The 57,236-nt window shown below is 64.8% G+C and carries 47 protein-coding genes and 1 pseudogene (1 of these 48 running past the window's edge); 15 read left to right on the forward strand and 33 right to left on the reverse strand.

The genetic code is table 11. The annotated features are described in order from the left end of the window. Positions 1 to 144 precede the first annotated feature (144 nt). The 4 genes from LFL96_RS00675 to LFL96_RS00690 form a co-directional block, all read right to left on the reverse strand. Positions 145 to 1,290: an MFS transporter gene (locus LFL96_RS00675; RefSeq protein WP_281000853.1), complete on the reverse strand. Its 1,146-nt coding sequence runs from the start codon at positions 1,288 to 1,290 to the stop codon at positions 145 to 147. 257 nt (positions 1,291 to 1,547) lie between these two features. Further along, complete coding sequence (locus LFL96_RS00680; RefSeq protein WP_280997007.1) at positions 1,548 to 3,089, reverse strand: efflux transporter outer membrane subunit; 1,542 nt, start codon at positions 3,087 to 3,089, stop codon at positions 1,548 to 1,550. Continuing rightward, the gene (locus LFL96_RS00685) at positions 3,089 to 4,375 is read right to left on the reverse strand and encodes an efflux RND transporter periplasmic adaptor subunit (protein WP_280997008.1); all 1,287 of its coding nucleotides are present in this window, start codon (positions 4,373 to 4,375) and stop codon (positions 3,089 to 3,091) included. The genes LFL96_RS00680 and LFL96_RS00685 overlap by 1 nt, the downstream gene beginning before the upstream one ends. Positions 4,376 to 4,448: 73 nt before the next feature. After that, positions 4,449 to 7,631 (reverse strand): efflux RND transporter permease subunit, encoded by a 3,183-nt coding sequence (locus LFL96_RS00690; protein WP_280997009.1) that lies wholly within the window; start codon positions 7,629 to 7,631, stop codon positions 4,449 to 4,451. A gap of 436 nt (positions 7,632 to 8,067) precedes the next feature. Between LFL96_RS00690 and LFL96_RS00695 the strand changes: the two genes are divergently transcribed. Both LFL96_RS00695 and LFL96_RS00700 read left to right on the forward strand, forming a co-directional pair. After that, on the forward strand, positions 8,068 to 8,280 hold the full coding sequence (locus LFL96_RS00695) for a hypothetical protein (protein ID WP_280997010.1): 213 nt from the start codon (positions 8,068 to 8,070) through the stop codon (positions 8,278 to 8,280). A gap of 131 nt (positions 8,281 to 8,411) precedes the next feature. Further along, positions 8,412 to 9,440, forward strand: a complete 1,029-nt coding sequence (locus LFL96_RS00700; RefSeq protein ID WP_280997011.1) for a serine/threonine protein kinase — start codon at positions 8,412 to 8,414, stop codon at positions 9,438 to 9,440. Between the two features lie 101 nt (positions 9,441 to 9,541). On the opposite strand, the gene LFL96_RS00705 is transcribed toward LFL96_RS00700, so the two are convergent. From LFL96_RS00705 to LFL96_RS00785, 17 genes are all read right to left on the reverse strand, one after another. Then, entirely contained in the window at positions 9,542 to 11,449 is a 1,908-nt protein-coding gene (locus tag LFL96_RS00705; protein WP_280997012.1) for a DUF3857 and transglutaminase domain-containing protein, read from the reverse strand. A gap of 203 nt (positions 11,450 to 11,652) precedes the next feature. Then, positions 11,653 to 12,675: an XdhC family protein gene (locus LFL96_RS00710; protein ID WP_280997013.1), complete on the reverse strand. Its 1,023-nt coding sequence runs from the start codon at positions 12,673 to 12,675 to the stop codon at positions 11,653 to 11,655. Further along, positions 12,648 to 13,250 carry a carbon monoxide dehydrogenase subunit G gene (locus LFL96_RS00715; protein WP_280997014.1) on the reverse strand — a complete coding sequence of 201 codons (603 nt, stop codon included), beginning with the start codon at positions 13,248 to 13,250 and terminating at the stop codon, positions 12,648 to 12,650. Before LFL96_RS00715 ends, LFL96_RS00710 begins: the two co-directional genes overlap by 28 nt. Then, positions 13,241 to 14,500: a VWA domain-containing protein gene (locus LFL96_RS00720; protein WP_280997015.1), complete on the reverse strand. Its 1,260-nt coding sequence runs from the start codon at positions 14,498 to 14,500 to the stop codon at positions 13,241 to 13,243. Before LFL96_RS00720 ends, LFL96_RS00715 begins: the two co-directional genes overlap by 10 nt. Further along, on the reverse strand, positions 14,497 to 15,393 hold the full coding sequence (locus LFL96_RS00725; protein ID WP_280997016.1) for a MoxR family ATPase: 897 nt from the start codon (positions 15,391 to 15,393) through the stop codon (positions 14,497 to 14,499). Before LFL96_RS00725 ends, LFL96_RS00720 begins: the two co-directional genes overlap by 4 nt. 30 nt (positions 15,394 to 15,423) lie before the next feature. Next, on the reverse strand, positions 15,424 to 16,245 hold the full coding sequence (locus tag LFL96_RS00730) for a xanthine dehydrogenase family protein subunit M (RefSeq protein ID WP_280997017.1): 822 nt from the start codon (positions 16,243 to 16,245) through the stop codon (positions 15,424 to 15,426). A gap of 22 nt (positions 16,246 to 16,267) precedes the next feature. Then, entirely contained in the window at positions 16,268 to 18,673 is a 2,406-nt protein-coding gene (locus LFL96_RS00735; protein WP_280997018.1) for a xanthine dehydrogenase family protein molybdopterin-binding subunit, read from the reverse strand. Positions 18,674 to 18,683: 10 nt separating this feature from the next. Continuing rightward, on the reverse strand, positions 18,684 to 19,244 hold the full coding sequence (locus LFL96_RS00740) for a (2Fe-2S)-binding protein (RefSeq protein ID WP_280997019.1): 561 nt from the start codon (positions 19,242 to 19,244) through the stop codon (positions 18,684 to 18,686). Positions 19,245 to 20,131: 887 nt separating this feature from the next. Continuing rightward, the gene (locus LFL96_RS00745) at positions 20,132 to 21,523 is read right to left on the reverse strand and encodes an amino acid permease (protein ID WP_280997020.1); all 1,392 of its coding nucleotides are present in this window, start codon (positions 21,521 to 21,523) and stop codon (positions 20,132 to 20,134) included. Between the two features lie 309 nt (positions 21,524 to 21,832). Continuing rightward, a complete protein-coding gene (gene rqpR, locus LFL96_RS00750) occupies positions 21,833 to 22,489 on the reverse strand; it encodes a response regulator transcription factor RqpR (protein WP_280997021.1) in 657 nt (218 codons plus the stop codon). Positions 22,490 to 22,499: 10 nt separating this feature from the next. Further along, on the reverse strand, positions 22,500 to 23,489 hold the full coding sequence (locus LFL96_RS00755; protein ID WP_280997022.1) for an ATP-binding protein: 990 nt from the start codon (positions 23,487 to 23,489) through the stop codon (positions 22,500 to 22,502). A 440-nt stretch (positions 23,490 to 23,929) separates the two neighbouring features. Continuing rightward, complete coding sequence (locus LFL96_RS00760; protein WP_280997023.1) at positions 23,930 to 24,700, reverse strand: ferredoxin--NADP reductase; 771 nt, start codon at positions 24,698 to 24,700, stop codon at positions 23,930 to 23,932. 481 nt (positions 24,701 to 25,181) lie between these two features. Continuing rightward, the gene (locus tag LFL96_RS00765) at positions 25,182 to 26,141 is read right to left on the reverse strand and encodes an ABC transporter permease (RefSeq protein ID WP_280997024.1); all 960 of its coding nucleotides are present in this window, start codon (positions 26,139 to 26,141) and stop codon (positions 25,182 to 25,184) included. A 79-nt stretch (positions 26,142 to 26,220) separates the two neighbouring features. Then, positions 26,221 to 27,330 (reverse strand): ABC transporter permease, encoded by a 1,110-nt coding sequence (locus LFL96_RS00770; RefSeq protein WP_280997025.1) that lies wholly within the window; start codon positions 27,328 to 27,330, stop codon positions 26,221 to 26,223. Continuing rightward, positions 27,320 to 28,894 (reverse strand): sugar ABC transporter ATP-binding protein, encoded by a 1,575-nt coding sequence (locus LFL96_RS00775; protein ID WP_281000855.1) that lies wholly within the window; start codon positions 28,892 to 28,894, stop codon positions 27,320 to 27,322. The genes LFL96_RS00770 and LFL96_RS00775 overlap by 11 nt, the downstream gene beginning before the upstream one ends. Before the next feature lie 388 nt (positions 28,895 to 29,282). Next, a complete protein-coding gene (locus LFL96_RS00780; protein ID WP_280997026.1) occupies positions 29,283 to 30,302 on the reverse strand; it encodes an ABC transporter substrate-binding protein in 1,020 nt (339 codons plus the stop codon). A gap of 117 nt (positions 30,303 to 30,419) precedes the next feature. Continuing rightward, positions 30,420 to 31,472, reverse strand: coding sequence for a LacI family DNA-binding transcriptional regulator (locus LFL96_RS00785; RefSeq protein WP_281000856.1), 1,053 nt, complete (start codon positions 31,470 to 31,472; stop codon positions 30,420 to 30,422). Between the two features lie 338 nt (positions 31,473 to 31,810). Between LFL96_RS00785 and LFL96_RS00790 the strand changes: the two genes are divergently transcribed. Beyond that, positions 31,811 to 32,803 carry an aldose 1-epimerase gene (locus tag LFL96_RS00790; protein ID WP_281000858.1) on the forward strand — a complete coding sequence of 331 codons (993 nt, stop codon included), beginning with the start codon at positions 31,811 to 31,813 and terminating at the stop codon, positions 32,801 to 32,803. Positions 32,804 to 32,904: 101 nt separating this feature from the next. Here LFL96_RS00790 and LFL96_RS00795 read toward each other — a convergent pair whose 3' ends face one another. Beyond that, positions 32,905 to 33,702: an endonuclease/exonuclease/phosphatase family protein gene (locus LFL96_RS00795; RefSeq protein WP_280997027.1), complete on the reverse strand. Its 798-nt coding sequence runs from the start codon at positions 33,700 to 33,702 to the stop codon at positions 32,905 to 32,907. 105 nt (positions 33,703 to 33,807) lie between these two features. Beyond that, a complete protein-coding gene (locus tag LFL96_RS00800; protein ID WP_280997028.1) occupies positions 33,808 to 34,311 on the reverse strand; it encodes a hypothetical protein in 504 nt (167 codons plus the stop codon). A gap of 267 nt (positions 34,312 to 34,578) precedes the next feature. On the opposite strand from LFL96_RS00800, the gene LFL96_RS00805 reads away from it, so the two are divergent. The 4 genes from LFL96_RS00805 (at position 34,579) to LFL96_RS00820 (ending at position 38,139) form a co-directional block, all read left to right on the forward strand. Beyond that, positions 34,579 to 35,556 (forward strand): AAA family ATPase, encoded by a 978-nt coding sequence (locus tag LFL96_RS00805; RefSeq protein WP_280997029.1) that lies wholly within the window; start codon positions 34,579 to 34,581, stop codon positions 35,554 to 35,556. Positions 35,557 to 35,819: 263 nt separating this feature from the next. Further along, positions 35,820 to 36,251, forward strand: coding sequence for a DUF4148 domain-containing protein (locus LFL96_RS00810; RefSeq protein WP_280997030.1), 432 nt, complete (start codon positions 35,820 to 35,822; stop codon positions 36,249 to 36,251). A 268-nt stretch (positions 36,252 to 36,519) separates the two neighbouring features. Next, complete coding sequence (locus tag LFL96_RS00815) at positions 36,520 to 37,626, forward strand: NAD(P)/FAD-dependent oxidoreductase (protein ID WP_280997031.1); 1,107 nt, start codon at positions 36,520 to 36,522, stop codon at positions 37,624 to 37,626. A gap of 201 nt (positions 37,627 to 37,827) precedes the next feature. Beyond that, positions 37,828 to 38,139 carry a high-potential iron-sulfur protein gene (locus LFL96_RS00820; RefSeq protein WP_280997032.1) on the forward strand — a complete coding sequence of 104 codons (312 nt, stop codon included), beginning with the start codon at positions 37,828 to 37,830 and terminating at the stop codon, positions 38,137 to 38,139. Between the two features lie 188 nt (positions 38,140 to 38,327). On the opposite strand, the gene LFL96_RS00825 is transcribed toward LFL96_RS00820, so the two are convergent. Both LFL96_RS00825 and LFL96_RS00830 read right to left on the reverse strand, forming a co-directional pair. Continuing rightward, positions 38,328 to 39,890 carry an amidase gene (locus LFL96_RS00825; protein ID WP_280997033.1) on the reverse strand — a complete coding sequence of 521 codons (1,563 nt, stop codon included), beginning with the start codon at positions 39,888 to 39,890 and terminating at the stop codon, positions 38,328 to 38,330. A 243-nt stretch (positions 39,891 to 40,133) separates the two neighbouring features. Further along, positions 40,134 to 40,832 (reverse strand): dienelactone hydrolase family protein, encoded by a 699-nt coding sequence (locus LFL96_RS00830; RefSeq protein WP_280997034.1) that lies wholly within the window; start codon positions 40,830 to 40,832, stop codon positions 40,134 to 40,136. A 301-nt stretch (positions 40,833 to 41,133) separates the two neighbouring features. Here LFL96_RS00830 and LFL96_RS00835 point away from each other — a divergent pair, with 301 nt between their 5' ends. From LFL96_RS00835 to LFL96_RS00845, 3 genes are all read left to right on the forward strand, one after another. Beyond that, the gene (locus LFL96_RS00835; protein WP_280997035.1) at positions 41,134 to 42,237 is read left to right on the forward strand and encodes a nitronate monooxygenase; all 1,104 of its coding nucleotides are present in this window, start codon (positions 41,134 to 41,136) and stop codon (positions 42,235 to 42,237) included. Between the two features lie 492 nt (positions 42,238 to 42,729). After that, on the forward strand, positions 42,730 to 43,875 hold the full coding sequence (locus tag LFL96_RS00840) for a branched-chain amino acid ABC transporter substrate-binding protein (RefSeq protein WP_280997036.1): 1,146 nt from the start codon (positions 42,730 to 42,732) through the stop codon (positions 43,873 to 43,875). A gap of 188 nt (positions 43,876 to 44,063) precedes the next feature. Further along, a complete protein-coding gene (locus LFL96_RS00845) occupies positions 44,064 to 45,080 on the forward strand; it encodes a cupin-like domain-containing protein (RefSeq protein ID WP_280997037.1) in 1,017 nt (338 codons plus the stop codon). A 194-nt stretch (positions 45,081 to 45,274) separates the two neighbouring features. Here the strand turns inward: LFL96_RS00845 and LFL96_RS00850 are convergent. Further along, positions 45,275 to 46,687: pseudogene (locus tag LFL96_RS00850) on the reverse strand (collagen-like triple helix repeat-containing protein); the annotation flags it as partial. On the opposite strand from LFL96_RS00850, the gene LFL96_RS00855 reads away from it, so the two are divergent. Further along, the gene (locus tag LFL96_RS00855; RefSeq protein WP_281000898.1) at positions 46,615 to 46,938 is read left to right on the forward strand and encodes a hypothetical protein; all 324 of its coding nucleotides are present in this window, start codon (positions 46,615 to 46,617) and stop codon (positions 46,936 to 46,938) included. The pseudogene LFL96_RS00850 and the gene LFL96_RS00855 overlap by 73 nt on opposite strands. Positions 46,939 to 47,320: 382 nt before the next feature. Here LFL96_RS00855 and LFL96_RS00860 read toward each other — a convergent pair whose 3' ends face one another. Further along, positions 47,321 to 48,532, reverse strand: coding sequence for an MFS transporter (locus LFL96_RS00860; RefSeq protein WP_280997038.1), 1,212 nt, complete (start codon positions 48,530 to 48,532; stop codon positions 47,321 to 47,323). 333 nt (positions 48,533 to 48,865) lie between these two features. On the opposite strand from LFL96_RS00860, the gene LFL96_RS00865 reads away from it, so the two are divergent. Further along, positions 48,866 to 49,528 carry a pyridoxamine 5'-phosphate oxidase family protein gene (locus tag LFL96_RS00865; RefSeq protein WP_280997039.1) on the forward strand — a complete coding sequence of 221 codons (663 nt, stop codon included), beginning with the start codon at positions 48,866 to 48,868 and terminating at the stop codon, positions 49,526 to 49,528. 399 nt (positions 49,529 to 49,927) lie between these two features. Then, positions 49,928 to 50,233 (forward strand): H-NS histone family protein, encoded by a 306-nt coding sequence (locus LFL96_RS00870; protein ID WP_280997040.1) that lies wholly within the window; start codon positions 49,928 to 49,930, stop codon positions 50,231 to 50,233. A gap of 9 nt (positions 50,234 to 50,242) precedes the next feature. Here the strand turns inward: LFL96_RS00870 and LFL96_RS00875 are convergent, their stop codons facing one another. Then, positions 50,243 to 50,509 carry a hypothetical protein gene (locus LFL96_RS00875; protein ID WP_280997041.1) on the reverse strand — a complete coding sequence of 89 codons (267 nt, stop codon included), beginning with the start codon at positions 50,507 to 50,509 and terminating at the stop codon, positions 50,243 to 50,245. Positions 50,510 to 50,533: 24 nt separating this feature from the next. Here LFL96_RS00875 and LFL96_RS00880 point away from each other — a divergent pair, with 24 nt between their 5' ends. Continuing rightward, entirely contained in the window at positions 50,534 to 51,781 is a 1,248-nt protein-coding gene (locus LFL96_RS00880) for a cation diffusion facilitator family transporter (protein WP_280997042.1), read from the forward strand. A 41-nt stretch (positions 51,782 to 51,822) separates the two neighbouring features. Here the strand turns inward: LFL96_RS00880 and LFL96_RS00885 are convergent, their stop codons facing one another. The 3 genes from LFL96_RS00885 to LFL96_RS00895 form a co-directional block, all read right to left on the reverse strand. Continuing rightward, on the reverse strand, positions 51,823 to 52,281 hold the full coding sequence (locus LFL96_RS00885) for an Lrp/AsnC family transcriptional regulator (protein ID WP_280997043.1): 459 nt from the start codon (positions 52,279 to 52,281) through the stop codon (positions 51,823 to 51,825). A 90-nt stretch (positions 52,282 to 52,371) separates the two neighbouring features. Beyond that, the gene (locus LFL96_RS00890; protein ID WP_280997044.1) at positions 52,372 to 52,998 is read right to left on the reverse strand and encodes an exonuclease; all 627 of its coding nucleotides are present in this window, start codon (positions 52,996 to 52,998) and stop codon (positions 52,372 to 52,374) included. Beyond that, the gene (locus tag LFL96_RS00895; RefSeq protein WP_280997045.1) at positions 52,995 to 53,639 is read right to left on the reverse strand and encodes an MBL fold metallo-hydrolase; all 645 of its coding nucleotides are present in this window, start codon (positions 53,637 to 53,639) and stop codon (positions 52,995 to 52,997) included. Before LFL96_RS00895 ends, LFL96_RS00890 begins: the two co-directional genes overlap by 4 nt. A gap of 608 nt (positions 53,640 to 54,247) precedes the next feature. Here LFL96_RS00895 and LFL96_RS00900 point away from each other — a divergent pair. After that, positions 54,248 to 54,880, forward strand: a complete 633-nt coding sequence (locus tag LFL96_RS00900; protein WP_280997046.1) for a septal ring lytic transglycosylase RlpA family protein — start codon at positions 54,248 to 54,250, stop codon at positions 54,878 to 54,880. Between the two features lie 6 nt (positions 54,881 to 54,886). Here the strand turns inward: LFL96_RS00900 and LFL96_RS00905 are convergent, their stop codons facing one another. Continuing rightward, entirely contained in the window at positions 54,887 to 56,254 is a 1,368-nt protein-coding gene (locus tag LFL96_RS00905; RefSeq protein WP_280997047.1) for a Fic family protein, read from the reverse strand. A gap of 169 nt (positions 56,255 to 56,423) precedes the next feature. Beyond that, positions 56,424 to 57,236 carry the 3' portion of a 16S rRNA (cytidine(1402)-2'-O)-methyltransferase gene (gene rsmI / locus LFL96_RS00910; protein ID WP_280997048.1) on the reverse strand. The gene runs 66 nt beyond the window's last position, so 813 of the gene's 879 nt are visible here — the last part of the coding sequence; the start codon falls outside the window, past its right edge — the gene reads right to left on this strand; its stop codon occupies positions 56,424 to 56,426.

Consider the following 57,236-nt stretch of genomic DNA (forward strand, 5'->3'; position numbering starts at 1 on the left):
AGTAGGGCGAAAACAGTGAAGCGGATGCTTACACTGGCCTTACTTTTCGATGCGGGTTGATTCGACGCGAAGCGCGCAGGCTGTGGATCGAGCTCGAATTTGAACCGCTACGCGGACCGTTATCCGGACCATTATCCGGCGCACTCAGCTTTCCGCTTCCTGCCGCCGCAAGCGAAGCGCCGCGAGCAAACCGATCACGAGCAGCACCGCCACCAATCCCGCGACGCCGTTCCATCCATAGTCCGCCCAGATGTGTCCGCCATACGAGCCGACCACGCTGGAGCCGATGTAATACGCGAGCAGATACAACGCGGCGGCCTGGCCCTTCGCTTCCTTCGCGAGTCGCCCGACCCAGCCGCTCGCGACCGCGTGTCCGGCGAAGAAGCCGAAGGTCACGCAGGCAATGCCAGCCGCAATCGCGGCGAGCGGATGCAACAGCGTGAGCGCGAGGCCCAACGCCATCAGCAGCAAGCTCGCGGACAGCACGCGCGCGCGGCCGAATGCATCGGCCATGCGGCCCGACCATGGCGACGCCACCACGCCCGTCAGATACACGACGAAAATCGCGCCGATTTCCGTCTGGCTCAAACGATAGGGCGGCGCGAGCAGGCGGTAGCCGATGTAGTTGTACAGCGTGACGAAACTGCCCATCAGCACGAAGCCGAGCAGGAACAGCAGCGGCAAGCCGGGACGCGTGAACTGCCTGAGCAGCGCGCTGCGATGGTGGCCGAAGCCGAGTCCCCGGCGCGGCACGAAATGACGCGACGGCGGCAGCAGCGCGCGAAACGCGAGCATCGACAGCAAACCGAGTACGCCGATCGTGCCGATCGCGACGCGCCATGAAAACAGATCTGCGACGACGCCGGTAATCACCCGCCCCGCCATGCCGCCGATCGCCGTGCCGCCGACATACAACCCCATCGCGAGACCGAGGCCATCGGGGTGCACTTCCTCGGCGAGGTAGGCCATCGCGACGGCCGGCACGCCGCCGAGCGCGAGCCCTTCGAGCGTGCGCAGCACCAGCAGTTGATGCCAGTGCGGCGTGATCGAGACGCCGACGGTGAGCAGCGCCGAGACGGTGAGCGATAGCGTCATCAGCTTGTGACGGCTCCAGCCTTCCGACACGAACCCGGCGACGAAAATCGCCAGCGCGAGCGCGGCGGTCGTCACCGAGAGCGACAGGCTGCTCTGCGCGGGCGTGACATCGAAGGCGGCGGAGAACGACGGCAGCAGCGGCTGCACGCAGTACATCAGCGAAAAGGTCGCGTAGCCGGCGAACAGCAGCGCAATGCTGGCGCGCCAGTAAGCGCGGGTGCCGCGTTCGAGATAAAGGAGGGCGGAGGCATCGGCCGCAGCCGACGCGCTTGCTGAGACGGGTGAAACAGGATCAGCCGATGGAGCAGTCCGGTGGGATTCCGGCGGCGCGTTCACGAAACATTCTCCTTGGCAACGCGGGTGAGTCGAAGCAGTTAAGGATACGCTGAAAAGGGCGCGCGAGTCGGCGAGGAGGGCAACCGCGGCAACCCCCGCGCGCTTTTTACAGCCCGCTAACCGTGCGCCGCGGCCTCGCTCGCGGGCGTTGCCGGGTGCACGATCTGTTCGCCGGTCGGCAATGCCGACACATCCCAGCCGCCGCCCAGCGCCTTGATCAACGCAACGCTGGCGGCCATCCGCCGGCGCGCGATCGACACCGCGTTGCGCTCGTTGGTCAGCGCGGTGGTCTGCGCGACCACCACGTCGAGATAGGTGATCGCGCCGTTTTTGTAGCGATTCGACACGACCGCGAGCGCACGCTGCGCGGCGGCGACGGCGTCGTCCTGCGCGGCGGCTTCCTGTTCGAGCACACGTAGCGCGGCGAGGTTGTCCTCGACCTCGCCGAACGCGCTCAGCACCGTCTGCCGGTATTGCGCGACGCTTTCGTCGTAGTGCGCCTGGGCCTGTTCCTTGACGGCGGCGCGTCCGCCGAAGTCGAGCAGCGTGCCCGCGAGCGCCGGGCCGAGCGACCACAGACGGCTCGGCGCGACGAGCCACTGGCTGTAGTTGGTCGCTTCGAGGCCGCCGGTCACCGACAGAATCAGACTGGGGAAAAACGCCGCGGTCGCGACGCCGATCTGCGCATTCATATCGGCGATGTGGCGCTCCGCCGCCGCGATGTCGGGGCGACGTTCGAGCAAGGCCGACGGCACGCCCGCCGCCGCGACGACCGGGATCGCGACGAGCGGCGCGACCGGCAACGAAAACGTCGACGGCGTCTGACCGGTCAGAATCGCAATCGCATGGTCGAGCTGCGCGCGCTGCACGCCGAGATCGAGCGCCTGCGCCTGGGTGGTCTTCAGTTGCGTTTGCGCCTGGGCGACGTCGGCGTCGGTGGCGATGCCGCCCGCGTAGCGGTGCTGCGTCAGATCGAGCGCTTCCGTGTAGGCCTTGATCGTATCGTCGAGCAACTGGCGCTCGCGATCGATGCCGCGCAACTCGAAGTAGTCGGTCGCGAGTTCGGCCTGCATCGACAGCAGCACGGCCTGAACGTCGGCGGCGCTGGCCTGCGCCTCGGCCTTCGCGCCTTCGACGCTGCGCGACACGCGGCCCCACAGATCGGGTTCCCACGACGCGTCGGCCTGCACGAGGTAGTCGTTCAGCGCCAGACCGGCGGTCGATTTGTGCAGCACGTTGCTCGACGTCCGCGCGCGCGAATAGTCGCCGTTCGCGCTGACGATCGGGAAGTAGGTGGACCGGTATTGCGCGACCGTTGCGCGGGCGGCGCGAAAGCGCGCCTGCGCGGCCTGCACGTTCTGGTTCGCGCCGGCGACCTGCTGTTCGAGCGCGTCGAGCGCGGGGTCGGCGTAGACGTTCCACCAGGCGCCGCGCGCGAGCGTGTCGGCGGGTTGCGCGGGCATCCAGCCGCTGCCTTCCAGTTCCTTGTAGGTCGCGGCGGCGGTGGCCGGTGGTTTGACGTAGTCGGGGCCGACCGTGCAGGCGGCGAGCGAGCAGGCCAGCGCGAACGCCAGGGCTGCGTGGCATGCGGGCGTGCGTCCACGCGCCGGTGCGCAGCGATTGCGGCGCGCCGGAGCCGAATTAGTTGGCGCGCGCATCACGATGCGCTCGCCGGGCGCGGCGCGGCGGGTGTTTTATCCGCGGCCTTCTCCGACGCGTTCGCCGCCGATGCCGACGCCGGTGCCGATCCACCCGCGCCACCTTCCGCCTTGCGCTGCACGACGCGCACCGGCGCGCCATCCACGATCGAGTCCTGCGGATTCAGAATCACCCGCTCATCGCCATGCAATCCCGACGCCACCGCCACGCGCGTCCCGAAGTCCGTACCCAGCGACACCGGCAGCAGCTTCACCTTCTGCTGCGCATCCACCGTGGCGACCTTCACGCCGTCCGGCCGGAACAGAAACGCATTGCCCGGCAACGTGAACGGCGCGGCGCCCGTGCCCAACGCGAAATGCACCTGCGCGTACGCGCCCGGCAACAAGTCGCCGTTGCGATTGTCGACGCCCACTTCGACGAGCATGGTGCGCTGTTGCGGATCGACGGCGCCGGCGGTGCGCGCGACCGTGCCGGGATAGTGTTTCGACGGCGCCTCGGTCAGCGTGAGAAACGCGCTTTGTTGCGCGCGCACCTGTTGCGCGTAGGCCTGCGGCACGTTCACGTAGACCCGCAAGCGGTCCGCCTGCGCGACATGAAACAGCTCCTTCGCGGGGCCGCCCGCGCTGCCCGCATCGATCAGCGCGCCGACGTCCACGTTGCGCGCGGTCACGATACCGTCGAACGGCGCATAGACCTTCTGGAACGACTGCGTCTTCTCCAGACGCGCGACGTTAAAGCGCGCGGCATCCAGCGTGCCTTTCTTGGCGAGCATGTCGCCGACTTTCTCGTCGGTTTCCTGCTTCGACACCGACTTGCTCTTCAGCATGTCGGTCCAGCGGTCGGCGGTGCTTTTCGCGAGCGCGTAGTTGGCCTCGGCGTTGGCGAGATCGGCGCGCGCGGCGCGCAGTTGATCGTCCACCTCAGGCGTGTCGATCTCGGCGAGCAACTGGCCGCGCTTCACTTGCGCGCCGATATCCGCATACCACTTCTTCAGGTAGCCGTTGGTGCGTGCATAGATCGGCGTGTCGAGAAAGGCCTGCACGTTGCCCGGCAAGACGAGATCGAGACCGGCGGTCGACTTCTGCGGACGCACCACTTCCACGCTCGTCTGACTCGCGTGCTCCGCGTCGCGTTCGAGCGCCGCGTGCGCATCGTGGCGCGACCAGATGCCCTGCGCGGCGAGCGCGATGACGGCGAGGGTCACCGCCGTCGTGATCCAGCGCGCGCGTTTGCGCTTGCCCGGATCGTGCGCGTGGTCTGAACCGTCTGGACGGTGAGCTTCCATCAAACTTCCCCTGTGAAGATGCGTGGGCGGTCGACGCCGCCTTGTGACTGGCCTGTGCGATTCGCGCCGTTCATCATGGTTTCTGCACCACGTGTTCGGCCGAGCGCAGACGCCGTGCCGCGAGCCGCCGGTAGATCATCGAGAACACCACCGGCACGAAGATCAGCGTGGCCAGCGTGCCGATCGTCAGACCGCCGATCACCGCGCGGCCGAGCGGCGCGTTCTGCTCGCCGCCTTCGCCGAGGCCGATCGCCATCGGCACCATGCCGATCACCATCGCGAGCGCGGTCATCAGCACCGGACGGAAGCGCGTGAAGCCCGCCTCGATCGCCGCGCGCGTCGCGTCGCCGTGTTCGAGCAGACGCTCGCGCGCGAAGCTGATCACGAGAATCGAGTTGGCGGTGGCGATGCCGATACACATGATCGCGCCGGTCAGCGCGGGAATCGACAGCGTGGTGTGCGTGAGGAACAGCATCCACACGATGCCCGCGAGCGCGCCGGGCAACGCGGTGATGATGATGAACGGATCGAGCCACGACTGGAAATTCACCACGATCAGCAGATACACCAGCAGGATCGCGAACACGAGGCCGGCGAACAGGCCCGAGAACGAATCGTTCATGGTCTGCACCTGGCCGCGTACCTCGATGGTCGAGGTTTTGGGGAGATCGGCTTTGGCGTCGTCGATGATCTTGCGGATGTCGTCCGATACGCCGCCGAGATCGCGGCCATCCGCGGTGCCGTAAATGTCGATGGTGGTCTGCGCGTTGTAGTGGTTCAGCGTCGCGTTGCCGGCCTCGCGTTTCATGGTGGCGAGCGAGCCGAGAATATTGCTGCGGCCGTTCGCGTTCAGCGGAATGTTGGCGAGCGATTGCAGCGAATCGATCGTGTATTGCGGCGCTTCCGTGATCACGTTGTAGCTCACGCCGTTGCGCGGATTGAGCCAGAACGTCGGCGTGGTCTGCTGGCTGCCCGACAGCGTGATCAGCAGATTGCTCGCGATATCGCGCTGCGAGAAGCCGGCCTGCTGCGCGCGCGTGCGGTCCACGTCGATGAAGATACGCGGCAGGTCGGCGGGCTGCTGGATGCGCGCGTCGACGAGTCCCGGCACCTTGCGCAGACGGTTCAGCAGATTCGCGGCGAACACGCGGTTGCCCGCGACGTCACGGCCGACAATCTGGATATCGATCGGCGACGGCATGCCGAAGTTGAGCGTTTGACTGACGATGTCCGCCGGAAGAAAGGCGAACTGCACGCCGGGGAATTCGTCGGTGAGCGTGCGCCGCAGCGTGCGAACGTAGTCCGCGCTCGGATGGTGATCGGGATTGAGCGTGATCAGCACGTCCGCGTCCGAGGTGCCGATCGTGCCGGTGTTGCTATACGACAGGTTGATGCCCGACACCGGCAGGCCGATGTTGTCGATGATCGAATGCAGCTCGTCCTTCGGGATCAACTGGCGGATACGCGTGTCGACGCGATCGGTGACGACCGCGGTTTCCTCGACGCGCATGCCGGTTTTCGCGCGCAGATGCAACGCGATGGTGCCCGCATCGACGGCGGGAAAGAAGTCGCGGCCGAGGAACGGCATCAATAGCATCGACGCGCCGCAGCACACGAGGAACAGCGTCACGAATAAACCCGGCCGCGCGACCCGTGCTTCGAGAAACACGCGATAGCGCTCGCGAAACCGCGCGAAGCCGCCTTCGAACGCGTAGTGCACACGCATGAACGGATTGCGCGTCTGCGCCGGCGCGTGATGCGAGTCCGCCGGCTTGTGATGGTGACGCAGCAGATATTTCGCGAGCGTCGGCACGAGCGTCCGCGAGAAGAAGTACGACGCGAGCATCGCGAACACCACCGCTTCGGCGAGCGGAATGAACAGGTAATGCGCGACGCCCGTCAGCAGAAACATCGGCACGAACACGATGCAGATGGACAGCGTGGACACCAGCGTCGGAATCGCGATCTGATGCGCGCCGTCGAGAATCGCCTGCTCCAGCGTCTTGCCCTGTTCCAGCTGATGGCTGATGTTCTCGATCGCGACCGTGGCGTCGTCCACCAGAATGCCGACCGCGAGCGCGAGCCCGCCGAGCGTCATGATGTTGATGGTTTCGCCGAGCATCGAGAGGGCGATGATCGAGGTGATCATCGACAGCGGAATCGACACGGCGATGATCAGCGTCGCGCGCCAGTTGCCGAGGAACAGCAGGATCATCAAGCCGGTCAGGCACGCGGCGATCAGCGCCTCGCGCAGCACGCCCTGCACCGAGGCGCGCACGAACAGCGATTGATCGGCGACGGGGTCGATGTTCAGCGACGCGGGCACCAGATTGCGCAGCGTCGGCATCATCTTCTTGATGCGGTCGACGATTTCCAGCGTGGACGTATTGCCGCTTTTGTTGATGGTCAGCAACGCGGCGCGCTGGCCGTTCACGCGCACGATATTGGTCTGCGGCTGGAAACCGTCGCGCACATGCGCGACGTCGCGGATGTACACGGTACCGTTGGCGGTGGATTTGATCGGGATGTTGTTCAGCCCCGCGAGCGAATCGGGACTGCCGTTCATTTCCACCGAGTACTCGGTCGAACCGATTTTCGCGGTGCCCGACGGCAGGATCAGGTTCTGAGCGCTGACCGCGTTGACCACGTCCATTGGCGACAGATTGCGCTCCTGCAGCTTGCGCGAGTCGATATCGACCATGATCTGGCGCTGCTTGCCGCCGTACGGCAAGGGCGCGGACGCGCCGGGCACGGTGGCGAGCTGCGTCTTCAGGAAGTTGTTGCCGAAGTCGTACAGCTCCTGCTCGGTGAGCGAATCGGACGACAGCGCGAGCCGCAGGATCGGCACCGTCGACGCGTTGTAGCGCAGGATGTTCGGCGGCGTGATGCCGGGCGGCAGCGAGCGCAATTGCGTCTGCGACAGCGCGGTGACCTCGGCCAGCGCTTCGTCGATGTTCGCATGCGGCTGGAAAAAGAGCTTGATGACGGCGATGCCGTTCAGCGACGTCGATTCCGTGTGCTCGATATCGTTGACCGCCACCGACAGGCCGCGCTCGTAGTTCAGCACGATGCGCTTTTCCATCTCGTCGGCGGGCAGGCCGTTATACGACCAGATCACCGACAGCACGGGAATGTCGATATTGGGGAAGATGTCGGTCGGCGTGCGCAGAATCGTCAACGGGCCGACGATCAGCAACAGCAGCGCCAGCACGACGAAGGTATAAGGGCGCCGCAGCGCGAGGCGAACGATCCACATGGTCAGCGCCGCCGCTCGAACCGGACGCGGCGCGCCACGCCGCGCATGCAGGCCACGCGGCGGGCGCACTGCGCGCAGTGGCGCAAGCCGTCATGCGCGCCGACGCTTCGCACGCCCCGATTCAGCGGATCATTGTGTGGATGCACGTTTTTGATATCTCCCCCCGGCTGGGTTTATGATGGTCTCGTTACGACGCGCTACGCTGTGCATCATCGGTCCGGCGCGGCGTAATGGGAATAGGGCGAAACGACGGGTAAACAGCCCTGATTTCGCGCTTTCCATGGCCCCGCAAAACGGGAACAATGACTCGAACCTCTCACGCGTCTGACGCGCAAGAATTTGGGTGCGTACGCAACGTTATCGGCGGGGCGGCGTTTTTATTTACCTTGACCGGCGTGAATTGACAAAGCCGGCTATGGGAGAACGGGGAAACATCATGCAAATCGGTTCCATTGTCCGATCGGTGCATATCGCCGTGCCGCAGGGCGCGCGCGGAATCGTCATGCGCATTCTCGGCGACATGGCCATGGTGGCGTGGTATGCCGGCGAGCCCGGCACGTCCAAACATCTGAACACTGAACCCTTTTTCCTCGAAGACTTGATCGACACGGGCGAGCAGGTCCGTCCGTCGAGCGCGCAGATTCATTGACGTGGGGCGAGCCGGGCTCGCTTGCAACTTGTAAGGCGCGCGTGTCACACGCGCGTCGTCTTCGTGGCGCATCGTGAAGCACGGTGCGCGGCGTGCTCGTCTTTGACGGCGGCGCGGCGCACAATGCGGGCATGAACGACGACACTCTCAACTCCCAGGACGGCACGAACCGTGCCGTACCCTTCGCCCGGCTCACGCCGGAAACCGTGCTCGACGCGCTCGACGGCGTGCTCGCCACGGTCGGCGTGCGCACCGACGGCCGCATGCTGCCGCTGAACAGCTACGAAAACCGCGTGTATCAGATCGGCGTGGAAGACGGGCCGCCGGTCGTCGCCAAGTTCTATCGTCCGGAGCGTTGGAGCGACGCGGCGATTCTCGAGGAACACGCGTTTGTCGCGGAGCTTGCCGCGCGCGAAATTCCAGCCGTGCCCGCTCGCGCATTCGAAGGCCGCACGCTGCATAGCTTCGACGGTTTCCGTTTTTCGATCTTCGAGCGTCGTGGCGGCCGCGCGCCGGATCTGGACCGGCGCGATACGCTCGAATGGCTCGGGCGTTTCATCGGCCGCATTCACGCGGTCGGGCAGACGCAGCGATACAACGAACGTCCCACGCTCGACATTCAGACCTTCGGCTACGAGCCGCGTGATTTTCTGCTCGCCCAGCGCTTCGTGCCGGACGATGTACGCATCGCATGGGAAGCCGTGGTCAACCTCGCGCTCGAAGGTGTCGAGCAGGCGTTCGAGCGCGCGGGCGAGATTCGTTTGCTGCGCATGCATGGGGATTGCCATCCGAGCAACGTTCTGTGGACCGACGCGGGTCCGCATTTCGTCGACTTCGACGATAGCCGCATGGGGCCCGCGATTCAGGATTTGTGGTTGCTGCTGCCGGGCGATCGCGTGGAGGCGTCGCGCGCGTTGGCGGACCTGCTCGCCGGTTACGAAGACTTCTGCGACTTCGAGCCGCGCGAACTGCACCTCGTGGAAGCGTTGCGCACGCTGCGGTTGATTCACTATCAGGCGTGGCTCGCGCGTCGCTGGGACGACCCGGCGTTTCCGGCGGCCTTTCCGTGGTTCAACACGCAGCGCTATTGGGAAGACCGCATTCTCGAGTTGCGCGAGCAACTCGGCGCGATACAGGAAGGGCCGCTCTGGCCGGTGTGAGCGCGATCGTTTTCGTGAGCGGCTTGCATGTTCACAGCACGTTCACGTTCACGCTCAGATTCACGTGACCGCCTAGAAACGACATGGCGTTCGCCAGCCCATCAAGGCGCTTGCGACGCCACGCTCGACGATTCCACCAGCGTCGATTTGACGATCACCTCGGCGCGCACGTCGCGGCCGATCGCTTCCATCGCGGGACGCATGCGCGCGAAGTCGTCGGGCGTGCAGACGTCGCTGTCGAAGTGCGTGGCGCCGTCGCGCGACATCGTCACGACGTTGCGGGCCGGATCGAACGCGTACTGCGACTGGAAGTCGACGAAGCGGTCCTGTGTGCGTTTCGCCTCCGGCATGTCGAGCACGTGGAAATTCGCCGGCAGCTCGATGCGCGCGTGTTCGTGCAGCGTGAGGTTGTGGCACACGAACGGCTGCGTGCGCTGACGCTCGCCGAGCCAGTAGCGCGTGTCGGCCTCGAAGCCGCCCGCGAGGCTCGTCAGCGCGGGGATCGATGCCGCCGCGCCCGGCACGACCAGACTCTCCAGCGTGCCCTTCATCGTGATGGTGAGCGGACCGCCGGCGACGTCGAGGTCGCTGGTGGTGAGCGTGGCCGTGCCGCGCAGATTCGCGCTGCGCAACTCGGCCTGGATCGACTCCTCGCGTTGCGCGGGAGTCTGCGTGCGCAACATCGCGCGCGCCTGTTCGGCGGACGCGCCGGCGGCTTCGAGGCGATACGTGAAGCTTGCCGAACCGTCTGCTTCGAGCTTGATCGACAGATCGCTGCTGCGTGTCATCAGCGCGGTGGCGGGCGTATTGGCGAGCACGCCTTCGCCGACCAGCACCGTCGGCCGGTTCATATCCGATGACGGCAGGAAGCCGAACTCCACGTTCGACGCGGTCGAGTCCGCGTACTGCTGCAACTCCGGCAGCCACGTGATCACGTGATTGATGACGCCATAGCCCGGCACGTCGGGCAGCGTGTAGATCGAGCCGTTGCTGATCAGCGCGGGCTCGTTGCGCACGCCGACGGCGTCGAGCAGCGCGCCGTACAACGCGACGTGGTCCTTGCAGTCGCCATAGCGGTTCGCGAGGATTTCGCTCGCGCTGTGCGGCACGACCGCGCCGCGTCCAACGTTGATCGCCACGTAGCGGATGCTCCGGCGCACCCAGTCGTACAGCGTCCTGGCCTTGTCGCGCGTGGTGTGGTCGTGCGCGGTGAGTTGCTGCGCGAGACGCGTGACGGTGGCGTCGCGCGCGCTCGGGTCCGCGGCGGACTCGCGGTACGTCGCGGCGAACGCGGCGTAATTCGGAAACGTGGAGACCATCAGCCGGTCGCCGTACGACACATACGCAATCGAACCACGCTCCAGGCGGCTGAAATGCGCCTTGTCGTAGCGATACTCGTAGCGCGTGCGGCCGTCGCGCGTGACGGGTTGCAGCGCCGTGAAGCCGCGCGCGTCGGCATACAGCGGCTTGTCGGCGGGCAGGTCGTAGATCAGGCGGAAGTTGTGCGTGGGCGCGAGATCGGGTGGCGTGAAGTCGCTGAACTGGCCCGGCACGATGGGTTGCTTCTGCGTCTTGCGATAGGTGAGGTGCACGCGCGCGCCCGGTTCGACGGCGGGGAACACGATCACTTTTTCCTGGATGTCCTGGAACATCGGCGCGTCGAACGAACGCGCTTCCTGCACGTCGCGGATCTGCTCGGACTGCACGTCGTGACGCACGCCGTCGGCGGTCTGCGTGTAGGCCTCGAGAATCTGCACATCCGCCATATTGCGGTTGAACCAGACGTATTGCTGCGCCACGCGCGCGACGCCGGCTTCGTTGTTCACCCGCAGCGTCATCGTGTCGAGCTTCGAGAACGAGCCGTCGGCGTTGACGGTGAACGTCTGCGTTTCGCCTTCGTTCGTGTACGGGTCGTCGAGTTTGACGGGAATGCTCGCGCTCGCGCCATGGACGCCGGCCAGCCAGCCGGCCGATGCCAGCACGAGATAAACCACGGAGGAAAAGCGCATGGCGGGCAGGTATCCGGACGGCGAGGTTGACGGAGGGCTAACGTCCAACTAACGACGGGCTAACGAAATTGCCTGAATGATGTGTACAGCGACCGTCAGTTAGCGTCGTTTTGCGCCGCGCGGATGTCAAGCGCTTGCCACGCGTTTCGATTGAAGAATGCAGGCGACGCAGGCGATGCACGCGACGCACGACACGCCACCCACTACACGCTGCAAGTCGCCCCGCCCGATGCCGCGATTTCCCGCGCGGCCTTCGCGCCTTCCACCTTCAGCAGCGTCGGCAGCGACACGCCGTTCTTCGCGGCCGTCACCTCGGCGAGGATGGACACCGCGATTTCCGGCGGCGTGCGGCTGCCGATATAGATGCCCACCGGCCCATGCAAACGGGCCAGCTCGGAATCGTTCAGATCGAACTCCTTCAGCCGTTCGCGGCGCGCCTGGTTATTGCGCCGCGAGCCGAGCGCGCCGACGTAGAACGCCGGCGTCTTCAATGCCTCCATCAGCGCGAGATCGTCGAGCTTCGGATCGTGCGTGAGCGCAATCACCGCGCAGCGTTCGTCGAGCTTCATGTCGATCACGGTGTCGTCCGGCATGGTGCGCACGATCTTCGTGCCGGGAATGCTCCATTCCTCGGTGTATTCCTCGCGCGGATCGCAGACCGTCACCTGATAGTCGAGCCCCACCGCGATCTGACACAGGTAGCGCGACAGTTGCCCCGCGCCGATCACCAGCATGCGAAAGCGCGGGCCGTGAATGGTCAGCAGGCGTTCGTCGTCGAACGACACGCCGTCCGTCGCGCTGGCGTTGTCGAGGCGCGCCGCGCCGGTCCGCATGTCGAGTTCGCGCGCGACGAGCCGGCCGTCTTCCACCGCGTCGCACAGTTCGGCGATACCGCTTTGCAAGGTGAGCGGTTCCAGCACCAGTTGAATGGTGCCGCCGCAGGGCAGACCGAAGCGATGCGCCTCTTCCGCCGTGATGCCGTACTTCACCGCTTCCGGATGGGTCTGCTCGATACCGCGTTGCCGCACCCGGTCGATCAAATCGTCTTCGATGCAGCCGCCCGAGACCGAGCCGACCACCAGACCGTCGTCGCGCACCGCGAGCATCGCGCCCTCGGGACGCGGCGACGAACCCCACGTCTTCACCACCGTCACCAGTAGCGCGCGATGTCCTTCCTCCAGCCAACGTGCGCTGGATTTCAGGACTTCGAGATCCACGCTGTCCATGATTTCTTCCTCTTTGTTGCGTCGCCGCCGGACGATTCGTCCGCGGCTTCAGTCGATGCCGTATTGTCGCGCGCCGTCGAATCGGCTGCCGGCCCTGCGTTATCGGGGGCCGCATCGGCGCCGGGTTCGGTGTCTGCGCCGACCAGCACGCCGAAGCGCTTGAAAAACTCGCCCGCAATTTTACGCGCCGCGCCGTCCACCAATCGGGAACCGATTTGCGCGAGCTTGCCGCCGACCTGCGCGCTAGCCGTATAGGACAGTTTCGTGGCGTCGTCACCGTCCGCTTCGAGCGTCACGCGCGCGTTGCCCTTGGCGAAACCCGCCGCCCCGCCCTGGCCTTCGAACACGATGGTGTAGGAGGTGGGCGCGTCGATATCGGTGAGCTGCATGCGGCCTTTGAAACGCGCCTTGACCGGGCCGACGGCCGCGCTCAACGCGACCTGATAGGCGTCCTCGCCGTCGGGGTCGATGCTTTCGCAACCGGGGATGCAGGCGCGCAGAATCTCCATGTCGTTCAACGCGTCCCACGTTCGTTGCTGCGCGACGGGCAGCGTGTGGGTCTCGGTCAATTCCATGAGCGTGCTCCTGCGTTGACCCGGGCGGCGACGATAGCACGAGGCGCGCGCGTGAGTTGCGCGAGGTCGTGGCCGAATGCGCTCAGGCTGTCGAGATTGTGAACCGGCCGATGCGCGTCGACATACGGCAGGATCGCCTGCACGCCGCGCGCCTTCGGGGAAAAGCCGCTGAATCGCAGCAGCGGATTGAGCCAGACGATGCGGTGCGCGAAGCGGCGCAGGCGCGCCATTTCGGTGTCGAGCACGTCGATCGCCTGATGGTCGAGGCCGTCCGTCACGAGCAGCACCGTGGCACGTCCGGTCAGCACGCGTCGTGCCCAGCGCCGGTTGAACTCGGCGAGCGCCGCGCCGATGCGTGTGCCGCCCGACCAGTCGAGCACCTGCCCAGTGAGCGTCGCGATCGCCACGTCGGGATCGCGCTCGCGCAGCGCGCGTGTCGCGTTGGTCAGGCGCGTGCCGAACAGGAACACCTGCAGGCGTTCGCGCGACTGCAACAGCGCATGGCAGAAATACAGCACCGCGCGCGAGTAGCTGCTCATCGAGCCGGAGATGTCGAGCAACAGCACGAGCGGCGGTTTGCGTTCCACCCGCGCGCGATATTTCCACACCGTCCAGTCGCCGCCCGCGCGCACCGCGTGCCGCGCGCTCGCGCGCAGGTCCGCGTGCGTGCCGTGCGAGGCGGCCTTCAGACGACGCGTGGGCTCGGTCGCGAGCGGCAGCCGCTGGCCGCGAATCAGGTGGCGCAGCGTGCGCCATTCATCGGCGGAAAGGGTGTCGAAGTCGCGGTGGCGCAGGCGTTCTTCCGCGCTGAAGGTGGCGTGCGCGCGCAGCTCTTGCTGTTCGGTTTCCTGCGGCTTTTTGTGGTGCGGCGATGGCGGCGCGCGTACCGCGAGCGCATCGGCGAGCCGGTTGTTGCGTTTGGGCGGCGGCAGACCGTCGCGGACTTTCGGCAGCAGCAGCGCGCGCAGTTTGCCTTCCCAGTCGGGATCGCGCCAGAACAGCGCGAACGCCGCGTCGAACAGATCGCGTTCGTCGGGCGCGCCGACCAGCGACGCGGCCAGCGCCGCGCGCACGTCGTCGCGGCGGCCGAGGTCGATCCACTGCAAGGCGGCGAGCGCGTCGACGGCTTGCGCGGGCGACATCGGCAAGCCCGCGCCGCGCAGCACGCGCACGAAATGCACGACGTTGCGCGCAAGCGTCGGGAGGGGCGCGAGGGGTACGAGGGGTGGCGTAGCGGTCGGCTGCGTCATGCTGGCGATCCCGGCGCGGCGAGGCACTGCGCGATCTGCGCGGCGTCCACGCGCGTCAGATCGTCCTGATACTTCAGTAGCACGCCCAGCGTGTTCTGCACGGATTGCGGATCGAGTTCGGTCACCGACAGCGCCTCCAGCGCGCGGCACCAGTCGATCGTTTCGGCGATGCCGGGCGCCTTGAACAGATCCATGCCGCGCAGCCGGTGCACGAAATCGACCGCGCGCCGCTGTAATTCCGCCGATGTCCGCGGCGCGCGCGCGGCGACGATCTCCAGCTCGCGATCGCGTTCCGGATAGCCGATCCATTGATACAGGCAGCGCCGCTTCAACGCGTCATGAACTTCGCGCGTGCGGTTGGACGTCATCACGACGAGCGGCGGCTGGGCCGCGCGCACCGTGCCGTACTCGGGAATCGATACCTGGAAGTCCGACAGCAGTTCCAGCAGAAACGCCTCGAAGGGTTCGTCGGCGCGGTCGATCTCGTCGATCAGCAACACGCGGCGCGCGCCGGGCTGCTGCTCGTCCGGCAACAGCGCCTGCAGCAACGGACGCTTCAGCAGGAATTCGCCGCGATACAGCGTGTCGTTGTCCGGACGCTCACCGCTGGCTTCGGCCAGCCGCAGCGCCATGATCTGGCGCGGGTAGTCCCATTCGTAGAGCGCGCTCGCGGTGTCGAGCCCTTCGTAGCATTGCAGCCGCAGCATCGTCGTGCCGAGCATGCCGGCCGCCGCCTTGGCCAGCTCGGTCTTGCCGACGCCCGGCTCGCCTTCGACGAATAGCGGCCGCTCCATGCGCAGCGCGAGATACAGCGCCGTCGCCAGCTCGCGGCTCGCGAAATAGCGCTGGCCGGCGAGTTGCGCGACGGTGTCGTCGATCGAGACGGGTTGCATGGCGGTGGGCCGGCGAGCGTGATGGCGTCGCTATGCGGTTGCCTTCGCGGTTGCCGGCGCGTTTGCCTTAACCACCGCACGCGCCGCGAGCACCGGGATCAGATGCGCGCGGTACTCGGCGCTCGCGTGCATATCGGTGTTCAGATCGGCCGGCGACACCGTCACCGCGCGCGCCGCGTCCGGCGTGAAATCCGCCGACAGCGCGCTTTCCAGCGCCGGCACGCGAAACACCGAAGACGCCGCGCCGGTCACCGCGGCCCGCACGCCGCTCGCGAACTTCGCGACGAACACGCCGACCAGCGCGAAGTGCGAAGCCGGATTGCGGAATTTCTCGTAGGCCGCGCGCTCGGGGACCGGGAACTCGACCGCGACGATCAGCTCGTCGGGCGCCAGCGCCGTCTCGTACATGCCGACGAAAAAGTCGCGCGCGGCAATGCGCCGCCGCTCGGTGACGATGGTCGCGTCCAACGCCATCGCCGCCGCCGGATAGCAGGCGGCGGGATCGTTGTTGGCGAGCGATCCGCCGATCGTGCCGAGCGCGCGCACCTGGCGGTCGCCGATGTGCGCGGCGAGATCCGCGAGCCCTGGCAACACGCGTCGCAAGTCAGCGTGATCCGCGACGTCGGCATGACAGACGGCGGCGCCGATGCTGACTTTCTGCGCGTCGACGCTGACCGTTTTCAGCGCGGGAATGCGCGTGACGTCGATCAATTGCGACGGCTGCGCGAGACGCAGCCGCATGGTGGGCAACAGGCTCTGACCGCCGGCGAGAAATTTCGCGTTGCCGTCGGCGGCGAGGGCGGCGGCGGCCGCTTGAGGGTCCGTCGCGCGTTGATATTCGAATGCGTACATGTCGATGTCTCCGCTCGGGATCTCAAGGGGCCGGTTGGGCCGCGGGTTGGGCTGCCTGGTTTGCCGCGCGGATCGCGGACCACACGCGATGCGGCGTCGCCGGCATTTGCAGGTCGGTCACGCCGAGCGGCGCGAGCGCGTCGAGAATCGCGTTGATCACCGCGGGCGGCGAGCCGATCGCGCCCGCTTCGCCGCAGCCTTTGACGCCGAGCGGATTGTGCGTGCACGGCGTGCCCTTCGCGGTTTCGACGGTGAAGTCCGGCAGATCGGACGCGTGCGGCATCGCGTAGTCCATGTACGAGCCGGACAGCAACTGGCCGCTGTCGTTGTCGTACACGCAGCGCTCCAGCATCGCCTGGCCGATGCCTTGCGCGAGGCCGCCGTGCACCTGGCCGGTGACGATCATCGGATTGATCACGTTGCCGAAATCGTCGACGGCGGTGAATTGCTGGATGCGGCATACACCGGTGTCGGGGTCCACTTCGATCTCGCAGATGTACGCGCCGGCCGGATAGGTGAAGTTGCTCGGATCGTAGAACGCGCTTTCTTCGAGACCCGGTTCGAGCACGTCGAGCGGATAGTTGTGCGGCACGTACGCGGCGAGCGAAATCTCCGCGAAGGCCTTGGTGCGGTCGGTGCCCGCGACGCGGAACAGGCCGTCCTTGAACTCGATGTCTTCCGCCGCGGCTTCGAGCAGGTGCGCGGCGATCTTCTTCGCCTTGCTTTCGATCTTGTCGAGCGCCTTCATGATCGCCGAGCCGCCCACCGCGATCGATCGCGAGCCGTAGGTGCCCATGCCGAACGGAATCCGGCCGGTGTCGCCGTGCACGATCTCGACGCTTTCCAGCGCGATGCCGAGCCGGTCCGCGACCACCTGCGCGAAAGTCGTTTCGTGGCCCTGACCGTGGCTGTGCGAGCCCGTGAAGACGGTCACCGATCCCGTGGGGTGCACGCGGATCTGGCCGACTTCGAACAGACCCGCCCGCGCGCCCAGCGCGCCCGCGATGTTCGAGGGCGCGAGGCCGCACGCCTCGATGTAGCACGAGTAGCCGAGACCGCGCAGCTTGCCGTTCTTCGCCGAGGCTTCGCGGCGCGCGGCGAAGCCCTTGACGTCCGCGAGTTCGAGCGAGCGATCGAGGATCGCGTCGTAGTCGCCGGTGTCGTAGGTGAGGCCGACCGGCGTCGCGTACGGGAACTGGCGGATGAAATTGCGGCGGCGGATTTCCGCGGGATCGAGCTTCATGTCGCGCGCGGCCGTTTCGACCAGACGCTCGACCACGTAAGTCGCTTCCGGACGGCCGGCGCCGCGATAGGCATCGACCGGGACGGTATTCGTGAAGACCGCCTTGACTTCGGCGTAGATCGCGGGCGTCGCGTACTGACCGGCGAGCAGCGTCGCGTACAGGATGGTCGGCACGCTCGACGCGAAGGTCGACAGATACGCGCCCATGTTGGCGATGGTGTGCACGCGCATCGCGAGGAACTTGCCGTCGGCGTCCATCGCGAGTTCGGCTTTCGTGACGTGGTCGCGGCCGTGCGCGTCGGACACGAAGGCTTCCGAGCGCTCGGCGGTCCACTTGACCGGGCGGCGGATTTTCTTCGACGCCCACGTCAGCGCGACGTCTTCCGCGTACAGGAAGATCTTCGAGCCGAAGCCGCCGCCGACGTCCGGCGCGATCACGCGCAGTTTCGACTCCGGCAGCGACAGCACGAAGGCCGCCATCAGCAGGCGTTCCACGTGCGGATTCTGGTTCGCGACGTACAGCGTGTAGCTGTCGTCCTGCACCGAATAGCTCGCGTTGACCGCGCGCGGTTCGATCGCGTTCGGGATCAGGCGGTTGTTGACGATATCGAGCGTGGTGACGTGCGTGGCTTTGGCGAACGCGGCGTCGGTCGCGGCTTTGTCGCCGTGGCCCCAGTTGTAGCAGACGTTGTCCGGCACTTCGTCGTGCACGGCGGGCTGGCCGGAGTCGGACGCGTGCGCGGTATCGACCACGGCGGGCAGCACGTCGTAGTCGACTTCGATCAGTTCGGCGGCGTCTTTCGCGGCCTTGATCGAATCGGCGATCACGAGCGCGACCTGGTCGCCGACGTGGCGCACTTTCGTGTGGGCGATGATCGGATGCGGCGGCTCGTTCATCGGCTTGCCGTCGGTGCTGTGGATCAGCCAGCCGCACGGCAGACCGCCGACGTTGTCGGCTGCCATGTCCGCGCCGGTGAAGATCGCGACCACGCCGGGCGATTGCCTGGCCGCGGTCGTGTCGATGCTGTTGAGCTTCGCGTGCGCGTGCGGCGAGCGCAGGAACACGGCGTAGGTTTGCTGGGGCAGGACGATGTCGTCGGTGTACTGACCGTTGCCGGTGAGGAAACGATAGTCTTCCTTACGTTCGACGGAAGAGCCGATGAGATGCGTGTCGGGTGCGTTCATCGTCGGCTCCTCAGGCGGTGGCGGGCGCGGCGGCCGTGGGGCTGGGCGCTGAGGTGGCGGCGGTCGTGCCGGTCGCGGCTTGATCGCCGGTGGCGGACGAGGCGGCGGCCTTCATGCCGGCGGCGCCTTCGAGCACGGCCTTGACGATGTTGTGATAGCCGGTACAGCGGCACAGGTTGCCGTCGAGCTGGGCGCGGACATCGTCGCCGGTGAGATCGGGCTGACGGTGGACCAGAGAGACCGCGCTCATGACCATGCCGGGGGTGCAGAAGCCGCATTGCAGGCCGTGGCAGTGTTTGAAGGCGGTTTGCATCGGGTGGAGCGCGCCGTTTTGCGCGAGACCTTCGATGGTGGTGATGTCGGCGCCGTCGGCCTGGACCGCGAGGATGTTGCAGGACTTGATGGCGCGGCCGTTCAGGTGGACGGTGCAGGCGCCGCATTGGGCGGTGTCGCAGCCGACGTGCGTGCCGGTGAGGCGGCGCTGTTCGCGCAGGAAGTGGACAAGCAGGGTGCCGGGGTCGATCGAGGCGCTGGTTGGTGTGCCGTTTATCGTCAGACTGATGCTGATCATGGGGTGTCTCCTGGGAGTGAGACTGGATTGGGGTTTGTGTTTTGTCTTCTGTTTGCTGTCTTTTGTCTCTTGTCTCTTGTCTTGCTTGTTCTTGGGGCGTTGCTGTTTGTGGTGAGGCTTGGGTCTTTTTTTATTGGGATGCCGAAAAAGTAAAGCACAAATTGGGGTGGGGCGCTATTCGGGGTTGTTGTTTGGGCTTTCTGCTGGAGGCGTTGCCTTGGGTTTTTTTGCTGGTGTTTTTGGCCTTTCCTTGTGTTCTTGGTGGTCTATTAGCGTTGCCCCTGTGCGGGGCGGCACCTACTTGTCTTTGCCGCGGCAAAGACAAGTAGGCAAGAGAAAGCCGCTCACACCGCTAATTCTTAAGCGGAGCCGCCGCACAGCCACGGTCGTGGCCCATCTGGAATCTGCGTTCTCGCGCATTTTGCGCTTGTGACAAAGGACTCATTCCTCCCGCCTCGCGCTGTGCGCTCGGCGGAGCGGTGCGCTTCAAACACGGGGTTTCGTTGTGCGCTGCGGGGGCCGTCGGCTACGCCTCGGCCAGCGCTGACTTTTTGGAGAACTGGATATTGCGAGCACAGCCGGGAGGCGGCGCCCCGTTGACGCGGGGGCGCGCGCAGCGCCGCCGGAAGAATGACTGCTGTGTCACAAGCGCGAAGTGTGCGAAGACACGGATTCCAGATGGGCCACTACCGTGGCTGTGCGGGGGACCCGCTTAAGAATTAGCGGTGTGAGCGGCTTTCTCTTGCCTACGTCTCTTTGCCGCGGCAAAGAGAAGTAGGTGCCGCCCCGCACAGGGGCAACGCTAATAGACCAACAAGAATACAAGGAAAGGCCAAAAAACCAGAAACCAGAAACCAAAAAATCAGAATCCAGAAAAAACAAACCAGCTACTTAGCCAGCTTGGAATGCCGCCGAGAATACCCAAAATACACAGCCATCCCAATCAAAAGCCAAACAACAAAAGCAATCCACGTAACAGCCTGAAGATTAACCATCAAAAAAAGACAGGAAGCAACAGCCAACACCGGCACGACAGGCACCCCAGGACACCGGAACGCCCGCGGCAATTCCGGATGCGTCCGACGCAAAACCAGAACAGCAATCGACACCATCGAAAACGCCGCCAACGTGCCAATATTGATCAGCTCAGCAAGCACATTCAAAGGCACCAACGCCCCAATCAACCCAAAGAAAATCCCCACCATCCACGTCGTGAAAAACGGCGTGGCAAACTTCGGATGCACCTTGGACAACCGCGCCGGCAACAACCCATCCCGCGACATCGCGAAAATCACCCGCGTTTGCCCATAAGCCATCACCAGAATCACCGTCAACATCCCCAGCACAGCGCCCAGATCGATAAACCCCGCCACCCACGTCTGCCCGGCAACCTGCAAGGCATACGAAACCGGATGCGAAATGTTCGCGAACTGCGCCGACGGCACAATGCCCGTCACCACCGCCGCCACCGCGACATACAACACCGCACACACACCCAGCGAAGCAATAATCCCCACCGGTAAATCGCGCGCCGGATTCTTCACCTCCTCCGCCGCCGACGACACCGAATCGAATCCGATAAACGCAAAAAACATCACCGCCGCCGCACCAAATACCCCGTTCCAGCCATTCGGCATAAACGGATGCCAGTTAGCCGGCGTGACGTGGAACACGCCCACGCCGATCACGAGCAGCACCACGGTCACCTTGATCGCCACCATCACATTGTTGATGCGCGCGGATTCGCGGATGCCGACCGACAGCAGCGCGGTAATCGCCATCATCACCAGAAACGCGGGCAGGTTGAACAACGTGTGATGACCGGGCAAGGCGCCCGGCGCCGCCGTCAGCTCGACGGGCAACGACACGCCGAAACCCGCCAGCAGCGATTGCAGATAACCCGACCAGCCCACCGAGACCGCCGACGTCGCCAGCCCATACTCCAGCATCAAATCCCAGCCGATGATCCACGCGGCCAATTCGCCCAGCGTCGCGTACGAATACGTGTAGATAGAACCTGCCACCGGAATCGTCGAGGCGAACTCCGCATACGCGAGCGCCGCGAAGCCGCATGCGACCGCCGCGATCAGGAACGAGATCATCAGTGCCGGACCGGCCTGCACGGCGCCGGTGCCGGTCAGCACGAAAATGCCGGTGCCGATAATGGCGCCGACACCCAGGAAAGTCAGATCGAGCGCGCCTAGCGCTTTCTTCAGGCCGGCGGTCTGAGCGCTCGTGGCGATCATGTGCTCGACGCTTTTCTTGCGAAACAGGGACATTGGCGGGGGTCTCCAGTAGTGCACGCGTTGTTGCGCGCCGAATGTCGGGAAACCCGCGATTTTAACGGATGCACGCCCTTGCACCATTTTGGAACGGCGTTTTCAGGGCGCGGCGACGCGGCGGAAATTTCCCGTTTGCAACATCGCGGGCGGCACTTTCCGCGTCGCGAGATCGAGCGCGGCAAAGCTCTCGCGCGAGACGCGGCTAAACGGGAGGGATTCGCTCTCTTGCGGATGCGGATGCGGCGCGGCGCGAGGGCGCAGCCTTAAAGCGCCTGCGGCGCGGCGGGCCGATTCGAGGCGGTGGCTTCAGCCCGCCATCGCCGGATTCAGATCGACGAGCCGGTTGCTCATCACGTAGAACGTGATTTCCGCGTTGTTGCGCAGCTTCATTTTTTCGAGCAGGCGCGTGCGGTACACGCTGACCGTCTTCACCGACAGCGACAGCGCCTCGGCGATATCGGTCAGCCGTTTGCCCGAGGCGAGCATGCACAGCGTCTGATATTCGCGGTCGGACAGCTTCTCGTGCGGCAACTGCTCGCCGTCGAACGACACGTAATCGGCCAGCGCCTCGGCCATCGCCGGGCTCACGTATTTGCGGCCGGCGGCGACCTGCTGGATCGCGCCGATCATCTGCGCGGCGTCGACCGTTTTCGACAGGTAGCCCGCCGCGCCCGCCTTCAACGCGCGCACCGCGTATTGATCCTCGCGGTACATCGAGAACATCAGCACCGCGACGCGCGGCGCCTTGCGCTTGAGCCGCTTCAGCACTTCGACGCCGTTCATGTCGGGCAGCGAAATGTCGAGCAGCACGACGTCGTAACTATGTTGCGCGACCGCGTCGAGCGCTTCGGCGCCGCTTTCCGCCTCGGTGACTTCGCGCGCCACGCCCCGGTCGAGCAGCAATTGACGCACGCCCTGGCGGACCACGGCGTGGTCGTCGGCAAGCAGAATGCGCAGGCTCATGTCGGCGCGCTCACGATTGCAGCGCGCGGCGTTCGCCGCATAGCGCGTCGGCCAGCATCGCGTCCCACGCGAAGCGCGCCCGCACCAGCGTGCCGCGCGGCTGCGCATGCGCGGCCGATGCCGCGCCGCGGGATCCGCCCGATGCGCCCGAGGTGGCCGTGCGCCGGGCGCTGACGCGCAAGGTGCCGTCGAAGGCCGCGCAGCGCGCCTGCATGCCGCTCAGGCCAAAGTGGCCGCGCCGGTTGCGGGCCTTGCGCGTCAGGCCGATGCCGTCGTCGGCGACGATCACGGTGAGATGCCGCCGGCTGGTCTCGATCCGCACGTCCGCCGATTCGGCGCGCGCGTGCTTGGCGATGTTGTTCAGCGCTTCCTGGGCGACGCGGAAGACTGCCAGCGCCGCGTCGGCGGGCAGGCGGGTCAGGCGGACGTCGGCCGCGCAGACGAAGCTGGTGCGCAACTGCGTGCGTGCGGCGAAGTCGCCGGTCCAGTGCGCGAGCGCGCCGACAATGCCGCTTTCCAGCGACGGCGCATGCAATTCGGCGACCGCCTGGCGGCTCGCCGCGCACACGGCGTCGAGCGAACGGTTCGCGACCGCGAGGGCGGCCGCGCATTGCGGCGGCGCGTCGGCGGGCAGCCAGGTTTCGACGCCGGCGAGCGCGAAGCGCGTCGCGGTCAGCTCGGCGCCCACGCCGTCATGCAGTTCACGCGCGATGTGCCGGCACGCGGCCTCCTGCGCCTGCACCAGTTCCGCCGACAGCTCGCGGACCCGCGCGCGCAGCCGCGCCAGTTCGCGCCCGGCGGCGGTTTCGTCGCGACCGGCCCTAAGCGCCGAAGCCGCGCCGGCCGCGGTTATCGATCCTGCCGGGACGGTCGCGACAGTCGCCAAGCCCGCCGGCGACGCAGCCGATGCACCCGACGCACCCAATGCGCCCGCACCGTCACGAACGGCCGACGAAGGATGATGTGCGGTAAACGGGACGACGACAGTCGACATATCCATGACTTTCCCTCTCAGGAAGCGGTGTGGACAGCGAAGCGGGTGCGCAGCCGAGGCGCGAAGACGAAAGAACGCATACGGGTCTCCAGCCTCCAGGTGAACCGCCACGCATACGGCGTGACAGGCGATTTGCTACGGTGCAACGTAACGAAATTTACATTCAGTAACATGACGGACGGACATCGGCAGGGCGGTTCCATTCGTCTGATCTTGCGCCGCGATCATATCTCAAAAGTAGAAAAAATGCAGTTGCACCAAGGGTTAGCGCCTACATTTCACGCAATGGTTGATGTTATGCAATATGACAAAGCGGCGAATTTTGTAGGAATAATACCGACGCCAAATGTCAAATCAACGGCGTCATTTTGTAACGGGCAATAAAAAAGGAGCCCTCAGGCTCCTTTTTTGCTCGACGCGGCGAGATGCCGCTTGAATCGTTCGACTTAGCCGACGAACGCCTTTTCCACCACGTAGTGACCCGGTGCATTGTTGCTGCCTTCCTGGAAGCCCAGGTCGTCGAGCAGCTTGCGCGTGTCGCGCAGCATGTGCGGGCTGCCGCAGAGCATCACACGGTCGTTTTCCAGCGAGAAGCCCGGCACGCCGAGGTCGGCGAACAGCTTTTCGGTTTCGATCAGTTCGGTGATGCGGCCACGGTTCTGGAACGCTTCGCGCGTGACCGTCGGGTAGTACAGCAGCTTTTCCTGCACCAGTTCGCCAAGGTGTTCATGCGCCGGCAAGTGGTCGGTGATGTATTCCTTGTACGCGAGTTCGTCGACGAAACGGCAGGTGTGGGTCAGGACAACGCGCTCGTAGCGGTCGTAAATGTCCGGATCTTTGATGATCGACATGAACGGCGCGAGGCCCGTGCCGGTGGAAAGCAGCCACAGGGTCTTGCCCGGCAGCAGGTTGTCGGCCATCAGCGTGCCGACCGGCTTCTTGCCGATCAGCACTTCGTCGCCGACCTTCAGATGCTGCAGACGCGACGTGAGCGGGCCGTCCTGCACCTTGATGCTCAGGAATTCGAGGTGCTCTTCGTAGTTCGCGCTCGCCAGGCTGTACGCGCGGATCAGCGGCTTGCCGTCGACCTCGAGGCCGACCATCGTGAACTGGCCGTTCTCGAAGCGGAACGACGGATCGCGCGTGCAGGTGAAGCTGAAAAGCGTATCGGTCCAGTGGTGGACGCTCAGGACGGTCTGTGTGTTCAGGTTGCTCATGGCTTCTTGGATAGTGCGAAAACAAAGGCGGCCAGTCGTTGGAGCCGGCCGGCACGGCAAGGGCGATGCTGCGTTCACCCGAGGACGGGAATCGCGCGCAATCCGCTATTTTACCGCGCCCGCTGCCCGAGGGCCGCGCCGCGGCGGTTGTGCGTGGTAAAGCGGGTTACCGGACCAGGAAGCGACGGCGCCGGCTGTGGATCCACAATCGGGCGCCGCGAAGTGCGTTGGCGTGGCTGCTGCCGCGCTTCATCAAGGGTACGGCGATGGGCGAACGCCGCGCTGAGCGGCTGCCATCTGCTGTCCGGCGCACGCCGGATAGACGCGCCGCGCGGGCAACATCTCGGGATGATACCGAAACCCGCACGGCGGTGCAGCATTGACCCTGCTGATAAAACTGACAAGATCGCGCGCGACGGCGAGCGGCGGGGCGAGGCCGGCGGCCGTGCGGCCAGGCGGCTCGCACCCCGGCCGCGCCTGTCTACGCGGGCGCCGCCGCGCGTTTCTTGCCGCGTTGTTTCAGCACGCGCGCCTGCAATACGATCACCAGCAGCAGGAACACGCCACGGATCACGGATTGCCAGTATGCCGACAGACTGATGAAGCCCAGCCCGTTTTCGAAGTTCAGCAGGTTGAAGACGAGACCGAGCAACAGCACGCCGGCAATCGTCATCGCGATCGAACCTTCGCCGCCGGTGAGCAGCGTGCCGCCGAGCACCACCGCCGAAATCGCGAACAGCTCCCAGCCGACGCCTTCGTTCGGCTGCCCCGCGCCGAACTGCGCGGCGAGGATCACGCCCGCCATGCCGGCGAGCAGGCCGCTCACCGCATAAGCCAGCACCAGCGTGCGGTCGACGTTCAGGCCCATGAGGCGCGCCGCTTCCTCGCTGCCGCCGATCGCCAGCGAATGCCGCCCGAATTTCGTGCTGCGCAGCGCCAGCCAGCCCGCCAGCGCGGCCACCGCCGCGACGAGACCGGGAATCGGCAGCCCGAACAGATCGCCCTGGCCGAAGTTGCCGAAGTTCGAATCCGCCGCGATCGACACCGCATCGTTCTTGCCGAGCAGCAGCGCGACGCCGTGCGCGCCGAGGCTGGTGGCGAGCGTCACGATAAACGGCAGGATCTTGAGCCGCGTGATGATCACGCCGTTCAGCACGCCGACCGCGAGGCCCGCCGCGCAGCCGGCCAGCACGGCGACCCAGGCGCCGTAGACGCTCGTCAGCGCGGCCACCACGCTTGCCAGCGCCGCGACCGTGCCGACCGACAGGTCGATGCCGCCGGTGATGATCACGAACGCCATGCCGATGGAGATCAGCGCGAACATCGAGTTGTAGCGCCAGAACGACGTGATGTTGTACGCCGAGCCGAAATGGTCGTAGCGCACGAGGCCGAAGACGACCAGCGCGACCAGCGCGAACAGGATAGGGAGATTCTTTTTCATCGCATGGAGTCCGGAGTAGTCCTTGCCTTGGCCCGACGTGATGTGACTTGACTTGAAGTGCCGTGACTTGGCGTGGCGCTCAGCGCGAACGCCGTTGCACATACACCGCCGCGACGATGATGCCGGCCTTCACCACCAGCGCCGCCGCGTCGGGAATGCCGTGCGCGAGCAGCGTGTAGCGCAGCAACTGGATGATCAGCGCGCCGATCAGCGTGCCGCCTATGTACGCCTTGCCGCCCGTCAGCGCGGTGCCGCCGACGGCCACCGCCGCGATCGCGTCGAGCTCGACGCCGAGCCCGACCACATTCGCATCCGACGACGAATTCACCGAGATCGAGATCAACCCGGCGAGTCCGGCGAGCGCCGCGCACAGCGTGTAGGCGATCAGCTTCACGGTCGCGGTCGGCACGCCGCACAGATACGCGGCTTTTTCGTTGCCGCCGGTGATCAGCAGATACTGGCCGAACAGCGTCTTGCGCACGACCCACACGAACAGACCGACCAGCGCCAGCATCAGCAGCACCTGGAACGGCACGCCCGCGACCTTGCCGAGCGCGATCCACTGGAAGGCGGGCGTGTTGAACGCCTGCAGGCTGCCGTCGGTGACGACCTGGGCGATGCCGCGTCCCGCGATGAACAGCACCAGCGTCGCGACGATCGGCTGCACCGCGAGCCGCGTCACCAGAAAACCGTTGAAGACGCCGCACAGCGCGGCCGCCAGCACCGGCAACACGAACGCGAGCGCGATGCCGGCCGGCCCGGCGATGTTCAGGAACAGCATCGGCGCGAGTGCGCCGGAGATCGCCATCGACGCGCCCACCGACAGATCGATGCCGCCCGTCGCCACCACCAGCGTCATGCCGATGCCGACGATCACGATCGTCACCACCTGCGTCATGTTGACGTTGAAGGTCTGCAGCGACCAGAAGTGCGGCGTGAAGATCAGATTGAACAGCACCATCGCGAGCAGCACGATCACTTCGCGCTGCATGGCGAGATGACGCCATTTCTGCACGGTGCTCGTGGGGCGCTTGCCGGCATCGGCGCCGGCGCCGGCACTTTTGGCGGTAAGCGGGTTACCGCTCGCGGCAGGCGAGACGGCAGGCGCGGCAGGCGCGGCAGGCGCCGCGGCCTCGCCGCGCGCGGCCGGTTCGGTATGCAGGGAATCGCTGTGCAGCTTAAGCGCCATGACGGTCGCCCTCCAACGCGTCTTCGATATGGGCGGCGTTCGCCGTTTGCGCGGCTTCGGCCAGTTGCGAGTGCGCATCGCCGCCGTAGGCGATCGCATCCATGATCGCGGTCTCGCTCATGTCCGCGCCGTTCAGTTCGGCGACGGTGCGGCCGTCGCGGATCACCACCGCGCGATCGGCGACGGCGGTCAGTTCCTCCAGCTCGGAGGCCGACATCAGCACGCCGAGCCCGGCGTCGCGCAGCTCGCGCACGATCTTCGCGACGTCCGCCTTGGCGCCGACGTCGATGCCGCGCGTCGGTTCGTCGAGCAGCAGCAGCGACGGTTCGGCGGCGAGCCAGCGCGCCAGCAGCACCTTCTGCTGATTACCGCCGGAGAGCTCGCGGATCGGCTGGTCGGCGGAGCGCAGCTTGATGCCGAGCGACGCGATGAAGCGATCGACGATCGCCTGCTGCTTCTTCACGTCGACGATGCCGTTTTTCGCCAGCGTGCGCAGGCACACCAGCGTCAGGTTGTCGCGCACCGACAGCTCGGGGACGATGCCCTCGGCCTTGCGGTCTTCGGTGAGATACGCGAGGCCGCGCGCGATCGCGTCCTGCGGCGACTTCAGCGCGACCTGGTCGCCGCCGATCGTCAGCGAGCCTTGCTCCAGTGGATCGGCGCCGAACATCAGCCGCATGGTCTCGGTGCGGCCCGAACCGAGCAGACCAGCCAGACCGACCGCTTCACCCGCATGCACTTCGAGCGACACGTCGTTTACTTTCGGATGCGCGCTCAGATTGACCGCGGCGATTGCCTGCTTGCCGCGCCGCGCGAGATTCGCTTCGCGCGACGCGGTGTCTTCCTGCACGACGGCGGCCAGCGTGCGGCCGAGCATCGTCGTGACGAGCTGCAGCTTGTCCATCTCGGCCATCGAGCTTTGCGCGACCGTCTGCCCGTCGCGCATCACCGTCACGCGGTCGCACAGCGCGTAGAGTTCGTCGAGCCGGTGCGACACGAAGATCACCGCGCGGCCGTCGTCGCGCAGCTTGCGCACCACGGTGAACAGCAGTTCGACTTCGCGTTCGTCGAGCGACGAGGTGGACTCGTCCATGATGACCATCTTCGCGTCGGCCGAGACCGCGCGCGCCAGCGCGACCATCTGCTGGATCGCGGTCGAATAGCGGCCCACCGGTTTCTTCACGTCGATCTGCAAGCCGAACGATTCGAGCAGCGCGGCGGCGCGCTGCTGCACCGCGCGCCAGTCGATCAGACCGAAGCGGCGCGGTTCGCGGCCAAGAAAAATGTTTTCCGCCACCGAGCGGAACGGCACCAGGTTGATCTCCTGATAGATCGTGCTGATGCCGGCTTCGCGTGCCTGTTTCGGGGTGCGGAAATCGACCTCGCGGCCCTCGAAGCGCACGCTGCCCGACCCGCGCCGGTAGGCGCCGGTCAGGATCTTGATCATGGTCGATTTGCCGGCGCCGTTCTGGCCGATCAGCGCATGCACTTCGCCGGCGGCGACGCTCAGATTGGCGCCGCGCAAGGCGGGCACGCCGCCGAAGCTGATGCCGATGTCCTGCATCTCGAGCAGCGGCGAACCGGTGGGGGGAGTGTGCGGCGTGGGCGTGGCGGATTGCGTCACGGGTGTCCTCCTGATGCGTGTGCTGCTGCTTGTGCTGCTGCATGAGCTGCATGAGCTGCATGAGCTGCACGGCTTGCGGCGGCGCCGTCGAACCATGTTACGCCGCATAAAAGCGAAGCGACGGTCCGTGCGGACACGGGCGCGTCGCTTCGAACCCTTCTCGCCGACCGCCCGCCGCGCAAGTCGCTTGCGCGGGACCGGCATGTGCGCGTTTCAGGCGCGCATGCCGGTCGACCGGAGACTTGTCACAGGCGGTTGACGTCCTGCTGCAACGCTTGTTGGGGGAAGCCTCCGGAGGGAGGCTTCGCGGTTGCCCGTCGGGCGCCGATCAATAGCCGTACTGCATGTTCTGCTGCACGTTGCTCTTGTCGTAGAAGCGGTCGGACACCTTGACCCATGTCGGGATCTTTTCGCCCTTCGCGTAGCGCTGCGCGACATCGCAGGCGAGCGGGCCGAAGAACGGGCTCGACTGCACGCTCGCGCCGAGTTCGCCGGCCGCGATCGCGTCCATGCCGCCCTTGGTGCCGTCGATCGTGACGATCTGGATGTCCTTGCCCGGCTGCTTGCCGGCCGCCTTGATCGCGGCGATCGCGCCGAGCGCCATTTCGTCGTTATGCGCGTAGACCGCGGTGACGTCCGGGTGCGCCTGCAACAGCGTTTCCATCACCTGACGACCCTTGTCGCGCGCGAAGTCGCCGCTTTGCGACGCGATGATCGACATGCCCGGGTTCTTCGCGATCACTTCGTCGAAGCCCTTCTTGCGATCGTTCGCGGCGGACGCGCCGGTGGTGCCTTCCAGTTCGATGATCTTCGCCTTGCCGCCGGTCGCCTTGACGAGCCAGTCGGCGGCGCGATGCCCTTGATCGATGAAGTCCGAGCCGATGAAGGTGATGTAGTCGCGGCCCGCCTTGGCCACCGACTGATCGACATCGCGGTCGACCAGGATCACCGGGATGCCGGCCTTTTTAGCCTGCAGCACGATCGGCGCGAGCGGTTTCTCCTCGCGCGGCGGGAACACCAGCAGATCGACGTGCTGCGCGATCATGCTCTGGATGTCGGAGACCTGCTTCGAGTTGGAGCCGTTGGCGTCGGTCATGACCATCTGCCAGCCGCACTTTGCCGCGATGTCCTTGAAGCTCTTGGTTTCCGCGAGACGCCACGGATTATTGCTTTCGGTCTGCGCGAAGCCGACCTTCAGCGGAGTCTTGTTCGGCAGTTTGGGCAACGCGTCGTCGGCGTGCGCGGTGGCGACGCCGAAACCGATTGCCAGAGCCAGCAGCGAACCCGCCAGCGGACGAATCTGCTGCTTGCGCATTTGAACGCGCGACTGCGTGTTGAGCGACGCCATGTCTTCCTCCAGTACCTGGTGAGGTAGGTGTGTATTTGCTTTTGTGTTTCTCCTGCCGGCCGGCGCTGTTTCACCTGAACCGGACGTGCCGATTATTCCACCCGGAATTATTATCGGTCAATCACTAATAATATTAATTATTGGCTTTTTTGCCTCGGTAATTACCCTGACCGACGACCGTTCGACAAGCGGACCATCCAGCTTCACCATCCGGTGCCGCACCGGCGCTCCGGCTGCGCGGTTGTGCTCCTCCTGAAGCAGGGTTTCGACGGCCCAGCGCCCCAGTTCGTAGTTCGGCAGCACCACGGTCGAGAGCGGCGGGTGCGTGTGGCGGGCGATTTCCTGGTCGTCGTAGCCGAGCACGGACACGTCTTCCGGCACGTGCAGGCCGAGCTGCTTGAGCGCTTCGATCGCGCCGATCGCGGTCAGGTCGTTCGCGCAGAAGATCGCGGTGGGCGGATTCGCTTCGCGCATCAGCGACAGCGTCAGCTCGAAGCCGAGGCCCGAGCTCCAGTCGCCGTCGCGCACCAGTTCGGCCGCGTACGGCAGATCGGCGGTGGCGAGCGCGGTGCGGTAGCCCTTCAGGCGATCTTTCGACGCGTCCTGCCACGGCTCGCCGTTGATGTAGCCGATGCGCCGGTGGCCGGCCTGCAGCAGATAGTCGGTCGCGAGATGGCCGCCCGCGACCTCGGCCGGCACCACCGACGACACGCCGCCGTCGCTGGTGTAGCAGTTCAGCAGCACGGTCGGCACCTGCGACAGCGCGGCCGGCAGCGTGACCTTGCGCGTGTAGACGGTCGCGTAGATCACGCCGAATACGTGCGGGTTGGACAGCGTCGCGTCGAGCACCTGTTTCTCGATGTCGGCGTTGCCGTGCGTCGAGTAGACCGCCAGCATCTTGCCGCTCGCATAGGCCGCGTCGCGCGCGCCGTCGACGTTGACGACCGGATGCGGGCTGGTGGAGATCTCGTCGGCGAGATAGACGATCAGATTGCGTTCATCGGCCGAGGCCGACACCGGCTCGCGCAACGACAGCCGGTAGCCGAGGTCGTGCGCGGCCTTCAGCACCTTGTTGCGGGTCGCCTCGGAAAACTTCGCGCCGGTGGCGTTGTTCAGCACCAGCGAGACAGTGGACTGCGACACGCCAGTGAGCTTGGCGATGTCGGTCATGGTGGGGCGGCGTTGAGTCGATTTTTTCATTGTGCGGGCCGCATTGCTGCGGCGCTAAAGCAGGGGCATGCCGAGGGCATCGTGGTGCTGACGGTACCACTAATAATATGCGCGCGGCAACGCGCGCTAACCCGCCATTTGGGAGTATCGAATCGACCGGCAATGCGAAGTTTTCGGCTAATTTATTACTAATAATATTGACCGATGGGCTTTGGCGTGCGATTCTCGGTCGCGCGGACTCCGATAGTCCGCCGGCCGCGCACTGTGTGCGGCACGTTACAGGAGACACCGATGCGCGTTGCTGCCGGCATTCGTCCGTGGCCCCGCCTGTTCTGACCATGCGCGACGTTTCCCCTAATTCGCTCCAGCCGCGGCCCATCACGGCGCACGACGACCTTGTCTGGCTCGACGATCCCGTCATCGCGGCGTCGCTCGTCACGTTGCGGGCGGGTGCGCTGCGCGTCGTGCTGGCGCCCGAGGTGGGCGGCGCGCTCGCAGCGTTCTACGAAGTGACGCCCGAGGGTCCGCTGCACTGGCTGCGTCCGGCAACGCCGGCGGCGTTTGCCGGGCGCGACCCGCTGCAAATGGCGAGCTTTCCGCTATTTCCGTATTGCAACCGCATTCGCGACGCGCGCTTCACGTTCGACGGCGCCACGATCGATCTCGCCGGCAACGACCCGCGCTTCGCGCATGCGCTGCATGGCAACGCGTGGCGGCATCCGTGGCAGGTGGGCGCGCGTTCGGACAGCGCGGTGGAACTGCATTTCGAACACCAGCCGGATATGCGGCGGGTCGGCGACTGGCCGTTCCGCTATCGCGCGACTCAGCGGATCGCGTTGCGCGACGGCGCGCTCGTCATCACGATGTCCGCGCAAAATCTGTCCGGGCGGCCGATGCCGTTCGGCATGGGTCATCACCCGTACTATCCGCGCACCGCGGCAACCCGCGTGTACGCCGGCGTGCAGGCCATGTGGCATGCCGACGCCGACGTGCTGCCCACGCATCTCGGCGCGCATCCCGCCGTGGACGCATTGCGCACCGGCATGCCGGCGGACGAGTTCGACCTCGACAACAATTTCGCGAACTGGTCGCGCGAGGCGACGATCGCGTGGCCCGACGAGCAGCGTCAATTGACGATGACCGCCGACGCGCCGTTCGATCACATGGTGGTGTTTGCGCCGGCCAACGATCCGCAGCTGTGCGTGGAACCGGTGACGAATACGACCGACTGTTTCAACGCGGTAGGGCCGCGGGAGCAGGTGGGGGGCTGCGTGTTGCAGCCGGACGAGGGGATTGCCGCGACGCTGAGGTGGACGCCGCGCCGCGCGTAAGTGCGGGGTGCAAACGCGTGCAAACGGGTGCAGACGGGTGGTACGTGATGGGCGGCCTCGCGTGCTTTACTTCACGCTCGCCCGCCTTATTTCACCGTATCTCACTCCACCCTCAAGCGCGCCATATATGGCAGATGATCCGAGAGCCACGCGGTTTCCTGCGTCGGCTGAATCCATTCGACCGGTTTCATCCCGCGCACGAACATCTTGTCGAGCGCGAGCGCCGGTGAAAACGCCGGGAACGTGCGGCCCGATTCGCCGAGCAGCGTCGCGACTTCCTGCAGGCCGTGTTCGCCGAACAGCGGCACCGAATCGTTGCGCCAGTCGTTGAAGTCGCCCGCGAGAACCAGTGGACCTTCCGGCGCTTCCTTCGCGATCCAGTGCGCGATCCAGTTCATCTGCCGCAAGCGCGCGGAACGCGTCAGCGCGAGGTGCGCGCACAGCAGCGTCACGGAATGACCGCCGAAAGTCGCGCGCGCGACCAGCAAGCCACGCTTTTCGAAGCGATGCGCGGAGATATCCCAGCGCCCGCCGAGATCCAGCGGATGCGGCGACAGAATCGCATTGCCGTGCCGCCACGACGGTTTGAACACATTCGGCCCGAGCGCGATTTCCAGTTCGAGCGCGCGGGCGATTTCCGTGGCCTGGCAGTGCCAGACGTCGCTCAATGGATCGCCGAGCGGCGCGCCGAAACTGCGCGCGAGAACCGGCGACGGCATGCGCCGCGCCATCGCTTCCTGTAGAAAATAGGCGTCGGCGTGAGTGGACTGCACCCAGCGCTGCATCGCCTGCCAGGCCTGAAAGCCGAGCGGCGTGCGGCCCTTGTGCAGGTTCCAGCTCACCGCAATGAAGTCCTTCTGCGCGATGCTTTCGCGGATCAATTCTTCGGGGTTTCGCATGCCGCGTTATCCACGTGTTCTGTTTGAGGGCTTCGGTATCGCCCGTGTCGAGTTCGGTGTGACGCCGGTGCGCGACGGTGCGCTAGTCAGTGCATGGCCGGCGCGTCAATTCGCGGCGTCCGATGGCGTCGCGAGGCTTGCCCGCACGCGATAGACCAGGTTCGGGTTCCTGTCGACGATCGTCCAGCTCGCCCATTGCCCCGCCGGCACCTTCAGGCCCGGATGGCTCGCACTCACCTGACGCGGTTGCGGCGGCAGCTTGCAGCCGGTGTCGGTCTGCTGCGCGGTATCGTCCTCGAAGGTTTCCTGCGCTTCGATCTGCAGCGTCACGTCGTTCGCATCCGCCTGCAACGGCGACACGGTGAGCGTGCGCGTCAGGTCGAGACTGCCGGCCGGTTGATCCTTGCAGCCGACATTGTGTTGCACCACCTTGTGGTGCGTATCCGTGCGTGCCTGACCGACGGTCGTCGTGCCGTCGAACGCGTCGATCTGCTGACCGTCGCGCATCACCTGCAACTGCCATTGCACGACCTGCTGCGCCGGAGGTTGTTGCGCATTCGCAAGCAACGAAGTGCCGAGCAACACGGCCACGATACTGGTTTTCCACATAGCTACGCTCTCCAGTCACTGCACCTGCCGCACGGGCAGAGGGTCATCTTACGCCTGATGGGCGGAACGCTTTTCTGACACGGCAAACGGGGCCGGGTTCAGCAACACTGCATTGCAGATGCGTCCGCCGGTTACCGGAAACAACCGGTTGTTAGCAGCAGAGCCGCATGACTGCTGGCTTGCACGTCAATATGTCGTCGCTACACTGGACTCGAACCGGCGCGTATCCGGCGCCGTTGCAGCAAGACCAGCCAGACGGGGTGAGCGATGACAACAGCAATGGTCAAACAGGAAATCGCCGTGGCGTCCTTCAGTCAGGTGTACGACCTCGATCAGGTCGAGACCGCGCTGAACGATCTCGGCGACGGCGCGAACGAGGCGCTGCGTGCTACCTACGAAAAGATGCTGAAAACCGGCAATCTGCGTTTCTGCGTGAAGCCGAACCGGATGCCGTCGATCGACGATCTGATCGGCGCGCTGCCCAATTTTTCAGCGCCGCTCGACGATATCCGCAAGCAGGTCGCGCTGTGCCTCGAGACCGAGGACCGGCTCGAGTTGATGCCGATCCTGCTGCTCGGCGACCCCGGCATCGGCAAGACTCACTTTGCCAAGCAGTTGGCGCGCCTGCTCGGCACCGCCTATCAATATGTCGCGATGAGTTCGCTGACGGCGGGGTGGATTCTGTCGGGCGCGTCGTCGCAATGGAAGAATGCGAAACCCGGCAAGGTGTTCGATGCGCTCGTGAACGGCAGTTACGCGAACCCGGTGATCGCCGTCGACGAAATCGACAAGGCCACCGGCGATTCGCAATACGATCCGCTCGGCGCGCTGTACGCGCTGCTCGAACACGATACCGCGCAGAGTTTCATCGACGAATTCGCGGAGATTCCGATCAACGCCGGGCACGTGATCTGGATCGCGACGGCGAACGACGAGCGCGCGATTCCCGAGCCGATTCTCAACCGGATGAACGTGTATGAAATTCCGCCGCCGGATCACGCGGGCTCGCGCCGCATCGCCCAGGCGATCTACGACGAGATCCGCAGCGCGCACAACTGGGGGCTGCGTTTCCCCGAACTGCTTGGAGACGACGCGCTCGATGCGCTGAAGCCCGCCTCGCCGCGTGAAATGCGCCGCGCGATTCTCAATGGCTTCGGTGCGGCGCGCATCGACGGACGAGACCGGATTGCCGCCGGCGATATTCGCCTCGATTACGGAAACCGGCGAAAACCGATTGGTTTTTGAGTTTTTCGCCTGTTTTTCGTAGAAAAGCCGCCTCGTGCGGCTTTTTTTCGTCTCAAATCGGGAATCCCTACTGGAAATGCGGAGATTGCCGCAGCAATTGTTGCTAAATTTGAGATGCTAAGTTGTTTTCAATCGGGCTGGAATTTCAATAGCTAGGGAATACACTGAGTTCCATCGATGTGACGCGCAAAAAACCGCCAAGCGGCGCTCGGCGTCGCTCGGCAACGCACAGAACTCACTATCAACGACTATTGGAATCCATCATGAGAACCGCTTCCCTCGCTCTGCTTTTCTCCGTTTCGGTGGCTGTCGCCGCGCCCGCTTTCGCTAGCGGCTACGGTCCCGCGACCTCGTATCGTCCGGAAGTCGCCACCTACACGCAGCCGAGCACGGTGACCCGCGCCGACGTGAAGGCCGATGTGGTCCGTGCCCGCGCCGACGGCGAACTCAACCAGAATCCCTATGCGCCGATCTCGGCCGACAGCGTCGCCGCCACGCCCGACAACGGCCCGAAGACGCGTGCCCAGGTGAAGGCGGAACTGGCGCAGGCCCGTGCCAACGGTGAGCTGAATCTGAACCCGAACGCGCCGGCTTATCAGCAGCAGCTCGCGCTGGGCGGCTACACGGCGCCGCGTGCGCAGGCGACGAGCGCCGTCGCGAATACCGCGCGCCGTGGCGTCAGCACGCAGGACTAAGCTGAGCGCAACGAGCGCTGCACGCCGCCTCGGCGTACACTGAACCGTCTGGCCGCTACGTTTTACCTGCACTGAAACCCGAATGCCCGCCGTCGTTTGCGACCGCGGGCATTCGCGTCTATGCGCAGTCGTACAATTTTGCGTGGCAGTCAAAGAGACGGCAGGGCGTTCGATAACGAGCAGTCGGCGGCATGCATTCGCCGGATCCTGTCTACATCACCATCGGCTGAACGAGGCAGCGCGCGGCGAACGGGCCGCGTCAACGGACATGGACCAAATCGAATGTGTAGTGATCGGCGCGGGCGTGGTCGGTCTGGCGGTGGCACGCGCGCTGGCGGCGCGCGGCCGTGAAGTGATCGTGCTGGAAGCGGCCGAGGCGATCGGCGTCGGCACCAGCTCGCGCAATAGCGAAGTGATCCACGCGGGCCTCTACTATCCGCGCGGATCGCTGAAGGCCACCCTCTGCGTGCGTGGCCGCGAAATGCTCTACGACTTTTGCGCGGAACACCACGTGCCGCACTCGCGCTGCGGGAAACTGCTCGTCGCGACGTCGCGCAATCAGATTCCGCAGCTCGAAGCGATCATGGCGAAGGGGCGCGAGAACGGCGTGCTCGACCTGATGCGGATCACCGGCGATCAGGCTCAGGCGCTCGAACCGGCGCTCGATTGTGTCGAGGCGGTGTTCTCGCCGCAGACGGGCATCGTCGATAGTCATCAACTGATGCTGGCGATTCAGGGCGACGCGGAACGCGACGGCGCGGTGTGCGCGTTTCATGCGCCGGTCGAAGCGATCACCGCGAGCAATGGACGCTTCATCGTGCAAGTGGGCGGCGGCGCGCCGACCACGATCAGCGCCGCCTGCGTGATCAACAGCGCCGGTCTTCAGGCCAATGCGCTCGCCCGGAAAATTCGCGGACTCGACGCGCGTCACGTGCCGCCGCTTTATCTCGCGCGCGGCAACTACTTCAGCATCTCGGGACGCGCGCCGTTCAGCCGTCTGATCTATCCGATGCCGAACGAGGCCGGCCTCGGCGTGCATCTGACCATCGACCTGGGTGGTCAGGCGCGTTTCGGTCCCGACGTCGAATGGGTCGACGCGATCAATTACGACGTCGATCCGCAGCGGGCGGAATCGTTTTACGCGGCGATTCGCGCGTATTGGCCGGCGCTGCCCGACGGTGCGTTGCAACCTGCCTATGCGGGCATTCGTCCGAAGTTGTCGGGACCGGGCGAGCCGGCCGCGGACTTCGTGATTCAAGGCCCGGCCGCGCATGGCGTGCGCGGACTCGTCAATCTGTTCGGGATCGAGTCGCCGGGTTTGACGGCGTCGCTAGCGATTGCGCAACGCGTGTGCGAGGTGAGCGGACGCGCGTAGTGTGTTGCGCGGCTCTTTGCGATTCATTCTCATTTCGCACGACCAACCGCTTAGCCGTTGCGCGACATTCTGGCGCAGCGCCCGTACCGATTCGGTTATCTCTATCATTTGGGTTGTCACGCGCGAGGCCTTCGTTGCTATCCTTGGGGACCGCTGTCACTAGAACGGCGATCAGTTCTATATAAATGGAGTGAGTCCCCCATGAAATCTTCCCGTCGTACATTTTTGATCACCAGCATTGGTGTGGCGTCCACGTTGGCACTGTCGCGCACGGCATTCGCCGACGCACCGAAAGTCGCCGAAACCGATCCGACCGCTCAAGCTCTCGGCTACAAGGCCGACGCCACCAAAGTCGACAAGGCCAAGTACGCGAAGTACGTGGCAGGTCAAGACTGCAGCAACTGCAGCTTCTACCAGGCGAAGCCGACCGACGCATGGGGCGGCTGCCCGATGTTCGCGGGCAAGCAGGTCGCGGGCAAGGGCTGGTGCAGCGCCTATAACAAGAAGGCCTGATCACATGTGAATCGCGCGCGCCGTCCGGTGACGCGCGAAGTGCGCCGCGACAAGGCGGCGTGCGATCGAACTTCGATCATTGAGGCGTCTGTCGTCGAGTGCGGCAGACGCCTCTTTGCATTGGGGCTTGCGTCTGCGAGGCGACCGCGAACTCGATCGCGAACACAACCGGGAACACGGTCGCGAACTCAGCTACGAGCCTGCATCAACGGCGGCCGTTTATCGAACCACGGCCGCGCGGTTTCGAGTTGCGCGGCCAGACGCAGCAGCGTCGCCTCGCCGCCTTCACGCGCGGCGAACTGCACGCCGACCGGCAGACCACGCGCGTTCCAGTACAACGGCACCGACATCGCCGGTTGTCCGCTCAGATTGAACAACTCCGTGCAACCGGCCCACGCGAACGCCTTGTTCGACGCCTCGGTCAGCATCTTTTTCACCAGCGCTTCGATCGGCACCGTGGTGACGGCGCGCATCTGCAATCGCTCGGCGCGCGTGGGATGCATCTCGCCGATCTTGATCGGCGCGGCGGCGAGCGTCGCGCACAGCAGCACGTCGTAGCGGTTCAGCAGATCGGTAAGCCGCGCGGAGATGCGGCGCTGCTCCTCGAGTGCGGCCGGCAATCCGCGCTCGCCGAGCTTGCGGCCGACGTGCGCCATCGCCCATGTCGAAATTTCGAATTCGCCGCGCGACGGTTTGCGGCCCGTGATGCTTTCGGCGTTCAGCACCAGTTCTTCCGCGGTCACCGACCACAGCGTCAGAAATGCATGACGAACCGCCGCGAAATCGATGCCGAGCGACACGGGTTCGATGTTGTGGCCGAGCGAGCGGGCGAGTTGCGCGGCGTCGTCGAGCGCGGCGCGCGAATCGGTGGAGAGCGACGGCGCCAGCATCGACTCGGTGACGTATGCAATGTTCAGCGGTTTGCACGGCTCGCGGCTCGCGCCGAGAAACGTGCCGGGCGCGCCGAGCGGACGCTGTGCGTTGCCCGTCAGCAGATCGAGCAGCAACGCGCTGTCGCGCACGCTACGCGAGATCGCATGGTCGACGCCGAGTTCGCCGGCGCCCGGCGGTGCGGCGCGCGGCACACGTCCGCGCGATGGCTTGAGGCCGAACAGTCCGCAGCATGACGCCGGAATGCGGATCGAGCCGCCGCCGTCGGATGCATGCGCGAGCGGCACGATGCCGGCCGCGACCGCTGCCGCCGCGCCGCCGCTCGATCCGCCCGGCGTGTGATCGAGATTCCACGGGTTGCGGCACGCGCCGAATAGTTCGGGCTCCGTATAAGGCATCTGCCCGAGTTCGGAGGTGCTGGTCTTCGCGAAGATGTTCAGACCGGCCGCCTTCGCAAGCGTGACGACCGGCGCGTCCGTGGCGGGAATGAAGTGGCGGTAGTGACGGCTGCCCATCGCCATGCGCAGACCCGCGACCGGCGCGCCGAGGTCCTTGATCAGATAGGGCACGCCGGCCAGCGCCTGTTGCGCGCTCGGATCGCTTCCGGTCGACGGGCCCGCGCCGTTGGCCCGGTTCGCATCGTCACGCGACGCGCGTTGCCGCGCGGCGTCGTAGTCCTTCAGCACGATGGCGTTGATCGCGGGATTGACGGCCTCGGTGCGCGAGATTGCGATGTCCAGCAATTCGCGGGCGCTCGCCTCGCGGGTGCGCACGAGTTCGGCGAGGCCGATGGCGTCATGGGCGAGATAGTCTGATTGCACGACGGAAGGGTCCTCGCTGTCGAAGGTGGATTTCGGCATTGCGTCCATGCAACGGACGAAAGTCGTCGCGCATGGAAAGACGGCGCGTCACCGACGCGCCGTCTTCAGGAGAGTAACCGAGTTACACGCGTGTGTTATCGGCTTGAACAAAAAGGCACAAATCAGACACGCTTGATGGCGCTATCGAAACATGGAAACACAGAAACACCATCGGCAAGCGCTGCCGGCAGGCGCAGTCAACAATGCGCCCGGCAACCGCGCTCAACGAACGTCAATCCATCATCAAAGCCGTTCGCCGAGGAACGTCAACGTGCGGCCGTGCGCGAGCGCCGATGCGCGCTGGTTGTACGACGCGCGCTCCGAACAGTTGAAGCCGTGATCGGCGTTCGGATAGATGTGGAATTCGGCATCGGTGCGGCCCGCGAAGCGCTCCTGAATCTGACCCACCGCCGACAGCGGAATATGCGCGTCCAGTTCACCGTAGTGGAACTGCATCGGCACGGTGATCTTCGCGGCTTCGTCGAGCTGGTTCTGGATGCCGCCGCCGTAGTAGGCGACCGCGCCGTCGAGCGTGCCTTGCGCCGCCGCCAGATACGCGAGCCGGCCGCCGAAGCAGTAACCGATCGCGGCGACCTTGCCGGTCACTTCCGGCATCGCGCGCAATGCGGCGGCCGCCGCGCCGATGTCGGCCACGGCTTCATCGACCTTCAGCTTCTGCATCAACTCGATGCCTTTCTCGCGATCCGCACCGTCGTAGGTGAGTTCGACGCGCGGCTGCACGCGCCAGAACACATCCGGCGCGAGGGCCACGTAGCCGTCCTGCGCGTACTGATCCGCAACCGAACGGATGTGACCGTTCACGCCGAAGATCTCCTGAATGATGATGACGGCCGGCCCCGCGCCGCCGCGCGGCAAGGCCAGATAGCCGCCGAAGCTGTCGTTGCCGGCGGGAATGTCGATCCATCGGGAAGTGATGCTCATCGTGCTCTCCATGAACCCGCGCGCGAATGGCGCGAGGGTGGTGGTGTGAATGTCGGGGTGAGTGTCTGCGTGAACAGCGGACGCAGCGGCGGGTACGAATGTCTGAAGCGGTCAGTCAGTGTGCCAAAAAATGTCCGGCGCTGCAGCGCGGCGCCCACGCCAGGTACCGCGCGCCGCGTGATTCTCGTAAGGCGATTGAAACGTTCTCGATTATTCATTTTCCGGTCGCGGAGCAGCCCGGTAGAGTCGAACGTATCCGGCTCGCGAATGGCGCGAGCGCATCGACGACAAGGCCCCCATCATGAGTGAAATCCGTTTTGTCACACCGTTCGCCGAACGTTTCGGTTTGCGCGTGCCGGTCGTGCAGGCGCCGATGGCCGGCGGCGCGACCACGCCCGCGCTGGTCGCGGCGGTGTCGAACGCCGGCGGCTTCGGCTTTCTGGCGGGCGCCGCGCTGAGCCCGGAGAAGATCGCGAGCGAAGTCGCGGCGATCCGCGCGCTGACGGATCGTCCATTCGGCGTGAACCTGTTCGTGCTCGATCCGGCCGCGCCGGACGACGCCACCGTGCGTCGCGCGCTCGAAGCGATCGACCCCGTGCGCGCCGATCTCGGCTTGCCGCCGGGCCAGCCGCTCGAACGCTACGCGCCGGACTTTCGCGCGCAACTGGAGATGCTGATCGAATTGCGCGTGCCGGTGGCGAGTTTCACTTTCGGGCTGCTGCCGGCACACGACGTCAAGCGTCTGCACGATGCCGGTCTATATGTAATAGGCACCGCCACCCACACGGCGGAAGGCATCGCGTGGCGCGACGCGGGCGCCGATGCGATCGCCGCGCAAGGGGCGGAGGCGGGTGCGCATCGCGGCACCTTCATCGGCGCGTTCGAGGATGCTTTGGTCGGCACGCTGGCGCTCGTTCCGCAACTCGTCGATGCGACCGGCCTGCCGGTGCTCGCGGCGGGCGGCATCATGGACGGCCGCGGCATCGTCGCCGCGCTCGCGCTCGGCGCGCAGGCCGCCGCGATGGGCACCGCGTTTCTCACCTGCCGCGAGAGCGGCATTCCTCCGGTATGGAAGACCCGCATACGGGAAACGTCGGACACGTCGACCACCGTGACGCGCGCCATCACCGGCCGGCATGCGCGAGGCATACGCAATCCGTTGATGCAGCGATTGAGCGAAGCCGCGCAGAAGATCGCGCCGTATCCGGTGCAAAACGCATTGACGCAGGAGTTGCGGCAAAGCGCGGCGCGCGCGCAGAACGGCGACTACCTGTCGCTCTGGTCGGGGCAGGGCGCGCCGCTCGGCCGCGCGCGTCCGGAAGGGATCGGCGCCGCCGAACTGATGGCGCAACTCGAACAGGAATGGCTCGCGGCGAGTGCGCGCATCGGGGCTCAGCGGAGTTGATCGAATGTGACGTGGGTATGTGACCCGGACAAGATAAGGACAAGACCAGGACAACACCCTGACACGCCTCAGGCGCGCCCCCGCTTCACGCGGCGGCGCGCCTTCTTTTTAAGCACAACGCCTAATGGAGCATTAGCGTTTTAACCGTCGAAATGCGAAAGAGCGTGCGGTTAGACGAAACTCTCACGTAGCGGAAACCCGCATGGGCTGGTGCTCTCCAGCCAGTCTGCCGGACCGGAATCGACCCCTGTTGGATAAACGCTATTAGTGTTGATCCCACTTCCTCAAAAAAGCCCCACAAATTAATTTGATCGCCTACACTTGCGCGCAAGTACGGTTTGCCGCCTGCCACAAACAGGTCCGGCGAGCGTACTGGCCAAGTGCATGAACGATGCAACCGGCGTGGTCGTCCACGGGACTGAGCGACACGTGTAGGGGAAGCGGGGGCACAGGGCGATTACGTTGTTTTTGGGACCGAAACTGGAGACTTACATGAACATCAAGATTCAAAAGCTGTTGCCGATCAGCGCTGCGGCGATGCTGTTCGCAACGTTGGCAACTTCCGCGGCAGCTGACCAGGTCGTCAAGATCGGCCACGTTGCACCGCTGACCGGCGGTATCGCTCACCTGGGTAAAGACAACGAAAACGGCGCGCGCCTGGCAGTCGAAGAAATCAATGCCAAGGGCCTCACGATCGGCGGCCAGAAAATCACGCTGCAACTCGACGCTCAAGACGACGCAGCCGACCCGCGTACTGCTACGCAGGTCGCGCAGAAGCTGGTCGACGACAAGGTCGTCGCGGTGGTCGGTCACTTGAACTCGGGTACGTCGATTCCGGCTTCGAAGATCTATAGCGATGCTGGCATCGTGCAGATCTCGCCGTCGGCAACCAACCCGGCTTACACGCAACAAGGCTTCAAGACGACGTACCGCGTCGTCGCGACCGATGCGCAACAAGGTCCGGCACTGGCTAACTACGCAGCCAAGGGTCTGAAAGTGAAGAGCGTCGCGATCGTCGACGACTCGACCGCTTACGGCCAGGGTCTCGCGAACGAATTCGAAAAGACCGCAAAGTCGCTGGGTCTGAACGTGATGTCGCATGACGCGACGAACGACAAGGCTGTCGACTTCCGCGCGATTCTGACGAAGATCAAGGGCGAAAACCCGGACGCGATCATGTACGGCGGTATGGACGCAACCGGCGGCCCGTTCGCCAAGCAAGCCAAGCAGCTCGGCCTGCGCGCGAAGGTGCTGGCAGGCGACGGCGTCTGTACGGACAAGCTGTCGGATCTGGCTGGCGACGCAACCGACAACATCGTCTGCTCGGAAGCCGGTATGGCGCTCGAAAAGATGGCTGGCGGCTCGGCGTTCATGGCCAAGTATCAGAAGCGTTTCGGTCAGCCGATCCAGATCTACGCACCGTTCACGTATGACGCTGTGTACATCATCGTCGACGCAATGAAGCGCGCTAACTCGACCGATCCGGCGAAGATCCTGGCAGCGATGCCGGCGACGGACTACAAGGGCGTGATCGGTGAAACCACGTTCGACTCGAAGGGCGACCTTCAGCACGGCGTGATCTCGCTGTACAACTACAAGGCAGGCAAGAAGACGCTGCTCGACGTAGTGAAGATGTAAATCCGCATGATCGAAGACGGCTTCGTCGCTGTCTTCGATTGGCCGGTCAAAAGGCACGCGCACCGTAGGGTTCGCGTGCCTTTTTCTTTTTGGATGGCGCTTCGTCGTGGCCCTTTGTCGTGGCGCCGCGCATGCAGACGTGCGACGGCCGGCGGCCAACGTGACGCGCCCCTGACGAGGAAAACGCCATGAGCACCGTGCCCCGTTCGTTCGACGACGACTGGCGCCGCTGGATCGCCGAGAATCTGCTGCTCGATGCGGCGCCCGCCGCGTTGCACGAGGCGTTGATCGAGCATGGCTTCGACGCGGCGCAGGCGGCACGCGAAATCGATGCGGTACTCGCCAGTCCTTATTTTCACGGCGCGACGCGCTTGCGCAATCGTTTGCGAAAGCGCGACTGGATTCTTTCGGTGTACGGCACGCTCGATCGCATGCGCGCGGACAGCGGCGAGATCGAGCGGCGCGAGCGTTTGCCGCGCGATGAATTCTTCGAGCAGTACTACTGCCGGAACCGGCCGGTCATCATCACCGGTGCATTCGATTTCTGGCCCGCGCGTACCGCGTGGAATTTCGATTATTTCCGCGAGCGTTGCGGCGAATGCGAAGTCGAAGTGCAGTTCGGCCGCGAGTCGGATGCGGACTACGAAATCAATCAGCCGCGACTCAGGCGAAGCATGCGATTCGCCGATTATGTCGATCTCGTCGAGCGCAGCGGTCCGACGAACGATTTCTATATGACCGCGAATAACACGTCGAAAAATCGCGCGGCGCTCGCGGCGTTGTGGGCGGATGTGCTGGTTATCGATGCATATCTCGACGCGGCATCGGCGGATACCGGTTTTTTCTGGATGGGACCGCCCGGCACGAAAACGCCGTTTCACCATGACCTGACCAACAACTTCATGGCGCAGGTGATTGGCCGTAAAAAGATCAAACTGGCGCCGCTGTCGGATACGCCGCAGATGGCCAATCATCTGCATTGCTATTCGCAGGTGGACGGCGCGGCGATCGACTACGAACGTTTTCCGTCGATGCGCGACGCGCGGGTGTTCGAATGCACGCTCGCGCCCGGCGAGTTGCTGTTTTTGCCGATCGGCTGGTGGCATTACGTGGAAGGACTGGACGCGTCGGTGACGATGACGTTCACCAACTTTCTGCGGGGTAACGATTTCGCGAGTCGATACGACACGTATCACGAGTTGTAAAAAGATCGCGGGCGGGTCGCGTGCGTCGCGTGCGATTGGTTTGGCGCTTTCGATTCGTTGCGATTTCACGCACGCGCTGGACTCGGTGCCGATAAAAAAACGGCGAGCCGGTTGCCCGGCTCGCCGCCCCCCTTTCGACGCTGTGTGTGTCGCGCGTCGTTATTTGCTGCCTTTATCGGTTTTCACCGCCTTCGTTATTTTTTGGTCCCGAGGGCGCCAAGGCCGCCGAGCAAGCCGCCGCCCGCTGCGCCGCCGGCAGACGTCGCCGTGCTGGTCAACGTGCCGGTGACGGTGTTCAGCAGGCCAGTGACGGGTGCCAGCGGACTGCTGCCCCCGCTGCCGTTGCCGCTGCCGCCGTTGCCGCCGTTCGATCCGGCGCCCGTCGCCGAACCGAGCGCGCCGGTCAGCGACGACACCGCGGACGTCACCGGCGCCAGCGGATTGCCGCCGCCGGCCGCACCGCCCAGCGCGCTGGTGATCGAACTCACGACACCCGTCAGCGGCGCCAACGGACTGCTGCCGCCGGCCGCCCCGCTCAGTGCGCCCGTCACCGAATTCACGACACCGGTCAACGGCGCGAGCGGACTACCCGTGCCGCCCGCCGCACCGCTCAGGGTGCTGATCACGTTGTTCAGCGGCGCAAGCGGGCCGCTGCCGCTGCCACCGCTCAAACCGCTGCTCAGCGTGGCGGGCAACGCGGTGATGATGTTGGTCAACGGGGCGAGCGGGGTGCCGCTCAACGGATTGCCCGACCCGCCGCTGCCCGGATTGAAGATGCCGGTCAGACCGCCCAGCGGACTGCCGCCGCTGCCGCCCGATGTCAGCAAGCCGCCCGCCGACGTGACTGTGTCGCCGAGCTTCGTGACGACATTTCCGAGGTTCTGTCCGATCGGATTGCTGGTCGCGCTGCTGATCTGGCCGCCCGCGCTGTCGAGGCCGTGGCCGATGGTCGACAGCAGTCCGTTCAGCGGGCTGCCGAGGCCGGTCGTGTCGCCGACGGTTTGCGTGGTCTGCGCGAGCGTGCTGGTGATCGGCGTGATCGTCGTGCTGACGGTTTGCGTGACCTGCTGGATCGGGCCGTTCGTCAACTGCGAGCCGAGTTGCGTGCCGAGGCCGCTCACCGCGTTGCCGAGGGTGGAGACGGTGCTGCCGAGCGGCGTCGTGAGTGGGCTGAGCGGGGCGGTCGGGCCGCTGCCGAGACTGGTCACGAGTTGCCCGGCGCTGTTGACCGCCTGGCCGGTGTCGACCACCAGGTTGCCGCTGCTGGCCAGCGTGGTGCCGAGCGGATCGGTCGAGTTGCCGAGCTGACCGAGGCCGTTCGCCGCGCCGGTGCCGAGCGCGGTGACGCCGCTGCCGAGGTTCGAGACGACGTTGCCGAGCGCCGTGGTGGTGGCCGGGTTGGCGCCGGGGATCGGCGTGAGGCCGATCTGGCTGCCGACCGCGGACACCGTTTGGCCGGTCGCCGTGATGACGTTGCCGGTGTTCTGGACGACTACGCCGATGGGGTTGGCGGAGGTTGGGGTGGGCGTCGGTGTTGGCGTCGGTGTTGGTGTCGGTGTTGGTGTCGGTGTCGGTGTTGGTGTCGGTGTCGGTGTCGGTGTTGGCGTCGGTGTCGGTGTTGGTGTCGGTGTCGGTGTCGGTGTGGGCGTCGGAGTCGGAGTCGGCGTTGGTGTGGGCGTCGGCGTCGGTGTTGGCGTCGGTGTTGGCGTCGGTGTGGGTGTCGGCGTGGGCGTCGGTGTCGGCGTGCCGCCACCCGATCCGCCGCCGGAACCCGAACCACCCGCGCCTGCCCCCGCGCCCGCTCCACTGCCCGCGCCAGTCGGACCGACGCCGGTCAGCGTGCTACCGCATCCTGTGAGGATGATCATCGACGATACGCACATCGCGATCGCCGACAGTTTGAAATTGCGATTCATGGTCTGCTCCCCCGTAGTCTTTGGACATTGCTGGGAGAGCTAACTGCAAGGCCTATGCCATTTTGATTTTCACTCGCGTGAGACGAGATAACTCGTTACGAATCAAAAGGATAGAGATGTCGGGTTCGACGTTGCAAGGCTTGCTTCGTGCCGATGTGTCGCGGAACACGCGAGGCTGTCAGCCGCGCGTAACGTAACGCGACCAGGTGAGTTTGCGACCGGGCGGACTCGGCACTTCAGTCGGCAAACGCTCAGTCGCTCAAGCGCTCTGTCGCTCAGTCGCTCAGTCGCCGCAAACCACAGCCGCTTCAATCCTCAACCGCCTCAAATCTTCAACCGCCGCAAGATCTTCGGCCCGCCGATCGCGATCGCCGCCGCGCACACCGCCACCACCGACAAGCCGATCGGCAGACTCGTCGCCTGTGTCACCGCGCCGATGATCACCGGCCCGAACAGCAGCCCGAAGTAGGCTAGCCCGGCGACATGGGCCAAGCCTTCCGCTGCGTGAATCCCCTTGACGCTCGCCGCCGCGGCGAACAGCACCGGCATCATGTTCGCGAGCCCGAGCCCCATCAAGGTGAAGCCGATCAAGGCGGCGACCGGATTCGGCAGCAGCAGCGCGCCGACCATCCCCGCGCAGGCGAGCGATGCGCTCGCCATCACCAGTTGCGGCGCGCCGAAGCGGGCGCGCACCACGTCGCCGGCAAAACGCGCGGCCGACATGCCGCCGGAGAACGCCGCATACGCCGCGCTCGCGAGCGCGGGCGTGGTCAGCACGACGTCGCGCATATAGACAGTCGCCCAGTCGTACATCGCGCCCTCGGCGATCAGCGCGACCAGCGCCATGGCGCCCAGCGCCCACAAGGCCGGCGAGCGCCAGCGGTTGGCGCGCGGCGTGCCGGCGTCCGGATGATCGGCGTGGGGCACGTGCGGCAATACGGCGGGACAGGCGATCACCAGCACCAGCGCACTGACCGCCGCAGCGAGCGCCAGATGCAGCGCCGGCGCCATGCCGTGCGCCAGCAGCGCGCCGCCGGCTGCCGCGCCGGCCATCCCGCCGATACTGAACATGCCGTGCAACGACGACATGATCGGCTTGCCGAGCGCCTTCTCCACGGCGCTCGCTTCGGCGTTCATCGCGACGTCCAGCGTGGCCATGCCGGCGCCGAACAGGGCCAGCACGATCAGCAGCATCCAGTAAGCGGGCACCAGCAGGATCAGCACGCCGCAGCCCGCCATCACGAGACCGCCGCTCAGACAGGCGCGCCGCGTGCCGACCCGCGCGATCCACGACGCGTTCATCACCATCGCGACGATCGAACCGCCTGCGAGCGCCAGCAGCGCGAGCGACAGCATGGCCGCGTTCAGATGGAACCGGTCGCGCACGGTCGGCACGTGAACCCCCCACGACGCGTACATCATCCCGGCGATGAAGAACAGCGCCATCGTCGCGTAACGCGCGCGCTGCCGGGCAGTGATGGATAGCGCGCGATGGGCGGCGGGCAGGGCGGCAAGGTCGGGGGAGTGGTCGGACACGAAAAATCTCGGGGATGAGGCAGGAAGAAAGCGCGTTGAAAGCGAATTTCCGATTCTAACGAAGCAGGCTGTCTTATGCTTGGAAGCGGGTTATTGCATATTGGCGGCGGTGCGCTTCGCGACCGGACTTTTTGCGGAGGGGCGTGAGTTACGAGTCGTGAGCCAGGCTTTGCCGAAAAGAAGCTCGCTGGCCGATTCATCGCCTGATCTATTCGCCGCCGGTTCCATTCACCGCCGGTTCGATTCACCGCTGGTTCGATTCACCGATTCGCTGCTTCACCGATCTGCCGCTTTCAACACCCTTTTCGCTGTCGATTCCCCAAGGACGCGCACTTGAACATCCCCGCACACGCCCCGCTGCATCTGCTGCACACGGCTGCCGCCGGCACGCTCGCCACGCACGCGCGCCAGCCGGAGGGCTTTCCGTATCCGACGGTGCTGCCGTTCGCGCCCGACCTGCAGCATCGGCCGACGATTCTGGTGAGTCGCCTCGCGGAGCACACCCACAATCTGCACGCGGACCCGCGCGCGGGCTTCCTCGCCTTCGACGCGCCCGACGCCGATGTCCTGAGCGGTCCGCGCGTGACCCTGCTCGGCACGTTCGAACCGCTCGAATCGAGTCCGGAGGTCGTGCGACGTTATTTACGCTATCACCCCGACGCCGAGCGCTACCTGGTGCTCGGCGACTTCACGTTCTGGTCGATGCGGCTGGAACGTCTGCGCTACATCGGCGGCTTTGGCGCAATGGGGTGGCTTTCCGGCGATGAACTCGATCCGCTGCCGCCGCTGTCGTTCGACGAAGAAAACACACTGATCGAGCACGTCGCCGACCGGACGGCGAGCGTCGACGGATTGCAGTGGCTCGGCGTCGATCGATACGGCGCCGACCTGAAGCGCGACGGAATACGCGCCCGCGTCGCCTTCGACGATCCCAAAATGAATAGCGAAAGCTTGCACGCTGCGCTCGAAGATTGCATCTCACGCTACGCGGAATAATTTTTTTATCGTGATTCCGGGAAAACGCTCATACGGCAATAACAGCGCAGGCGCCTATCCGCAATATGTTCCGATGTTTCATGTTAAAGCTCTCATGGCATGAAATGTTGATGCCGGATCGGTATCGCAAATTTCATGATTTGCTAATTAATCCCATAATTACAGGCATGCACCAGGAATTTTTAGCAAGAAAAGAAATTAGCTATTTGAAAGGCAGTGCGTAACGGTTAGGCGTACGCCGAAATTTTTTGAAACGACTACGCATTAATTTTGCGTGCGTGCTTTTGCAGTCTTTCTATTTTGTGTTAATCTCGCCAACAAATTCCGAGGCATGATCAACCTTCAAAGGGCAAGCTGGCTTAAGACTGGCAGTCATTTATCCAAACCACAAGGGAACCTATGTCTTCCTACAAGGAACTACTCGCACAGCGCGAGAAGCTTGAAAAGCAGATCGAAGAAGCGAAGTCGCGTGAATACGCTGAAGTGTTGAATGAGATCAAGCAGAAAATGGCCGATTACGGCATTACGCTGGCTGAACTCGGCGGTGGCCGTGCTGCAAAGGGCGGCGCTAAAGTCGGTCGTCCGCGCGCAGGCGTCGCACCGAAATACCGCGACCCGGATAGCGGCAGCACGTGGTCCGGCCGTGGCAAACCGCCGCGTTGGATCGCAGGTCTGGATCGTGAGAAGTTTCTGATCCAGAAGTAATCCGGTAGGTCAGGCGCTAATACCGTCCGGTCTATACATATTACGAATGGCATGGATCCGCTGCGCGTATAGCGCGCTGCGTCGATCGACAAAAAACCGCGTACCGGTCTGGGCGCGGTTTTTTATTGGCGCTTGAAAGAGACGTGTGTTTTGTCGCAAGCGCTTCAGCGGAACCAGAACGCGAATGCTTTTCGTTTTCATAAGCGGCTGATTTGAAAGGTTTTTTTCGAAGGCATTCGCGCGATTTTTGCGATGGCCTGGGTAGAATGCGCGCATTGGCTTCCTCTTCGTGCGTCTCTCATGCCTTCCGCCGCCACTGTCCAGTCCGCTGAAAAACATCGCATTGCGCGCAAAACGACCTTTGTCAGTATTGCGCTCAATACGGTGCTGATGGCGCTGCAAATCGTCGTCGGCGTGGTCGCGCATTCTCAGGCGCTGGTTGCCGACGGCGTCCATTCCCTCGCCGATCTGATTTCCGATTTTGTCGTGCTGATTGCCAATCGGCATAGCGGCGCGAAGCCCGATGCCGATCACAATTACGGACATAGCCGCTATGAAACGGTAGCGTCTTTATTTCTCGGCGGTCTGCTGATTTCCGTCGGTGTCGGCATGTTGTGGCGCGCCGGCACGCGTCTCGCCGATTTGCAGAGCATTCCGGCCGTGCATTTGAGCGCGCTCGGCGTCGCGGTGCTGGTGCTGATTTCCAAGGAAAGCCTGTTCCGCTACATGCTGCGCGAAGCGCAACGCGTGCGCTCCGCCATGCTGATCGCCAATGCGTGGCACGCGCGTTCCGATGCGGCGTCCTCGCTGGTGGTCGCGATCGGGATTATCGGGAGTCTGGCGGGCGTGCGCCTGCTCGATCCGATCGCCGCGGCGATCGTCGGCTTCATGGTCGCGCGGATGGGTTGGACGTTCGGCTGGGACGCGCTGCAAGACCTGTCCGATCGCGCACTCGACGAAACCGCCACCGCCGACATGCGCGCGCTGCTGCTCTCCACGCCCGGCGTGCGCGATGTGCACGAGATGCGCACGCGCAAGATGGGCGACTTCGCGCTGGTCGACGCGCATATCCTGGTCGATCCGCTGATCTCGGTATCGGAGGGGCATTTCATCGCCGAGTCGGCGCGCGTGCGCGTGCTGACCGACAGCCGCGTGCTCGATGCGCTGATTCACGTCGATCCGGAAAACGATGCGCTTGCACATCCGCCGGTCGATCTGCCGGATCGTGAGCGCGTCGTCGCGGACGTGGACGCGGCGCTCGCCGCGATCGACGTGAAGGCGTCCACAATCAATATGCACTACCTGAGCACAGGGCTCGGTGTCGACATTGTCCTGCCGGCACGGAACGCGAACGGGGAAGCACTTGATTTCGCCCGCATCGATCTCGACGCCTTGAAGCGCCGCCTCGGCGCCCGCAAGCTGAACGTGTTACAGGAAGTGCCGTCGCGGCAGGAACCAGGCGGCGCATCAAATGAAAACGGCGGCATCGCTGCCGCCGTTCCAGTCCACACCTCAGTCCACACGAATGAGCCGCACGGCGCGACCTGAAGCCGCGTGGTCGGCAGCCTTGGCCCGGTGCGCGAAACGGATTAAAGCGGCAATTGCGTGTCGAACTTGATCTCGCGCAGCACGACGCTCGTGCGGACCTGCGCGACGGCGGGAATCTTGAAGATGCGTTCGTGCAGAAAGCTGTCGTACGCCTTGATGTCCGGCGCGACGATCTTGAGGATGTAGTCCGATTCGCCGGTCGTGCTGTAGCACTCGGTGACTTCGGGGCAGGTGGCGATTTCGCGCTCGAAGGCCTCGACGCCGCCCTCGGTGTGACGCGTGAGATGGATATGCGCCAGCGCGCACACGTGCAGGCCGAGCTTCTCGCGATCGAGCAGCGCCGTATAGCGCTGGATCACCCCCGATTGCTCCATGTCCTTGATGCGCCGCCAGCAGGGCGTGCTCGACAGGCCGACCTGATCGGAGATTTCTTGCACGGAGCGGCGTGCGTCCAGCTGCAGCAGGCGCAGGATTTTTTGTGAGAACGTATCGAGTGTCAACTGCGCCTCCGTTAGCGTCGCCGTATCAACGCATGGTAGAGGGCGCGAAAACGAAACGCAATGTAAAACGGCCTCGACGAGGGAGATTCCCTAATTTGCCGGTTTCTCGGCGGCGTTTTGCCCTGAGTCGTCCCCATCTTTCGCGGTCGCCAGCCAAGCCTGATCGGCCCGCAGATCCTTCAGCATGTTGCAGAACAGCGCGCCCTGTTCGATTGCGTCGTCGAGCGCGACGTGGGTGTGCGGATGCTCGTCGAACCAGTGCTTCGGAAAGCGCGGCTTGATGTTCTTGCGATACGGCAGACCGGTCATCGCGAATGCGAGCGTCTTGATGTCCAGCGCCGACCACGAAAACGGGCAGCGGCCGACAAAACGCATCATGTACCAGAACATGTAGGTGAAGTCGAAGCCGGCCGGCATCGCGACGAACACCGGCTTGCCCGGCAGCGCCTCGACCCAGTCCACATAGGCGGTCAATGCGGCGGCCGGGTCCTGCAGGTCCTGGCGACAGGCGGCCCACGCCTCGGGCTGCGTCTTCCACCACGCCTCCTGCACCGGATGCGGCTTCGCGCCGTCGAGCAGTTCGAGATTCGCCGAGAAGGTGGCGATCAGCGTCTTGTCTTCCGTGTACGCGGCGGACGCGAAGCTGAGCATCGAATGCGGGCCGGGAATCGGGCCGTCCGCTTCGACGTCGGTGCTCACATAGATTTCGCCGCTCATGCGCTGACTCCGTCCGCGACGTACGGGTTGCTGCGACGCTCCGCGCCGAACGTCGACGTCGGTCCGTGGCCTGGCACGAAGGTGACGTCGTCACCGAGTGGCCAGAGTTTTTCGCGGATGGAGCGCACCAGGTCCGCGTGATTGCCGCGCGGAAAGTCCGTGCGGCCGATCGAGCCGGCGAACAGCACGTCGCCGACCAGCGCGAGCCGGTGCGCGCGGCTGAAGAACACCACGTGGCCCGGCGTGTGGCCGGGGCAGTGATAGACCTCCAGGGTTTCGTCGCCGAAACGCACTGTGTCGCCGTCGTCCAGCCAGCGGTCCGGCTCGAATGCCTCGGCGGCGGGAAAGCCGAAGCGCGTGCTTTGATCCGGCAGCTTGTCGAGCCAGAAGCGCTCGTCCGGATGCGGACCTTCGATCGGCACGCCGTAGTGCGTCGCGAGCGTCTTCGCGCCGGCGCAGTGATCGATGTGGCCATGCGTCAGGAATACTTTTTCGACCGTCACCTGCTGACGCGCGATTTCGCCCTGGATGATGTCCAGGTCGCCGCCCGGATCGACGACGGCCGCGCGTCCGGTGACCTCGCAAACGAGCAGCGAGCTGTTCTGCTGGAACGGCGTGACGGGGATCAAGGTGACTTTCATGGATGACGGCGCCGCTGGAAAAACGTTGATTGTACCGGCCTGCGACGCACGACCGCCGATGGCCCGAAAGCCCCGCCGCAGCGGGCTTTTGGCCGCTCATTTTTGCAGCAGGTGTGAAAATTCATCAAGCTTTTCAGTCGCTTGCCGTCCCAAAATTTTGTTTTGGGTATAATGCGGCCTATGCATAGGGAACTGTGCATGCCACAAGGCGATGCGTCCCCATCAAAAATGGGCACGCGGATCGCCACTCAAGTTTGGGCTGTCGCAGGGTTGGACAGCCATCAAGTATCGATGCTTTCGATGCACACGTCTTGCCCAGCCAGGCGCCGCGCGCCTGCTACGGATCGAACTTCCGTGACGCTGGGTGGGGCCTACGCCGCCGTTCCTGTGCGCTGAGTTTGCGCGTGCAAGAACGTGTTTGCCACGTTCGATGGCGGCATGTGGGGTCTGGTCAGGCTGCCGGGGACAGGTTGCGCCAGACGTGAAAATTAACCGTGCGGTAGCGGCTGAGTGAGCCGCATCCGGGCTTCGACGTACTGCGCTTATTGGCGCGGCGCGTTGTCGTCCCTTGCCGCCGGAGTCGCAGGCAACACGCTCAACTTCGCGTGATGCGGCTCGACAATGTGATTGCACGTCTTATGAAAACTCGGTTATCCCGTAGTCTGGGGACTCTTTTTGCCTTTTTTGTGCTGGCCGGCTGTGCCACGCCTCCGGGCGCCACGAACACGTCCGCAAACGACGTGCCGCGCAGCACGAAAGCCGCGCAGGCAGGCACCTTCGGGCCACAAGCCTTCGGTAGCGCGCCGGCCTCCGGCGCGGCGGCGCAAGGCTCGTCGCTGGCTGACGCCAAGCCTTTGACGGACGATGGTTCGGACGTTTCGGACTTTCATCAAACCGGTCGCGCGTCGTGGTACGGCCGCGGCTTCCATGGCCGCCGCACCGCCAACGGCGAACGCTACGACATGCACGCCATGACCGCCGCGCATCGCACGTTGCCGCTCGGCTCGTACGTGCGCGTGACCAATCCGGCGACGTCGCGCTCGGTGGTCGTGCGGATCAACGATCGCGGTCCGTATGCACGCGGCCGGGTGATCGACCTGTCGATGGCCGCCGCGAGCGCGCTCGACATGCGCCATGCGGGCACCGCGCGCGTGAAGATCGAAGGCTTGACGCAGCAGGAAGCGCGCGCCGAGATGAACGAGACGCTGGCGTCGAATTCGGGGGCGGGGAACGAGAAGTGAGATTGCCTAGATCGGCCGGTTAGCGTCGATCCAGGCCTGCGTCGCGGTCATGGTCAGTCTGTACCGCGCGCAATTGAATACCTCCAGCTTTTTCAATTCGTCGAGCAACATAGCCTCGAATCCCGGGACGACGTTCTCGGTCAATCCCAGTTCTTCCATGGCGGCTCGCGTAGATCGCCGGTCACGCACGACGAGGCCCACCGCCTCGGTCAAATGCTCTCTGTATCGCAGTCTGAGTGGATTGGGCGCCCCCATCGACTCCAGCACAACGACATACTTCTTGAGTGAGCGCCGGTAGGTCCACGTAAACAGATCCACGGCTCGCGAAACATCCAGGAACTCGTAGACACCAAGCATCGCTTGCGCGTAGTCGTGCGGATCCACGTCGAGAAATGACAGGGGTGAACAGTTGTAGAGCATCAAGGGAATGTTGGCTGCAAGGCGGCTGGTTCGCTTGTTGCCGTCCTCGAAGGGTTGCAGATACGCCAGATTGACCCACAGAAAAAAAGCGGCCTCGATTGGATTCTTGATGAGCCGTGATTTGGCCACGATCGAGTCCAGCATTTCCTCGAGCACGGTTGGGACTTGGGTCGGCACATAGACAGTGTCAGTGATGTTGACCAGCTTCTTGCGGATGACGCCCAATGCCTCCGTGTCGGCGAGAAGGTCCTGCATCAGCACGGCATGCAGGTTTCGGACAAGCGCCGTCGAGAGGCCCTGAAGCGGCACCGCGTCGACCAGAAACTCGATGGCCGTTTTGTGGTTGAGCAGCATGACCGCGTCGATATCGTCGCCGGCGGTTCCGCGCTTGAAAAGATCCTCTGTTGCCAGCAAGGTGTACCGATTGCCTTCCAGCCGCGAGGACGACCACGACAGGTCGATCAGCAACTGCTCCAGCACGTTGCGCGCGTAGGTTCCTGCAGGCTGCTGCTCGCGCAGACGTCCTTCGCGGTAAAGCGTGTCGGCCAGTTCCGGTGGCATGAGCCAACTCACGTTCGGCACGTAGTTCTCGACGAATTCTCGCTGGTAGGTCACTGGATCGCGCGCGGCAAGAGGCATGTCGAGCTTGCGGCCGAGTTCAATGGACGCTGCGGACCATGGTGGATGAACGACAGTGTTTGGCTCTTGCCCCGTGACCGTTAGCGTGGCAGCTGGCGTCAGGTCTTCGGCTTCGACCAGACGATAGCGTGTCGCTCGCGCCAAACCGCTTCGCGTGAGTAGTCCGCTGGCGCACAGGGCGTCTAGATGGCGCCGGACGGTGGCGGAACTGCCTTGCGTGGCGTGAATGACATCCGTGGATGAAACCTCCGATTGGCCCGCTTGAGCGAGTTGCCGGACGGCCTCGAGGATGGATGATTGACTGATTCTGCTCATTTATCTGCCCAGAATCTGCTCGAATGTGAGCAGATTTTGTTTTTCATGAGCAAATAGTAGGCTTTTTGAGCAGATTGATCAAATTTGAGCAGATAGTGGCCAGATTTGAAGACAGGCGCCACGTGCGAATTGAGCTACGACGGCAAGGTCGCGTTTTTGTCCGTTCGTATTACTTCCCATCCTGCTTCAACGCCAACGCCCGCGAATACAGCGCGTTGCGCGACACCCCGGTGATCGACGCCGCGACCTTCGCCGCGCTGCTCACCGTCAACTCTTCCAGCAGGATCTCCAGCAGCGCGTCGTGATCGTGTTCGCCGGCGGCTTCCGGCTGCGCGCCTTCCACGACCAGCACGAATTCGCCGCGTTGACGGTTCGCGTCGGCGGCGAGCCATGCTGGCGCTTCGGCCAGGGTGTGTTGAGCCAGTGCTTCATGTAACTTTGTCAGCTCCCGCGCGATCAGCAGACGGCGCTCGCCGCCGAATGCATCGGCCAGTGCCTGCACCGTTTCGACGATCCGGTGCGGAGCTTCGTAGAACACCATCGCGTGAGGATGGCGCGCGAGCGCCTGCAGCGCGGCGGCGCGCGCCTTCGGCTTGGGCGGCAGAAAGCCGAGGAACGAGAACGTCGCGACCCAGTCGCCGGCTGCGCTCAATGCCGTCGCGAGCGCGCTCGCGCCGGGCAGCGGGATGACCGGATAGCCTGCCTCGCGCACCGCGTCGACGAGCTTCGCGCCGGGGTCCGAGATGCCGGGCGTGCCCGCGTCCGATACATAGGCCACGCGCTCGCCGGCTTGCAGATGCTCGATCAGCCGCTGCGCCGCCGCGCGTTCGTTGTGCTGATGCACCGCGACGAGCGGCTTGGAGATGCCGTAGCGCGCGAGCAGCTGGCCGGTGTTGCGCGTGTCTTCGGCCGCGATGCGATCCACCAGTCCGAGCACATGCAACGCGCGCAGTGTGATGTCGGCGATGTTGCCGATCGGCGT

Source organism: Paraburkholderia sp. D15 (genome assembly GCF_029910215.1).
Taxonomy (GTDB): domain Bacteria; phylum Pseudomonadota; class Gammaproteobacteria; order Burkholderiales; family Burkholderiaceae; genus Paraburkholderia.

Excerpts from the sequence above, each read along its gene's own strand:
- LFL96_RS00680 (WP_280997007.1), bottom strand. The coding sequence starts at position 3,089 with ATGCGCGCGCCAACTAATTCGGCTCCGGCGCGCCGCAATCGCTGCGCA.
- LFL96_RS00685 (WP_280997008.1), bottom strand. The coding sequence starts at position 4,375 with ATGGAAGCTCACCGTCCAGACGGTTCAGACCACGCGCACGATCCGGGC.
- LFL96_RS00690 (WP_280997009.1), bottom strand. The coding sequence starts at position 7,631 with ATGTGGATCGTTCGCCTCGCGCTGCGGCGCCCTTATACCTTCGTCGTG.
- LFL96_RS00695 (WP_280997010.1), top strand. The coding sequence starts at position 8,068 with ATGCAAATCGGTTCCATTGTCCGATCGGTGCATATCGCCGTGCCGCAG.
- LFL96_RS00700 (WP_280997011.1), top strand. The coding sequence starts at position 8,412 with ATGAACGACGACACTCTCAACTCCCAGGACGGCACGAACCGTGCCGTA.
- LFL96_RS00705 (WP_280997012.1), bottom strand. The coding sequence starts at position 11,449 with ATGCGCTTTTCCTCCGTGGTTTATCTCGTGCTGGCATCGGCCGGCTGG.
- LFL96_RS00710 (WP_280997013.1), bottom strand. The coding sequence starts at position 12,675 with ATGGACAGCGTGGATCTCGAAGTCCTGAAATCCAGCGCACGTTGGCTG.
- LFL96_RS00715 (WP_280997014.1), bottom strand. The coding sequence starts at position 13,250 with ATGGAATTGACCGAGACCCACACGCTGCCCGTCGCGCAGCAACGAACG.
- LFL96_RS00720 (WP_280997015.1), bottom strand. The coding sequence starts at position 14,500 with ATGACGCAGCCGACCGCTACGCCACCCCTCGTACCCCTCGCGCCCCTC.
- LFL96_RS00725 (WP_280997016.1), bottom strand. The coding sequence starts at position 15,393 with ATGCAACCCGTCTCGATCGACGACACCGTCGCGCAACTCGCCGGCCAG.
- LFL96_RS00730 (WP_280997017.1), bottom strand. The coding sequence starts at position 16,245 with ATGTACGCATTCGAATATCAACGCGCGACGGACCCTCAAGCGGCCGCC.
- LFL96_RS00735 (WP_280997018.1), bottom strand. The coding sequence starts at position 18,673 with ATGAACGCACCCGACACGCATCTCATCGGCTCTTCCGTCGAACGTAAG.
- LFL96_RS00740 (WP_280997019.1), bottom strand. The coding sequence starts at position 19,244 with ATGATCAGCATCAGTCTGACGATAAACGGCACACCAACCAGCGCCTCG.
- LFL96_RS00745 (WP_280997020.1), bottom strand. The coding sequence starts at position 21,523 with ATGTCCCTGTTTCGCAAGAAAAGCGTCGAGCACATGATCGCCACGAGC.
- rqpR (WP_280997021.1), bottom strand. The coding sequence starts at position 22,489 with ATGAGCCTGCGCATTCTGCTTGCCGACGACCACGCCGTGGTCCGCCAG.
- LFL96_RS00755 (WP_280997022.1), bottom strand. The coding sequence starts at position 23,489 with ATGGATATGTCGACTGTCGTCGTCCCGTTTACCGCACATCATCCTTCG.
- LFL96_RS00760 (WP_280997023.1), bottom strand. The coding sequence starts at position 24,700 with ATGAGCAACCTGAACACACAGACCGTCCTGAGCGTCCACCACTGGACC.
- LFL96_RS00765 (WP_280997024.1), bottom strand. The coding sequence starts at position 26,141 with ATGAAAAAGAATCTCCCTATCCTGTTCGCGCTGGTCGCGCTGGTCGTC.
- LFL96_RS00770 (WP_280997025.1), bottom strand. The coding sequence starts at position 27,330 with ATGGCGCTTAAGCTGCACAGCGATTCCCTGCATACCGAACCGGCCGCG.
- LFL96_RS00775 (WP_281000855.1), bottom strand. The coding sequence starts at position 28,894 with ATGCAGGACATCGGCATCAGCTTCGGCGGCGTGCCCGCCTTGCGCGGC.
- LFL96_RS00780 (WP_280997026.1), bottom strand. The coding sequence starts at position 30,302 with ATGGCGTCGCTCAACACGCAGTCGCGCGTTCAAATGCGCAAGCAGCAG.
- LFL96_RS00785 (WP_281000856.1), bottom strand. The coding sequence starts at position 31,472 with ATGACCGACATCGCCAAGCTCACTGGCGTGTCGCAGTCCACTGTCTCG.
- LFL96_RS00790 (WP_281000858.1), top strand. The coding sequence starts at position 31,811 with ATGCGCGACGTTTCCCCTAATTCGCTCCAGCCGCGGCCCATCACGGCG.
- LFL96_RS00795 (WP_280997027.1), bottom strand. The coding sequence starts at position 33,702 with ATGCGAAACCCCGAAGAATTGATCCGCGAAAGCATCGCGCAGAAGGAC.
- LFL96_RS00800 (WP_280997028.1), bottom strand. The coding sequence starts at position 34,311 with ATGTGGAAAACCAGTATCGTGGCCGTGTTGCTCGGCACTTCGTTGCTT.
- LFL96_RS00805 (WP_280997029.1), top strand. The coding sequence starts at position 34,579 with ATGACAACAGCAATGGTCAAACAGGAAATCGCCGTGGCGTCCTTCAGT.
- LFL96_RS00810 (WP_280997030.1), top strand. The coding sequence starts at position 35,820 with ATGAGAACCGCTTCCCTCGCTCTGCTTTTCTCCGTTTCGGTGGCTGTC.
- LFL96_RS00815 (WP_280997031.1), top strand. The coding sequence starts at position 36,520 with ATGGACCAAATCGAATGTGTAGTGATCGGCGCGGGCGTGGTCGGTCTG.
- LFL96_RS00820 (WP_280997032.1), top strand. The coding sequence starts at position 37,828 with ATGAAATCTTCCCGTCGTACATTTTTGATCACCAGCATTGGTGTGGCG.
- LFL96_RS00825 (WP_280997033.1), bottom strand. The coding sequence starts at position 39,890 with ATGCCGAAATCCACCTTCGACAGCGAGGACCCTTCCGTCGTGCAATCA.
- LFL96_RS00830 (WP_280997034.1), bottom strand. The coding sequence starts at position 40,832 with ATGAGCATCACTTCCCGATGGATCGACATTCCCGCCGGCAACGACAGC.
- LFL96_RS00835 (WP_280997035.1), top strand. The coding sequence starts at position 41,134 with ATGAGTGAAATCCGTTTTGTCACACCGTTCGCCGAACGTTTCGGTTTG.
- LFL96_RS00840 (WP_280997036.1), top strand. The coding sequence starts at position 42,730 with ATGAACATCAAGATTCAAAAGCTGTTGCCGATCAGCGCTGCGGCGATG.
- LFL96_RS00845 (WP_280997037.1), top strand. The coding sequence starts at position 44,064 with ATGAGCACCGTGCCCCGTTCGTTCGACGACGACTGGCGCCGCTGGATC.
- LFL96_RS00870 (WP_280997040.1), top strand. The coding sequence starts at position 49,928 with ATGTCTTCCTACAAGGAACTACTCGCACAGCGCGAGAAGCTTGAAAAG.
- LFL96_RS00875 (WP_280997041.1), bottom strand. The coding sequence starts at position 50,509 with ATGCGCGCATTCTACCCAGGCCATCGCAAAAATCGCGCGAATGCCTTC.
- LFL96_RS00880 (WP_280997042.1), top strand. The coding sequence starts at position 50,534 with ATGCCTTCCGCCGCCACTGTCCAGTCCGCTGAAAAACATCGCATTGCG.
- LFL96_RS00890 (WP_280997044.1), bottom strand. The coding sequence starts at position 52,998 with ATGAGCGGCGAAATCTATGTGAGCACCGACGTCGAAGCGGACGGCCCG.
- LFL96_RS00895 (WP_280997045.1), bottom strand. The coding sequence starts at position 53,639 with ATGAAAGTCACCTTGATCCCCGTCACGCCGTTCCAGCAGAACAGCTCG.
- LFL96_RS00900 (WP_280997046.1), top strand. The coding sequence starts at position 54,248 with ATGCGGCTCGACAATGTGATTGCACGTCTTATGAAAACTCGGTTATCC.
- LFL96_RS00905 (WP_280997047.1), bottom strand. The coding sequence starts at position 56,254 with ATGAGCAGAATCAGTCAATCATCCATCCTCGAGGCCGTCCGGCAACTC.